This is a genomic window from Flavobacterium sp. JAS, from assembly GCF_020991455.1.
GTDB lineage: Bacteria > Bacteroidota > Bacteroidia > Flavobacteriales > Flavobacteriaceae > Flavobacterium.
In genome coordinates, this window is sequence record NZ_JAJMOX010000008.1 from 1 (window position 1) to 57,671 (window position 57,671).

Below are 57,671 nucleotides of genomic sequence, written 5' to 3' on the forward strand. Positions count from 1 at the left end.
GTAATTAGTTTAAAGCGTCGATTACTTCTTTGGTGATTTGAATGCTTTTTAGTTTTGCCTGATGATCAAAAATTGGACTGGTCACCATTAACTCATCTATTCTTGCGTAATCAATAAACTTTTTAAGATCGACTATTAACTGTTCTTTGTTTCCGGTAAAGGTGCAAGCTGTCATTTGATTGACATGAAAACGTTCTTCTTCGCTCATAATATCATCCAGAGACGGAACTGGCGGCTGTAAACCTTTTCGATCGTTACGGATCAGGTTAAGGAACATTTGATACAAACTCGTGGATAGAAATTCGGCTTCTTCATTGGTGTCTGCGGCAACGATATTCACACACGCCATGGTTTTGGGTTTATCTAAAACTGCTGAAGCCTGGAAATTTTCGCGATAAAACTCAAATGCCTGAATCATTTGGCGTGGTGCAAAATGTCCAGCGAATGCATAAGGTAAACCATAAGCAGCAGCGAGAGCAGCACTTTCCATACTTGAACCTAAAATCCAAATAGGGATATTTGTGCCTTCGGCTGGGAAAGCACGAACTTTTGCTGTAGCATTTTCTACTGAGAAATAATCCTGAAGCTTGGTTACATTTTGCGGAAATCGCTGCGCTTGCTCGAAAAAATCTTTTCGGATTGCTTCGGCTGTTGGCTGATCTGTTCCTGGTGCTCTACCTAATCCTAAATCAATTCGGTTTGGGTAAAGTGTTTCTAAGGTTCCGAATTGTTCGGCTACTATTAAAGGAGAATGGTTCGGCAACATGATTCCGCCTGAACCTACGCGAATGTTTTTTGTCTGACTGGCGATATAACCTATTAAGACTACCGTTGCCGAGCTGGCCACATGTGCCATATTATGATGTTCGGCGAGCCAAAAACGCTTGTATCCTAATTGATCTGCGAGTTGCGCTATGTCTTTTGTTTTTTGAAATGTTTCGGTAGCATTGCTATCTTGTGTGATAATTGCTAGTTCTAATATAGAGACTGAAATTGGGTTTTTCATGAAAATTTTTGATTTGCACAAAATTAATTCATTTATAGAGATGTCTTTTCTTTTCTAGTGTTAATAGAATTATAATGTTTCTCCTTAAAACCAAAACCACAATAAATCAGTCATTTTGATAATTAATTTAAAAAATATAGAGATTAATTAAATGTTTTTGCAGCCCAATTCCCCGAATTTTCTCAAATTATTTTTTTGCCACAGATTAGATGATTCTCTCAGATTTACCTAACCTGCGTGAAATAAAATCCATATAATCCTTTTAATCTATGGCAAAAACCTTTTTCTATTTTAGTTGAATCGTGATTAATTTATGTGTTGTTTTTCCGTCACTTGAAATTTTAAAATCTGGTGAATTTGATTCTATTTCGAATTTTGAAGGTGAATCAACAAACAATGAAGAAATAGCACGATACCTAAATGTTTCCGGAATTTCAGGAAGTTCAATTGTTACTAAACCTTCTTTATTATTTTGCTCGTAATTGATTTTGATTCTGTCACGCAACCAAATATATTCGTAAACCTCCTGCCAAGGCGCCATCCAAATACTATCGTCTCCTTTTACTCCATATTTATTGGCAATTGTGGTCATATAATATTTAAAATCCGAGAAACGCATACTCAACGACCACAGATTTTGATTTCCAACTCCATGTGTGAATTCATTATACCAAACTGGGTTTGGTGATTTTACAACTGACGCTAAGGTTTCCAGATAATGATCCATAGTTTTAAAACCAATTGTATCTTGTGAACTATGAACAAAAGTCCTGGCATAAATCATTTTATCCAAATTTACTTTTTCTTTCACATTAATTATTGGTCCTGAACCTACGTAAGAAGCCACTGAAAAAGAACCATTTGCCAATGCATCTCTTTCATATTCCAATTGATATCCGGGATCACTTTCGCCGCCAGGCACTACAAATTGCGACATCGTAAATCCTAAATTTTGTTTTATTGAAGCTGTATTCTCGGTTACTTCAGTCAAAAAATTAGTTCCGTGTTTGGTTGCATGATGAAAGCCATGATTCAAAACATCCCAACCGGCATCATACATTTCTTTTACTTCAAGCCAGGAAAGATGTCCGCGATTGGCTGGTAAATCTCCAATTGCTGCACCATTAACGGCTAATCCCAATTTAAACGGAATTTTGTTTCCCAAACCATTCGTATAAAAAAGACCTTTTGAAGTTGTTCCGTCTCCACCCTGATCGTTTTTCCATTCGCTAATCATTTTTCCGTTAATTTTTCCTCCATTCAATAATGGGAAAGCGGTTAAATAAGTAGATCGATATCCATCATCGACAGTAAAACTGTACGCCAAATGTTTATTGAATTTTAAAGCAGAAGTTTGAATTTTTACTTTTTCAGTTGATTTTAATTTTATTTTAAAGGAAATCGATTTTGTTTTTAAGGAATCAACTTTAGGATTTGAAGTATTTGCTGAGCAAAAAAACATTCCATTGATAAGGACAAAAGAAATCAATAAAAATGTTTTCATTTGGGGTTGTATTATATTCATTTGAAATATCTGATTTAGAGTCTCTAAAGATACATTTCTTTGAAAAATTATGTTCCAAAAAATGATATTTCAATAGTTTAAAATCGCATTTAACGATATATAATAATTCTTATCGTACAAAATGCGAGAAGTTCTTTTATAATCAATACTTTACAAATAAGGCATGTAGTTTGTTATTTTCTAAATATTCAAAAAAATCTCAAACTACTTATTATGTACCTATCTAATACAAAAACCATTGTGTTTATTACAGGAGCATTTGTGAGTCATTCTTGCTGGCAGGAGTGGATAGTTTTTTTTGAAAATAAAGGATACAAAACTGTTGCGCCACCATGGCCGTACAAAAACGAATTGGCAGAAACTTTAAGAAGTGAACATCCAAATTCTAAAATTGCGCAGCTGCGCTTAAAAATCTTAATTGATTACTATACTGAAATTATCGAAAAACTATCAGAGAAACCCATCCTAATTGGGCATTCTTACGGAGGTCTTTTGACCCAATTATTAATTCACAAAAAACTAGCCGCCACAGGAGTATGCATTCATTCTTTTCCTCCAAGGGGTGTTGTCACAACCAAATTCTCTTTTTATAAAGCAATATGGAAAACTTTGGGCTTTTTTTCTTCTACAAAAAAGACGCATTTAATGTCCTTTAAAGAATGGCAATATGCTTTTACAAACGGAATGTCTTTTGAGGAACAAAAAGCATCTTATGAACAATTGTTGATTCCGGAATCTAAGCAAATAATACGCGACGTATTGTCAAATTCAGCTAAAATTAATTTTAAAAAAGCCCACGTTCCAATACTTTTTTTATCGGGTTCTAATGACAATATTATACCATCATCACTCAATTATTCTAATTTTAAGAAGTACAAAAACGTGCATTCTATAACGTGTTATAAGGAATTTGAAAATAGAAACCATTTTGTTCTAGGACAATTGGACTGGAAAGAAACCGCAGATTTTATTGTCAATTGGCTGGAGAAAATCAGTTTAATTTAATTCTCTTTTGATTTCCAGTTTTTTGATTTTTGAATTTAATGTTGAAGGATGTATGTCCAGAATTTCTGCTGCACCACCGGTTCCTGATATTTTTCCGTTGCATTTTTTCAGGATGTACAAAATATAATCTCTTTCGTTTTCCAGAATAGTTTTGATCGAAAATGACTCGTTTGCCTGATCAGGGTGCATTTTTGAAGATGACGAAAATTCGATTTCTTTAATTGTGTTTCCGTCCGTCAATAAAATTGCGCGTTGTATCACATGTTCTAATTCTCTAATATTTCCCGGCCAGTTGTAATTCATGATTTGCTGTAAAGCATCTTCTGAAAATACAGGAGCTTTTCGCCCCATTTTCTCACTGTAAACCTGAGTAAAATAGTTTGCTAATTCCGGAATATCTTCTTTTCGTTTTTTTAATGGCGGAACTAAGATTGGAAAAACATGCAAACGATAATACAAATCCATTCTAAATCGTCCGGCAGCAACTTCCTCTTCTAAGTTTTTATTGGTGGCGGCAATAATTCTAACATCAACTTTTAGAGGCTCTTTTCCACCAATACGTTCGATTTCTCTTTCCTGCAAAACGCGCAATAGTTTAACCTGAAGTTCTAATGGCATCTCTCCTATTTCATCTAAAAAAATAGTTCCACCATCGGCCAATTCAAATTTACCAATTCGTCTGTCTAAAGCTCCTGTAAAAGCACCTCTTTCGTGTCCGAAAAGCAATGATTCTGCAAGATTTTCAGGAATGGCCCCACAATTTATAATGACCAAGGGTTTGTCTTTTCGAGGTGAAAGTGCATGAATGCTTTGAGCGATTTTTTCTTTTCCTGTTCCGCTTTCGCCCAAAACTAAAACGGAAGTATCTGAAGGAGCTACTTTTCTAATATGGTCAAAAACAGTTATCATTTGACTGCTGTTTCCTATTATTCCCTCAAAGCCAATTATTCTTTTTTCAGAAGCTGAACTTTTACTTACGGTTTCTTTTTTTACTTTTTCACCCACATTCAAAACTTCTCCTGAATTGGCTTTATTGATAAACTGAAGTAGATTATTTTCTAAGTTTGATAGCAGTTTTAAATTTCCATCAGAATACACGCTGAAATTTCGACTGTAAAAAGTAAAATAAAATTTTTGAGCTGATGCGATTGTAATTGGGAAAACCAAATACGATTTGATTCCGAAATTATGAGCAATTAAACTTTTTATTGGTGCTTCCTGAAAATTATTTATCAATGATTCTTCGCTATATATGATAGGTTTTGCATCAGGTCTTGATTTTTTATAAGTCTCATTTAATTCTTTTACCGAAACATCTGCTATTTTAGATAGTTTTTCGGGACTTATAATCTGATAATCATCTATGTTTTTACGCATAATACCCAAATTATCATAACTTGTCGTATTCAGAAAACCAACTTCTAAGTAATCAAACGAAATAAAGGATTGTATTTTTTTTGCAAGCAATAACAATGCATCTTCCCATTTCAAATCAGAATTTACAATTTCATTGATAGCATTCTGAAGCTGTAATTGTTGCATCAACTGCGATTCTAAACTATATTCCTGACGATAAAAAGCAATCTCAAGCGTGGTTAAAACATCTTGTTCTCTAAAAGGTTTTACGATAAATCCGTAGGGCTGTGTGGTTTTTGCCTGATCTAAAATACTTTTGCTGGAATTGGCCGAAATAAAGATGAATCCAATATGCTTTTCTTTTAAAATCTGAGCCAATTCGATTCCGTTTCGGGTTCCTTTTAGCATAATATCTAAAAACACCAAATCAGGCTTTTCACTTTCAATTTGTTCTAATGCCTTATCAACAGAACGTGCAATTCCAGTCACTTCATAATTTGCTTTTTCGAGTATTAATTGCAAATCATGTGCTTCAATAAATTGATCTTCAACAATTAAAATTCGCTTTTTAAATATTGTTTCAGATACATTATTTATTCCACTGGAATTCGTTTTCATAATTATAGCGTTTTGGCGTTATATTAATCTAATATATCAGTATAAAATTAGTTAATTTTACGAAGCAAAACCTCGATTTCTTTAAATTTAAATCATAAAATAACGCTTTTATGTGAATTTTCCTGATATTATTTCAAACCATTAAAAGCCTTTATTTTATATTTGTTTACCACAAGACCTTAACAAATTTAATCCTGAGCAAAATATGAAACAATTCTATTTTTTATATTTTTTATTCTTTCTCATATTTCAATCTTGGGCACAAACTTCGCCTTCAGTAACTAAATATGACTTAAAGAAAAAAAGGCTTTTGATTCAGGCTTCTTCCATCTATTTATACAACTCAAATCAGGGTGCAATTGATGTAGACAGTTCTGTTGTTCTGGCTTGCAAAGCTTATAAATTACCGGTTTCTTTAACTTACGACGAAGGATTTAATGATGGTTCTTATTTAATTGGAAAAGATTTAATAGAAAAAGGAGATACTAATTCGGTAAAACGCCTTCTGGCAAAATCAAAAGGTGAGGATCAAATTAAATTATTGATACAATTAGGAAACTTTTACCTTTTTAAACCCGGAACAAAACCCGAAGACTTACAAGATGCCTTCTTATATATCAAAGAAGCAGTTGATTCAAGTAATTCCCTTAAACTAAAAAAATGGCAACATCAGAGTTTATTGTTGTTAGGCAAGTATTATTTTCAAGCAAATAATCAACCGGAAGGAAAGAAATACTTTTCGCAGGTTATCAATGAATGCCGAAAACAGAATGATAAACTTGGCCTTGCAGATGCTCTCGATGCATATGGAACTCTACTGTCTAATTTCGATCCTGAAAAAGAGAAAACACTTCAGGAAGCCATTTCTCTTTATGCCGCATTGGGATTAGAAGAAAAAAGAATAGAAAACTACATGAAAATTACCACCATCTATTTTTGGACAGGAAGAATCGATGAGGCTAAAAAAAGATTGTATCAAAATTTAATCGATTTGAGAAAAATTGGTTTCACACACCAGCAATTTGCAGAAACAACCATTGTATTTATCGAATTGAATCAGCGTAACTTAAAAAGCGCTTTGTACTATGCTCTAAAAAGTATAAAAAGGATGGACGCTGAAAAAGATTATACTTTAGGCGATATTTTTTACATGCGTTTGGGAGATGTATACAATACAATGGGACATAGCGAGGAAGCACTGGAACTGTATAAAAAAAGTATCGAAATAGGGCAGCAAACTTTAAATAGCGGTACCTGGTATAAAAGCTTTTTTAGTGCTGTTACAGCTCTATCCTTAAAGGGAAAAAATAAAGAAGCTCTTGATTATATTAATTCAATGACTGCACAATATCCGCCAAAAATTGTTTTTGATAAAATGTCTGTTGCTTTCATTAAAGCTAATTGTTATAATGGTCTGAAGGATAACTTACAAACCGAAAAATATTTTAAGGAAATGGACTATTATGCACAACAGTTAACTGCTCCTGAAACCTTTAGAGAAGTTGTTTACGAATATACTTTGATGGCTTTGTTTTATGCTAATACAAATCGCCCACAAAAGGCAAAATTCTATACTGATAAAGTCTTTGCACTTTGTAAAGCCAATAATAAAACCTACAATTCAGAAGTGTTTCAGGTTTTATTATTCAAAATAGATTCTATTAACGGGAACTACAAAGGTGCTTTAACACATTTTCAAAATTACAAAAAGCTGAGTGACTCAATTATTGGCAACACTAAGAACAAACAAATCGAAGAGTTAAAAATTGAATATGAGACTAAAAATAAAGAAGAAAAAATAAAGCTTTTAAACGATCAGTCGAAATTGCAGGAAAGTGAATTACAAAAATCAAAACTCTTGAATACTTTATCGATTTGGAGTTTGATTTTACTGTTAATTACGATTGGTTTGCTGTATAATCGATATCGTCTAAAACAACGAAATCATGCTAAGCTTGAACTCAAAGAAAAAGAAATCAAACACAAAAACACTAATCTGAGGCATTTACTTCATGAAAAAGAATGGCTTTTGAAAGAAATTCATCATCGTGTAAAAAATAATCTTCAAACCGTAATAAGTCTGTTGAATTCACAATCGGCTTATTTGGATAATGATGTGGCATTATCGGCGATAAAAAACAGTCAGCATCGAATTCATTCCATGTCTTTGATTCATCAAAAATTGTATAATTCTGAGAATATTTCGACAATAAATATGCCAAATTATATCAGAGAATTGATTGAATATTTGAAAGAATCCTTCAATCTTGGGCAAAGAATTAGGTTCGAAATAAAAATAGATCCGCTAGAATTAGATGTTGCACAAGCAGTTCCGCTTGGACTTATTTTGAATGAAGCTATTACCAATTCAATTAAATATGCTTTTCCGGATGATCGAAGCGGAATGATTTTTATTTCGCTTGAAGCAACGACAAAAAATCGTTATTTATTGACAATATCTGATAACGGAATTGGTATTGATACAGATTTTAGCGGTAAGAAAATCAATTCGTTTGGGATGAGTTTAATAAAAGGTTTGAGTGATGATCTGGATGCAGAATTTTCAATGGAAAACAATAACGGAACGATTTTGAAAATTGAATTTTCGCAAGAATTTCCAATCAATCAAAAAAGTTGAATGATTTAAAACCTAAATTTGTATCTCGAAAACAAATTTCGATTCAAGACTTTTCCTCAAATGACACATAAAATTTTAATTATAGACGACGAAGAAAAACTCAGAAATCTGTTGGCACGCATCATTAAATCAGAAGGATTTGAAGTTTTTGAAGCCAAAGATTTGAAATCTGGTTTTAAGAAACTCGAACAAACAGATATTGATGTTGTTTTATGTGATGTAAAATTACCTGACGGAAATGGTGTTGATTTTCTGCAAAACATAAAAGGAAGTTTTCCTTTGATCGAAGTCATCTTACTAACAGCTTTCGGAAATATTCCGGATGGTGTTCAGGCCATGAAAAATGGTGCTTTTGATTATATTGTAAAAGGTGATGATAACGACAAAATTATTCCGCTTTTATACAAAGCCGTCGAAAAAGCGCATTTGCAGAAAAAAGTTCAGCAATTAGAAAAACGTATTAGCGATAAATATTCTTTCAATACCATTATAGGAAAATCTAAAGGAATCGAACAAGTTATTGATCTTGCCAAAAAAGTAGCTAAAACCGATTCGACTGTTTTGCTTACCGGCGAAACCGGAACCGGAAAAGAAGTTTTTGCCCAAGCCATTCATGAAAATAGCAATCGTGTTGGAAAATCGTTTGTGGCTCTAAACTGCAGTACTTTTAGTAAAGAAATTCTCGAAAGTGAACTATTCGGACACAAACAAGGTGCTTTTACCGGAGCTTTAAAAGATAAAAAAGGTTTTATTGAAGAAGCCAATGGTGGAACTTTATTTCTTGATGAAATTGGAGAAATGCCAATAGAGTTACAGGCAAAATTACTCCGTGTTTTAGAAACCAGCGAATATATCCCGATTGGTGATACAACTCCAAAAAAATCAAATTTTAGATTAATAGCTGCGACCAATAGAGATTTAAAAATAGAAAGTGAAGAACACCGTTTCCGTTCTGACTTATATTTCCGTTTGAATATTTTTGAAATTACACTTCCGCCTTTACGCGAAAGAATAAAAGATATTGGTCCACTTACTCATTCTTTTGTCAAACAATTTTCTGAAAAAACGAATAAAAAAACCTTAGATATCGCTGATGATTTTCTTCAGAAATTAGAAAATTATTCGTGGCCGGGAAACATTCGAGAACTTAAAAATGTTATCGAAAGATCTGTAATTTTAAGCAACGGAACTATTTTAACTTGTGATGTTTTGCCTTACGAAATGCAGCATCAACCTGAAAAACCAACAAAGTCAATGTCGGCTTTCTCTATGCAAAGTGTAGAAAAACTTCATATTCAGAAGGTTTTAAACTATACGAAAGGTAATAAAGCAGAAACGGCCAGATTGTTGGAAATTGGTATTGCTACTTTATATCGAAAGTTAGAAGAATATAACTTATAGCACGATTCCTGCAAGGTTTTGAGAACCTTGTAGGAATCGTTAATAGCCAAGACAACCTTATCATTTCAATAAAAGCTTATCATTTTGATAGGCTTTTTTTATGCCTCATTTTTGGCATAAAACTACATTCCTTTTATTTACAACACTTTAGCACCATTCTTATTTTTTCGGAACATATTTTGGCATAAGTGAGATGAACAAAAAAAATCATTCTCATGAAAAATCAAGTCACCACAATCTACAAACAAGCTGAACGCTTTGCCGAAATTACCAAAAAATCTATCATTTCCGGTAATATCGTAAGAGCAAAAAAATGTCTGGCACTTGCTGAACGTTTATTTATTACCGGAAGTATCGAAACTAAAAATGCCATTTCTAATGTGTATGTTTTTTCGGTTTCTTCTTTTATGGAAGTACGTCACTGCAATATTTCACATCTGTTTCCTCAAACGCTTAAAGCGGAATATATCAAGCAAATTAACACATCTGGTGTATAAAAGTTTAATCGGTTAAATGTTTAATTGTTTAATCGCCTAGCAATCTGAAATCGTAAGTCTAAAATCTAAAATAATCTCCATGTTAATCACTTTCCTTTTACTCGCATTGGCAGTTTTGCTTTTTGCCATTTGTTTTAAATCAGTTGAATTTTTTGAAAAAATCTAAATCATGACTGCACTATTTATTATTTCGATCGCCGTTTTTGGCTATTTGGTTTATGTATTAATCAAACCTGAAAAATTTTAAAAAATGAAAAAGTCACAATCTAAAAAAATGCAAATAGTATATGCGTGTGTGGCTTGGTCATTAGCCTTTATAACACTTATTATGTTTTTATAAAAGCCCAAATTTATTTAATTTCTAACATACAAAATATGAACACAGAGTTATTTGGCATCATCAGTATTTTTATCATTACGATAGTTTTAGCCATTCCAATAGGAAAATATATTGCTAAAGTTTATTTGGGTGATAAAACATTGTTTGACCCAATTTTCAATCCAATTGAAAAATTTATTTTTAAAATCAGCAGCATCAATTCCACTGAAGAAATGAACTGGAAACAACACTTAAAAGCACTTTTAGGTATAAATATGGTTTGGTTCTTTCTTTGCTTTTTTGTTTTACTGTTTCAAGGATCATTGTTTTTAAATCCCGATAACAACCCGTCTATGAGTCCAGATTTGGCTTTTAATACTGCCATTTCATTTGTCGTAAATTGTAATTTACAGCATTACTCAGGCGAAAGCGGCGTTTCTTACTTGTCACAAATGTTCTTAATGTTCCTGCAATTTGTTTCTGCTGGTGTTGGAATGGCAGCTGCGGCAATGATTTTTACTGCAATGAGAGAAAGAACTACCGATAAACTGGGTAACTTTTACAATTATTTCATCAAAAGCTGTACACGTATTTTATTACCACTTTCTACTATTGTAGCAGTTGCTCTATTATTTAGCGGAACTCCTATGACGTTTGAAGGAAAAGATGCTATCACAACTTTACAAGGTGATCATGTAGAAGTTTCTCGCGGACCCGCAGCGGCATTTATTGCTATTAAACATATTGGTACAAATGGTGGTGGTTTTTTTGGAGCCAACTCGGCACATCCATTAGAGAACCCAACTTATTTTACCAACGCAGTTGAATTATGGGCGCAATTAATTGTTCCGTTTGCTATGATTTTTGCTTTAGGTTTTTATCTAAAGAAAAGAAAATTATCTTATGTAATTTTTGGAGTCATGACGGTTGGATTCTTACTGCTGGTTATTCCAACAGTTATTAGCGAAATCAACGGAAATCCCGCTATCGAAAAAATGGGAATCTCTCAAGCAACCGGAGCCATGGAAGGAAAAGAGGTTCGGTTTGGTCCAGCGATTTCAGGTTTTTGGAGTATTGCTACAACCGTAATTTCTACAGGTTCTGTAAATAGTATGCACGATAGTTCAATGCCAGTTTCCGGTGCTATGGAATTACTTGCCATGATGGTCAATGCCTTTTATGGCGGTTGTGGAGTTGGGATTCTGAACTTCTATGTTTTCATTATTCTGGCTGTATTTATCTCTGGATTAATGGTAGGTCGAACACCTGAGTTTCTAGGAAAGAAAATCGAAGCTCGGGAAGTTAAAATTGCGGCCTTTATTGCTATTCTTCATCCTTTATTAATATTATCAGGAACAGCTTTAGCTTCTTATTTTGCAGCACATGATACTGCAATGGGTTACTGGTTTAGCGGAAACGCAACAGGCTGGTTAAACAATCCGGCACATCATGGATTCTCAGAAATGTTATATGAATATACTTCAAGCGCCGCTAATAACGGTTCTGGTTTTGAAGGTTTAGGAGATAACAATCCGTTCTGGAATATCACTACAGGAATTGTGTTGCTATTGAGCCGTTTCATTCCTATCGTTGGGCCATTGGCAATCGCAGGATTATTGGCTAATAAAAAATACATTCCGGAAAGTGCAGGAACTTTAAAAACTGACACTTCTATTTTTGGAGTAATGGTTTTCGCCGTAATCGCAATTATTGCTGCTTTATCATTCTTCCCAGCGTTGGCTTTAGGTCCATTGGCAGAATATTTTACCTTAAAATAATATAAAAGAAAATGACATCTAATAAATCCAATTCATTATTTGAAAGCAAACAGGTAAAAGAAGCTTTAGTGCAATCTTTTGTGAAGCTTAATCCAAAAATGATGATCAAAAATCCGGTAATGTTTACCGTAGAAATAGGAACTGCCATTATGTTTGCTGTTTGTATTTCCATTTTAATGGGAGCAACAGATCAAGGTAGTTTTATCTATAATTTAATTGTGTTCTTAATTTTACTTGCAACGCTTTTGTTTGCCAATTTTGCCGAGGCTATTGCCGAAGCCAGAGGGAAAGCTCAAGCTGACAGTTTAAGAAAAACACGTGAAGAAACTCCTGCAAGACAAATTTTGCCTAACGGAGAAATCAAAAACATCAGTTCATCTGAATTGAAAAAAGGAGATATTTTCGTTTGTGAATCAGGTGATTTAATTGCTACTGATGGTGAAATTATCGAAGGTTTAGCAACTATCGATGAAAGTGCTATTACGGGAGAAAGTGCTCCTGTAATTCGGGAAGCTGGTGGTGATAAATCATCTGTAACCGGAGGAACAAAAGTATTGTCTGATAAAATTAAAGTAATCGTAACTTCTGAGCCTGGCGAAAGTTTCTTGGATAAAATGATTGCTTTGGTTGAAGGTGCAAGCCGTCAAAAAACACCAAACGAAATTGCCTTGACTATTTTATTAGCCGCATTTACTTTAATCTTCGTGATTGTGTGCGTTACGCTAAAACCGTTTGCCGACTATGCAAATGCACCCATCACGATCGCGGCTTTCATTGCACTATTTGTTTGTTTGATTCCAACTACAATTGGAGGTTTACTTTCAGCAATTGGTATTGCGGGAATGGACAGAGCATTGCGCGCCAACGTAATTACAAAATCCGGAAAAGCGGTTGAAACTGCCGGAGATATTGACGTATTGCTTTTGGATAAAACCGGAACAATCACAATTGGAAACCGAAAAGCCACAAATTTCTATCCTGCAAAAGGAGTTTCAGAAGAAGATTTTATAAAATCTGCTGTGTTAAGTTCACTGGCAGATGACACTCCGGAAGGGAAAAGTATCGTGGAATTGGCTGGAGCCGAAACTGCCAATAAATTATCAATTGAAGGTGCTACTTTAATAAAATTTACCGCAGAAACCAGAACTTCCGGAGTTATTTTAAAAGACGGAACCAATATTAGAAAAGGTGCTCAGGATGCTGCAAAAAACATTGCACTTCAAGCCGGAAACTCTTTCCCTGAAGATATTGCCCAAAAAGTAATTGATATTTCGTCTAAAGGAGGAACGCCATTAGTGGTTATTAAAAACAATCAGGTTCAAGGTGTTATCGAATTACAGGATATCATTAAAACGGGAATGAAAGAACGTTTTGACCGTTTGAGAAAAATGGGTGTAAAAACGGTGATGGTTACAGGAGATAACCCTCTAACAGCTAAGTTTATTGCCGAAGCTGCCGGTGTTGATGATTTTATTGCCGAAGCAAAACCTGAGGACAAAATGAATTACATCAAAAACGAGCAAAACCTTGGTAAACTTGTTGCTATGATGGGTGACGGAACCAACGATGCTCCTGCCCTTGCGCAAGCCAATGTGGGTGTTGCCATGAACAGCGGAACTCAAGCTGCTAAAGAAGCCGGAAACATGGTCGATCTTGACAATGATCCAACGAAATTAATTGAGATTATTGAAATTGGAAAACAGCTTTTAATGACTCGCGGAACTTTAACTACTTTTTCTATTGCAAATGACGTTGCGAAATATTTTGCTATTGTTCCTGCTCTTTTTATTACTGCGATTCCTGCGCTTGAAGGATTGAATATCATGCGTTTACACAGCCCTGAAAGTGCAATTTTATCAGCGGTAATTTTCAACGCCATTATCATTCCGATATTGATTCCATTAGCATTGAGAGGTGTTGATTATAAACCAATTGGTGCAAGTGCAATCCTTAAAAGAAACCTGTTGATTTATGGTTTAGGCGGATTGATTGTCCCTTTTATCGGAATTAAATTAATTGATTTACTTGTTACCTTATTTATGTAAATATTAAGCTTCTGAGGTTCTAAGTCGCTAAGTTTCTAAGTTTTTTTCTTAGTCTTAGCAACTTAGTAACTCAGCGACTTAGAAACTCAAAAAAAAATGAAAACTATATTTTCACTATTAAAATTGACACTGCTTACCGTAATTCTGTTTGCAGTTATTTATCCCTTGGCGATTTACGGAATTGCACAATTTGCTCCAAATCATGGAAAAGGGGAAACTATTTCCGTTAACGGAAAAGTGGTTGGTTACCAAAAAATCGGTCAGAAATTCGATAAATCGAATTATTTCTGGGGAAGACCTTCGGCTGTAGATTATAATGCTGCAGGAAGCGCAGGAAGCAACAAAGGACCAAGTAATGCTGAATATTTGGCTTTGGTTCAAAAAAGAATTGATACGTTTTTAGTCGTTCATCCTTATTTAAAAAAATCTGAAATTCCGGCTGATATGGTTACGGCTTCAGGAAGTGGTTTAGATCCGAATATTTCTCCGGAAGGTGCCTTGATTCAGGTAAAACGTATTGCCAAAGAAAGAAAATTAGCCGAAGATAAAGTAAAAGCTTTAGTTGAAGCAAATATCAATACGCCAAAAGTTATGGGAACTCCAACAGTAAATGTGTTGGAATTGAATGTGGCTTTGGATGAGCTTTCTAAGAAAGGTTCTTAGGTTCTGAGTTGCTAAGTTACTAAGGTTTTATCCTGCAAGGTTTTCAAAACCTTGTAGGTATGCTAAAGTAATTCGCTCATTTTGTGTCATTTCGACGGAGGAGAAATCCTCGTTGCTAAATCGACATAGATTGACATTCTTTGCGGAGTTTCTTGTGAAGATTTCTCCTCCGTCGAAATGACAAATCAAGACGTTGACAAACTAAAACTTAAATTAATACCTACAAGGTTTTGAAAACCTTGCAGGAAACGAAAATGCCTTTTTTACCTCAAATGCCCTAGCCCCGATAGTAGTGAAAATCCTTTTGTGCCGGTCCCGATAGCTATCGGGAGACACAAAAGATTGAAACGGATAGCGGGAAATAGCTCCTAAAAAACTTATTCAGAAATGACGAACTGAATAAATCTACTAATAAAATACCACATTAATAAAATGAAAAAAATTATACTTACCGCTTTAATCGCTTTTGGTTTTAGCAATTTACATGCACAGGAAGAATCAAAAAGTCCGCTTACGTTTTCAGGATATGTAGACGTTTATTATAGTTATGATTTCGGGAAACCGGATAATCATACTCGTCCAAGCTTTTTTTATAACTATAACAAAAGCAATGAAGTAAACCTGAATTTAGGACTAGCAAAAGTGAATTACTCTAAAGATAATATTCGCGGAAATTTTGCCTTAATGGCGGGAACTTACGCTGAATATAATATGGCGGCGGAACAAGGTTTATTGAAAAATGTATACGAGGCGAATGTGGGTGTAAAGATTTCACAAAGCCATAATTTATGGATTGATGCGGGAATTATGCCGGCGCACATAGGTTTTGAAAGTGCAATTGGAAAAGATTGTCCGACTTTAACGAGAAGTATTCTCGCTGAAAACTCTCCGTATTATGAAACGGGAGTTAAAATTGGTTACACGTCTGAGTCCGGAAAATGGTATTTGGCAGGAATGTACTTGAATGGCTGGCAACGTATTGAGAAAGTTGAAGGCAATCATACGCCTGCTTTTGGAACACAAGTTACCTATAAACCATCGGACAGAGTGGTTTTGAATTGGAGTACTTATGTTGGAAATGAACAACCGGATATCGACAAAAAATGGCGTTATTTTAATAACTTTTACGGACAATTTAAAGTAACGGACAAAACAAATGTTACGGCTGGTTTTGATGTTGGATCCCAACAAGCAGCTAAAAATAGTAACAAATACGATACTTGGTTTTCACCAGTTTTGATCGTGCAATACAAACCAACTGATAAAATTCAATTAGCGGCTCGTGGCGAGTATTACAGTGACGAAAAAGGAGTTATTATCGCAACGGAAACTCCAAATGGTTTTAAAACTTACGGATTTTCAGCTAACTTTGATTACTTAGTTACTGATAATGTAATGTTTAGATTAGAAGCAAGAAATCTTTCGAGTAAAGATGAAATATTTACAAAAGACAATCTTCCAACGAATACAAATGCGTTTGTAACAACTTCGCTGGCGATTTCATTTTAGCTTTAAGCTATAGGCTTTACGCAGTAAGCTTTTAAAACGCAATCCTGCCTAAAGCCTAAAGCCTAAAGCTTATTGCTTAAAGCATATTTTTATGGAACAGAAAAATAACGCACAGCACTTTCTCGATTTAATTCAGAAATCACGAAAAGGAAAGTTTAAAGTCTACATTGGGATGAGTGCCGGTGTGGGCAAAACTTACCGTATGCTGCAAGAAGCGCATTCGCTGTTGAAAAACGGAATTGACGTGAAAATTGGCTACATCGAAACACACATGCGAAAGGAAACGCATGAACTTTTATCTGGTTTGCCCGTGATTCCGCGGCGAACCATTTTCTATAAAGGGAAAGAGCTGGAAGAACTTGATGTGCAAGCGATTATCAACCTTAGACCTGAAGTTGTAATTGTTGACGAATTGGCACACACGAATGTTGAAGGAAGTAAAAATGAGAAACGCTGGCAAGATGTTTTAGAAATTCTTGAAGCGGGAATCAATGTTATTTCGGCAGTAAATATTCAGCATATTGAGAGTCTGAATGAAGATGTAAAACGCATTACCAATATTGACGTTCAGGAACGAATTCCGGATAATGTTTTACGATTGGCCGATGAAGTCGTGAATATCGATTTGACTTCTGAAGATTTGATTGCACGTTTGAAGGAAGGAAAAATTTATACGGCTGATAAAATTCAGACGGCTTTGACAAACTTCTTTAAATCAGATCAAATTCTGCAATTACGCGAATTGGCTTTGAAAGAAGTGGCAAGTCAAGTGGTTCGAAAAGTTGAAAATGAAGTACCTCAATTACACGCTTTACGCCACGAAAAACTTTTGGCTTGCATTAGTAGTAATGATAAAACGGCTAAAATTGTGATTAGAAAAGCAGCACGTCTGGCGAGTTATTACAACGGAAGCTGGTATGTTTTGTATGTGGAAACGCCCAAAGAAAGCAGCACCAAAATTGCATTGGACAAACAACGCCATTTGATTAATAATTTTAAGTTGGCAGTACAATTAGGCGCAGAAGTGATTAAAATAGAACATAAAAATATTGCAGACGCAATTTTAATGGCGGTTGAAGAAAAACATATTACAACTGTCTGCATTGGGAAACCACATTTGAATTTATTTAAAGTAATTTTGTCTACAACGATTTTCAGACGCTTATTAAATAGCTTGTCTTTATCGAATGTAGACCTTGTTATTTTGTCGTAATTTTTTTTACCATTAAGAGATTAAGAAAGATTAAGCTTTGGCTTTATGAAACTTAATAACTTAATGGTTCATATATAAAAAAACTTGTTTTTAAAACAAACGTCATGAGAATTAAAACTAAATTGAATCTGGGAGTTGGATTATTATTTTTAATGATTATCATACTTTCACTAGTGAGTGGATATTCTGTTTTTTTGATAAAAGCAGACACTGAAAATATTCTGAAAGCAAATTATAATACGCTTGAATATTCCCGTAATATGATTTTGTCTTTGGATGAAATTAAAATGAGTACCGATAATAAGATCCTTACTTTTAAAGAATATCTTGAAAAACAAACTCAGAATGTTACTGAGCCCGGTGAAAAAGAAGCAACAACTAAACTTGAACAAGATTTTTTGCTTCTGCAAAAAAACAGCACAAATGAAACTGTAAAAACACAAATCAGGCAAGATATTTTCGCAATTATGAAACTCAATCTCGATGCCATAAAACAGAAAAGTGATATCGCCAAACATACTGCCGAAAATGCTAATTTATGGATTGCTATTGTGGGAACTTTATGTTTTTTAATTGCTTTTAATTTGCTGGTTAATTTACCCAATAATATTGCCAATCCAATTAAGGAACTAACTCAGAGTATTAAGGAAATTGCCAATAAAAATTATTCAGAACGTGTACATTTTACCAATCATAACGAATATGGAGATTTGGCAAAATCGTTTAATACAATGGCCCAGAAACTCCAGGAATACAACAACAGTAATTTGTACAAATTATTCTTCGAGAAAAAACGACTGGAAACACTTATCAATAATATGCACGATCCTATTATTGGATTGGATCAGGAAGGTGTCATTTTGTTTGTGAATGATGAAGCTTTGAAAATTATCGGAATGAAATCTGAGGATGTTATCGGAAAATCGGCTTCTACTCTAGCCTTGTCAAATGACTTAATCCGCTCGTTAATTTTGAAAGAATTGGCTTCCGATTCTCAGAAAAAACAACCGATGAAGATTTTTGCTCACGGAAAAGAAAGCTATTTTGATAAAGAAACCATCAATATCACGATAACTCCAACTGGCGAAGAAAAAGAAATCAATATTGGCGATGTGATTATTCTTAGAAATATTACTCTATTTAAAGAACTTGATTTTGCAAAAACTAATTTTATTGCCACCGTTTCGCACGAATTAAAAACGCCAATTGCTTCGATAAAACTAAGTCTTCAATTGCTTCAAAACAGCAAAACCGGCGACATGAACGATGATCAAAAACAATTGGTCGAAAGTATAAAAGATGACAGTCAAAGGCTATTGAAAATCACTGGTGAATTACTGAATTTATCACAACTGGAAACCGGAAATATTCAGCTGAATATTGACAAAAGCAATCCGTATGCTATTGTAAATTATGCTGTTGAAGCTGTAAAAGTTCAGGCAGAACAAAAACAAATAAAACTAGTAATTGATGCCGATGAAAATCTACAAGATGTAAAAGCCGACAGCGAAAAAACAGGTTGGGTTTTGATTAATTATTTATCAAACGCAATTACCTATTCATCTGAAAAAAGTACGATTATTATCAGATTAAAAGAAGAAAATAATCAAATTGTATTTCAAGTAATTGATACCGGAAAAGGCATCGACGCAAGATACAAAGACAAGGTTTTTGATAAATATTTCCAGATTCCCGGAAGTCAAAAATCAGGAACCGGATTAGGTTTAGCGATTAGCAAAGAATTTATTGAAGCACAAAATGGTATTATTGGTGTAGAAAGTAATTTAGGCTTAGGAAGTACATTTTGGTTTTCGTTGAAAGTATAAAAAAGAACCATAGGCTCAGCCAATTTTGTAGGGCTGGATTTTAATCCGATTCCATAAAAACATATAATGCCAAAACAATATGTTTAGATTTATATCCATTTTCAACGGATTAAAATCCGTTCCTACAATATAAATCATTCCTACGGAATTTATATAGCCCCCACAGTACATTCTTACTAATTTTTGTTTTTTTTACCAATATTTAAATCCTAAAAGAGTATATTTGAAGAGATTAAATATTTGGTAGAAATATTTTTACACACAATATATTTGAAATTACCATTTTCATTTCTATTGTCCGTCTGAGCGAAGTCGAAGGACTTTATAGTATTAAAGATCTTCGACTTCGCTCAGAGTGACACTTAAAAACAATATAATATTTAGCCAATCTTAATCCAACTATCTCATTTAAAGCTAAGAAATTAATATTCGCTTAAGGTTAGATTAAGCCCAAAATAGTTAATTTGAACATACGTTATTATTGCAACTTATAACAATAACAAAAGATGTTTTACAAAACGATTTCTCTGGTGTTTTTATTTGTTTTTTTGAGTGCCAATGCACAACAAAACGACTCCATAACAAAAATTGACAGTACTTCACATAACCTGAAATTCAATTACAAACAATTAATTATTCCGGGGGTATTAATTGGATATGGGGTTATTGGCATTGAAAGCGATCAACTTCTGAGTTTCAACCATCAAATCAAAGATGAAGTTACCGAAGATATTGACGACAAAATCACTATTGATGATTTCTCTCAATATGCACCTGCAGCATCCGTTTATGCTTTGAATGCTTTTGGTGTAAAAGGCAAAAATAATATGCGTGATCGTTCTGTAATTTTTGTGACCTCGTATGTTATTATGGCTTCGACTGTTTTGGGTTTAAAATCACTCGTACATGAAGAACGTCCCGACGGAAGTTCTAACAATTCATTTCCTTCCGGTCACACAGCCACTGCTTTTGCCGGAGCCGAATTTTTATGGCAGGAATACAAAGACAAATCTATTTGGTACGGAATTGCAGGTTATGCCGTAGCAACAGGAACCGGGCTTTTTAGAATTTACAACAATCGTCATTGGCTAACAGATGTTGCTGCCGGAGCCGGAATCGGGATTTTGAGTACTAAATTGGCGTATTGGATGAATCCATATATCACCAAAAAACTTTTTAAATCGTCTTCTGAAAACAAATCAACTTCTATGGTAATGCCTTTTTATAACGGGCAGCAATATGGATTGGGTTTTGTGAAGGTGTTTTAAAGTTTTTTTGCCACGAATTCACGAATTATTTTAAATCAAAATTAGTGAATTCGTGACAAAAATCCTTTTAATCTGTGGCAAAAATTATGTATTCGAAGTATTATTCTTAATCTCCATTACTTCTCTTTTTACCTCCAAAAGTAAATCTTTCATGCTTTGCGATTCGGTTGCTTCGTGGCGTTTATCACTGCGTCCGATGCTGCATTCGTATTCCCAGATTTCAAGAATATCAGATGCTTTCACTTCATAATTCGGATAAAATCGATTATCTGATTCCAGAACCAAAGCATTCTTTTTATTCTTATTCAAACGCTTATAAACCATTCCTTCATTTTTGGTAATCAGGATATATGTTTTACCATCCATCACCTCTCCCAGCCTTTCTACATAACGACCAATAATAATAGATCCGTCTTCATGTGGTGGCATCGAATCTCCTTCTACAGGGAAACCTCTATGTTTACCTGGTCCTAAAAACGGAAGAGAAACTTGTTGTAAACTCTCAATATATTCCGGATCGGCATATCCGTTTAGATATCCTGCTTTTGCTTTTTGAGATACAATTTCGATATAATTCTCCCCAAAACTATCTACCTGTATCGGCAGAATAAGTCGGTTACCCTCTAACTTTATCAAGTTTTCAATGTTTATCTTTCGTATATCGACAGACAATAATAAATCGATACTCATGTGAAAATATAAAGCAATCTGCTTTAAAATATCATATGGTGCTTCGGAAGTTCCATCTTCATATTTAACGTATCTTCCTCGGGTAATTCTAAGGTTTTCAGCTAATTTCTCCTGAGATATTTTATGCTTAACCCTCAATGCTCTGATGTTATCTGAAAATAAGGACATAATTAATTTGTTATAATTTGGAACAGCAAATATACTAAAAATTGTTATCATCTGTACTAATTTTGTTGTACAAAAATGAAGAAATGGCAAGGGCAATTGTACACATGGATTTAGACACCTTTTTCGTATCCTGCGAAAGGCTAACCAACTCACAATTAGAAGGAATACCTCTAATTATTGGTGGTGGTGATCGTGGTGTTGTGGCCTCTTGTTCGTATGAAGCCAGACGCTTTGGAGTACGTTCTGCGATGCCTATCTATATGGCGATGAAACTTTGTCCACAAGCCAAAATTATAAAAGGCGATATGGAATTATACTCTCAATTATCACATAATGTTACGCAGGTCATTCAGGAAAAAGCGCCGATTATGGAAAAAGCCAGTATCGACGAATTTTATCTTGATATTACCGGAATGGACCGTTTTCACGGAAGTTATAAATGGACTGATGAATTGGCAAAATCAGTCATTAGAGAAACCGGACTTCCTATTAGTTTTTCGTTATCCATCAATAAAACCGTTTCTAAAATCGCGACTGGCGAAGGCAAACCAAAAGGCAATTTAGAAATTCCAGAAAATGATGTACAAGCTTTTTTAAATCCGCTATCGATTCAAAAAATACCAATGGTTGGAAGTGTAACTTTTCAGCTTTTATCTAGAATTGGCATTCGAACCATACAAACTTTATCTGAAATGCCTGCCGAAGTATTGCAACGCATGATTGGTAAAAACGGCTTGGATATCTGGAAAAAAGCCAACGGAATCGATAACACACCTGTTGAACCTTATACCGAAAGAAAATCTATTTCTACCGAAACTACTTTTTCTCAGGATACAATTGACATTGAAAAACTCAAAAGAATACTTGTTGGAATGGTCGAAAAACTGGCTTTCCAACTTCGGTCTGAACAATGGTTAACTTCAACAATTACGGTTAAAATACGTTACGCCAATTTTGATACCGAAACTAAACAATGTAAAATCTCTTATACCTCGGCAGATCATATTTTGACCAAAAATGTAATGGAACTTTTTGATAAAGTTTATCAGCGTCGTATGCGATTGCGTTTGATTGGTATTCGCTTTAGCGGATTGGTTCGTGGTACGTATCAAATAGATCTTTTTGAGGATACTCAGGAAATGTTGTCGCTTTATGCCGCAATGGACCGAATGAAAAGCCGTTACGGTTTTGACGCTGTTATGCGTTGCGCCGGAGCCCATTTTAAACCAAATAACAAAGACGAAATTTTAAAACGTATTAAATAAAATCATGTATCTCAATTGTCATTCATACCATTCTCTGCGTTACGGCACGATTTCTCTTGATGATCTCATCAAGCAGGCAATTTCTTGTGGTATAAAAGCAATGGCACTTACAGATATTAATACCGTTACCGGAATTTATGATTTTATAAGAAAATGTGATGAAAAAGGAATTAAACCTTTGGTTGGAATAGAATTTCGTTGCAATCATCAATTTCGATATATTGGTTTGGCTAAAAATGCAGACGGACTTGGCGAAATGAATCGGTTTTTAACGGATCATAATTTCAGCGGAGAACCTTTGCCGTTAATTGCTCCGGAATTCAAGTCGGTTTTTATTATCTATACTTTAGAAAATGCTCCTGCAGTACTTCGTGAAAATGAATTTATCGGAATCCGGTCAGATGAAATCTCTAAGCTTTTTACTTCGGAACATAATAATAAGATAGATAAAATGGTTGTGTTTCAACCGGTGACTTTTAGCAATAAAAGAGAATTTAATCTGCATAAAATTCTTCGTGCCATTGATACTAATATTATTTTATCAAAATTAACAGAAGCTGATTATTGCAGAACTTCTGAAAAAATGTTGCCTTTAGAATCGCTTTTACCTTTTTATGAAAAGTATCCTGAAATTATAACCAATACTCAGCAAATAATCGATTCTTGCAATTTTGAATATGATTTTAAAACACCAAAAAACAAGAAACATTTTACTGAAAATCGCGAAAGTGATATCGCATTACTAACTGAATTAGCCCATAAAGGCTTGGTTTGGCGTTATGGCGAAAATCACGAACAGGCAAAAGCACGTATAGAAAAAGAACTAAAAGTAATTGATGAATTACAATTCAGTGGCTATTTTTTAATCACCTGGGACATTGTTCAATATAGCAACAGTCAGGGATTCATGCACATTGGCCGAGGCAGCGGTGCTAATAGTATTATTGCATATTGTTTGGGAATTACCGATATCTGCCCGATAGAACTTGATTTATATTTTGAGCGTTTTTTGAATTTAAATCGAAAAAGTCCTCCCGATTTTGATATCGATTGGAGTTGGAAAGAACGCAATACCATTTTAGAATATATCTTTAATAAATATGGTCGTGATCATGTTGCTTTTTGCGGAACCAACGTTGAATTTAAATACCGATCTATCTTTCGTGAAGTCGGAAAAGTATTTGGTCTTCCTAAAGAAGAATTAGATATGCTGGCCAAAAACCCAATGGCGTTGCACGAAACCAATTCTATTGTAAAATTCGTTCAGGAATATGGTATGATGCTCGAAAAATACCCAAATCAGCGTAGTATGCACGCTTGCGGAATTATCATTTCTGAAGAACCTATTACCAATTATACGCCGTTGGAAATGCCTCCAAAAGGATTTCCGATCGTGCTTTTTGATATGCATATTGCCGAAGAAATTGGTTTTGAAAAATTCGACATTTTGAGTCAGCGTGGTATTGGCCATATTGATGATAGCGTAAAATTGATTGAGAAAAATCGGGGTATTAAAGTCGATATTCGAGACACTTCTATTTCTAAAGATGAAGCGGTATGCAATATTTATTTGGCGCAAGGCCGAACTATTGGTTGTTTTTATATCGAAAGTCCGGCGATGCGCGGATTATTACGCCGACTCAATTGTGATAATTATAAAATTCTGGTTGCGGCTTCTTCAATTATTCGCCCAGGAGTTGCACAATCCGGAATGATGAAAGAATATATTTTTCGCCACAACAATCCAGATCAGTTTGAATATTTTCATGACGTTTTTAAAGAACATCTTGGCGAAACTTACGGCATTATGGTGTATCAGGAAGATGTTATTAAAATCGCCCAACATTACGGAGGTCTTCCTGCTGCTGACGGAGATATTTTGCGTCGCGCCATGTCCGGGAAAGGAAGGTCATTAGACGCTTTGCAAAAAGTAAAAGATAATTTCTTTGCTTCTTGTGCTCAAAAAGGACATCCCGAAGGGCTTAGTCAGGAAATTTACCGTCAGATTGAATCCTTTGCCGGGTTTTCATTTTGCAAGGCACACTCGGCTTCTTACGCCGTAGAAAGTTACCAAAGTTTGTATCTCAAGATTAATTATCCTGTGGAGTTTATGACGGCAGTAATCAACAATCAGGGCGGATTTTACAGGACCGAAGTTTATATACACGAAGCACGCATGTCTGGCGGAACAATCCTAAATCCTTGTGTAAATAAAAGCGGATATCATACTACCGTTTACGGAACCGATATTTATTTAGGTTTTATGCATTTGCAGAGTCTGGAATCCAAAACGGCTCATTTAATCGAATCAGAAAGAGAGAAAAATGGTGATTATCTTTCTTTAGAAGATTTTATTCAGCGCATTCCAATTGGAATTGAAAGCATGAAAATTTTGATTTTTATAGATGCTTTTCGCTTTACAGGAAAAACAAAAAATCAGCTTTTGGTTGTTGCAAGTTTGCTTCTAAACAATTTTAAACCCGAAAACAGAAGTTTAATGCTCATGCAGGAACCAGTTAAAGAATACAAGCTCCCTACGTTGGAACGTTCTTTATATGAAGATGCTTTTGATGAAATTGAATTGCTGAGCTTTCCTGTTTCCTGTACTGTTTTTGATCTCTTGCAAACCAAATATCGTGGAGATATTATGGCTAAGGATTTAGTGGTTCATCACAAAAAACAGGTTCGAATGCTGGCGTATTTAATCTCCAGAAAACACGTTCCTACTAAAAAAGGCGCAATGTATTTTGGAACCTGGATCGATCATGAAGGTTCTTATTTTGACACGGCCCATTTTCCGGATAGTCTTGCGCAGTATCCTTTTCAGGGAGGCGGATGTTATCTTTTGTTAGGAAATGTTGAAGTTGATTATCATTTCCCCACAATCACTATTACAAAAATGGCCAAAATGCCTTTTATTCCGGATCCGCGATATATGGATGCCAAAGATCAATTTAAAACACAACGTCAAATTAAGGAAGATGTCAGTCCTACACATCGTGCACCATATCCGCAAGGACACGAAATTAACTTGCCGAGACACCGAATGAAATTTCAAAATTAAAACCGTGATTTTAAAACCTATGCTTCTATGTGTTAAACTTTTAAATAACAAAAGAAGAATTTACGTTATATACAAATGAAAAAACAGGAATATGCTATAGTCGATATCGAAACCACAGGTGGAAACGCCAGTGGCAGCCGCATTACAGAAATTGCGATCATCATTCATGACGGAGAAAACGTGATTGAACGATATGAAACGCTTGTTAATCCGGAAAAAGAGATCCCAATTTCGATTTTTGCCCTGACTGGTATTAACAATGAAATGGTGGCTAATGCACCAATCTTTGATGATATTTCAGATAAAGTTTTGGAAATGCTTACTGATCGTGTTTTCGTTGCACATAATGTCAACTTTGATTATTCATTTGTTCGTCATCAACTCGAGCAAGCAGGTTTTAAATGGACGGCAAGAAAACTATGTACCGTTCGCGCGGCACGAAAAATCAGACCCGGTTTTGCATCATACAGTTTGGGTAAACTTTGCAATTCATTAGATATACCTTTAGAAAACCAGCATCGTGCTGGCGGAGATGCATCTGCTACGGCTATTTTATTTTCCCGATTACTCGAATGGGACGATGAAGGTCATATAGAACAAATGATCAAAAACACGTCACAAGATCAGCGTTTACCGCCAAATTTACCTCCTGAGGATTTTAATAATTTACCGGAAAAACCAGGCGTCTATTATTTTTATAACGAAGTTAAAAAGGTAATTTATGTTGGTAAAGCGATCAACCTAAAAAAACGCGTAGCTTCTCATTTTAGCGGACATAAAATCAATCCCCAAAGACAACATTTTCTGCGGGATATCTACAGTATTTCTTTTGAAGTCTGTGGTAACGAGTTAATGGCACTCCTATTAGAATGCACAGAAATCAAGCACCTTTGGCCAACCTACAATAGAGCATTAAAACGGTTTGAACCTAAATATGGCCTTTATCAATATGAAGCCCGCAACGGATACAAATATTTGGCAATTGGAAAACTCAATAAATTTCAGTCCTGTATTGAGCATTTCAGCAGTATACACGAAGGAACAAATATATTGCGGAGTTTGGCAGAACAATTTGAAATTGATTATAGATTTTGCAAATATTCAAGACCTGAAGAAGGAGAAATATTTCAAAATAATGATGTAAAAGAATTACCAGATGTTTCGCTGCACAATGAACAAGTCGACAATGCTATTGATTTTTTATTAAGCAACAGACCCACTTTTGCAATTATAGAAAAAGGAAGAACAGCACAAGAAAGAAGCTGTATCTGGATAGAAAATGGTCATTTTTATGGTATGGGATATATTCCACTAGATGTTGCAATTACTGATCCATCAGAAGTAAAAAATTATGCGACACCTTATAAAAGCAATCAATACATTGTGCAATTGATTTTTGCTTACGCAGAAAAAAATCCGCGTAAAGTTTTTTTCAACAAGAACTTATTAAAATAGAGCTATAAACTTAAAGTATTGACTTATGACACTATTTAGCGATACCGAATTATTTGCGACAGGTTTAAAAGGAAGAAAAATATTTGACCTCCCTGATGCAGAACTTATTTTGATTGATAACTTCTTTACCAAAGAAGAATCAGATCGTTTTTATGAAAAAATACTTCACCAAACTAAATGGAGAGAATATGAAATGGAAATGTATGATAAAGTTGTTACAGCTCCCAGAATGATTGCCTGGTACGAAGATAAAGATAATATTGGAGCAGATCAAAATGGCCCGGACTGGACTTATGAATTATTAACTATTAGAGGCCGTGTTGAAAGAGAAACTCAGCTTGAATTTAATAGTCTGTTGCTTAATTTATATCGAAACGGCAATGATGGTGTTGCGTGGCACAGCGATAAAGAGCATAATTCAGGACCAACCCCAATTATTGCTTCGGTGACTTTTGGAGAAACGAGAATGTTCAGATTACGTCATAAATTCCGTAAAGATATTCCGCAAGTTGAGATCCCTTTACATCACGGTTCTTTTTTATTAATGGCGGGTACAACCAATAGCTTCTGGCAACATCAGGTTCCTAAAACTGCCAAAAATGTATTACCCAGAATAAATTTAACCTTTAGAAGGACTAAACGAAGTGAATGATTATAAATGATTATAAATGACTATAAATGAGTTTATAACGACGAGGAAAATTCCTCCTCAAAAAGTTAAAATACTCAGTGTATGCACCTTTTATTAGGCAGACCCTATCTTTTTTACTATTTTTGCAACCTTTTTTTATATATACATTACCAAAATGGCTCACTCAAACAATGATTTATTGCGTTTCTTAGATGCGCAAAACAAACTTTATCTTACTGCTTTTTCTGAAATCAAAAAAGGTAAAAAGGAAACACACTGGATGTGGTTCATTTTTCCTCAGATTAAAGGATTAGGCATGAGCGATACTGCAAATTATTATGCCATTAACGATCTAAAAGAAGCAACCGAATATTTAGAACATCCTATTTTAGGAAAACACCTTATAGAGATTTCTGAGTTATTTTTGACTTTCAAAAGAAAATCAGCTGATGGAATTTTAGGCGATTTAGATGCACGTAAATTGCGTTCGTCTATGACGCTTTTCTCTTTGGTAGAAAATACAAATCCTGTATTTCAAGAAATACTAGAAGCTTTTTTCTCCGGAGAATTAGACCCTCTTACCTTGTCTATTATTAATTCAACTATAAAATCATCTGTTGAAACTGAATTGGTGTAATTTACACAAACAGCTTTTTTAGATTATTTAAATTAAAAGACACTACGTTTTTTGCTTTTGCAAATTAGTAGTGTCTTTTTTTTTATGCTTTGCAGTTTTTGCCACTAAGGCACAAAGGCTCTAAGTTTTTTTTTGCACGCAGATCTCGCAGATTTGGCAGATTTATTTTAATTTCTTTAATCTATGCTAAAATTATTTCATAAAAAATGCCTTGCTATAAACAAGGCATTTTTTATGAAATAAACTTAGAAACTTAATTAAAACTAAGACTCTTTCGGTTTTGTTAAGTAATATACCGGGATTCCTGTTAGCATAATTAATACTCCCCAGCCACAAGTTGAGAATTTTGTTATTAATAATGACACACAAATTGCCGCTGCAATCACGATATACAACATTGGTAAAAATGGATATCCAAAGGCTTTATAAGGTCTTTCGAGATCAGGCATTTTTTTACGTAAGATGAAGATTCCGTAGATTGTAAGTATGTAAAAAATCAATACAATGATGATTACAAAATCTAATAAATCTCCATATTTACCCGTCAAACACAAAGCCGAAGCCCAAATACATTGCGCCCAAAGTGCCCATGCCGGAACACCTGATTCGTTTAAAACAGCTGCTTTTTTAAAGAACAAACCATCTTGTGCCATTGTATAATAAACTCGTGCTCCAGCCATAATTAATCCGTTGTTGCAGGCAAAAGTCGAAATCATAATCATAATTGCAATGATTAACGTCCCGATGTCTCCAAAAATATAATCTGAAGCCACAACTGCTACCCTATCTGATTTTGCCGTCGCAATTTCGTTTAACGGAACTACCGCCAAATACATCAAATTTGTCAAGACATAAATAATCGTCACAATAAAAGTTCCTAAAAACAAACTGAAGCCTACATTTCGTTTTGGGTTTTTAATTTCTCCAGCTATAAAAGTCACACCATTCCAAGCATCACTTGAGAATAACGATCCAACCATTGCAGCAGAAATCCCGGTAATCAAAGCTTTTCCGCTAATTGGTAACCATGAACCATTCTCTGCATTATAGGAACGCGGCGTCCAGGCATCTGTCCAGTTGGCATCCCAAATCGAAGCTTTTGCTGCTAATGTTAATCCAAAGACAATTAGCCCCAACAATGATAATATTTTAATAATCGTAAGAACGGTCTGAAGAATTTTTCCGTTTTTCACGCCACGACTGTTAATAAAAGTCAGTAAAACGATCGTAACAATAGAGACTAACTGCGCGGCATTGAGTTTAAAAGAACCCAACTCATAAAGTATATTTTCATCACTTAATGGCTCATAAAGATAAGCAGCGAATTTCGAGAACGCTACACCAACGGCAGCAATAGTTCCGGTTTGAATTACGGCGAAAAAACTCCAACCGTATAAAAATGCGATCAGTTTATTGTAGGCTTCTTTAAGATATACATATTGCCCTCCGGCTTTTGGGAACATCGCACTCAGTTCGCCATAACTTACTGCGGCTATAATAGTAATCAATCCTGAGATTAGCCAAATTAACGTTAACCATCCGGCAGATCCTACTTGTCTGGCGATATCAGCACTTACAATAAATATCCCGGATCCAATCATAGAACCCACAACAAGCATGGTTCCGTCTAATAATCCGAGTTCTCTTTTAAAATTTTCCTGGTCGTTTTCTTGCATTTTTTTGGTTTTTGGGTTGGTTAAAGATATACTTTTTTCTGAAATTTTATAACTCTAATTCTTAGATTACAACTAGTTCATTGTATTCTAATTCAGCAACCAGATCTAAATAAGCGAAATCGATATAATTAAAATACTGTGCAATGTATTCTTATTTTTTAAACGTCAGAAAAATTTTCAGTCAACAAAAACAGCATCTCTTTAAAATGCCATTTTTAACAGGCTAGTCAAGTTAAACAAAAAACAGTCAATTCTCAATAATATTAATTTTATTAAAAATTTAGTTTAAAGACAAAAGTCATTGAATTTTGATTAAAAAAGAGCAATAACAAACAGACAAACATAAAATCAACTTATTAAAAATCAATATTTTAACTATTAAAAATAAAATATAAAATATTTTAACAAGAAAAAATAGACCATCCGTTAAACTCTACCTTTTTTTTACTAAATTTGATATTGGAGTTAATCGCCCTTAAAATATCAAACATTTCATTAACATTTGTTTACCATTTAATCATAAAAAAAATCTCTGTAAAAGATTATAAAAACAGAAAAAAAATGCTTACAAAGCAACCTTTGCAAGACAGAAAATTAATTATCAACCTACAAATTCAAAAATCATGTCTAAGGTCCATTTTTTCAAAAAAAAACGATTCCCAAATGTTTTTATACTTTTAGTAATTGTATTTATTTCTTGTGCACTACTAATTTGCATTAATTTTTTTACGATAAAAATTCTATCTGCTAACAGAGCTTATGTTAATGGCGAATCACATTACTCAAAAGGGCAAAAAGATGCTTCCCGACATCTTATAACATATCTTTTTACCAAAGACAAAAATCAATGGAAGTTATATCTGGAAGAAATAAAAGTTCCTCAAGGAGATGGTATTGCACGTGAAACGCTTTTAAAAGCCGGAGACAACCAAGTAGCCCGAAAGGCACTGCTTGTAGGCAGAAATCATCAGGAGGATCTGGATGATATAATTTGGTTATTTGTAAACTTCAGACAGATTTCCTTTTTATCAAAAGCAATAAATGAATGGGGACAGGGAGATAAACTAATCTCTCAATTATATGTTATTGGCGAACAAATAAATACTAAAATAAATCACAACATCTTAACTGTTGCCGATCAAAAAAAATTCCTTCAGGAAATTGGCACCTTAAGCGATAAACTCACAATCAACGAACGAAATTTCTCGAATACACTGGGTGAAGGAACCCGAAAAATAAAATATCTCCTTACTATTTTTAATGTTATTTTCATCCTGATCATTGTTTGCAGTGTTTGTCTTTATTATTCTATAATGGTAAAAAGAATACTAGTTTCCAAAAAAGAAATCGAAGCTAAAAATGAGAACCTAATTGTTGTTAATCACGAACTGGATCGTTTTGTTTATAGCGCTTCACATGATTTAAGATCTCCCATAACTTCCTTAAAAGGATTAATCGAAATCACACAATTAGAGGATGATATTAAGCAAATAAAAGGCTACCTGAATTTAATGCATCAAAGCCTTGCTAAACAGGATCAGTTTATTAGTGATATTATTGATTACTCAAAAAACAAACGAAAAGAAATCGTAATAGAACCTGTTAGCCTGCAAGAGTTGTTCAATGAAGCCATCTCTCAATTAATGAATATTGAAAACGCAAATAGAATAATTTTTAAACAAGAATTATTAGTAGATCAGGTTCAAAGCGATAGTTTACGTTTAAAAATCATTATCAGCAATTTACTTTCTAATGCTATAAAATATGCAGACAATGATAAAAAAGAAATGTGTGTCTCTATAAAAACCTACATGGATGAAGGCTTTAACAAAATTGAGGTTACCGACAACGGAATTGGCATCAATGATGAATTTAAAGACCATATTTTTCAAATGTATTATGGTACCAATAAAAACAAAGGATCAGGCTTAGGTCTTTATATCGTAAAAGAAGCCGTAGAGAACATCAAAGGAAGTATTTCTGTGTTTTCAGAAAGTAATATTGGCAGTAAATTTATTGTAGCAATACCAAACTCGTATGGAATTTAAATCTTTATTTTTGTTAATTGATGATAACCTAATCGACCAGCTTGTTACAAAACAATTGCTAAAAAAGATACTTGGTATTGAACAAGTGGTTATTGCAAATAACGGAAAAGAAGGACTTCAATGGCTTAACAATAATAAAAGGAACAATCAACCACTTATTATTCTACTAGATATTCAAATGCCAATTATGAATGGTTTTGAGTTTCTGGAAGAGTTTCACAAACTTAGTAAAGAAGCAAAACAAGGAATTCAAATTTATGTACTCTCGTCAACTTTAGATCCTGATGAGATCAAACTAATAGAGGAAAATCCGTATGTAACTGATTTTTTAAATAAACCTTTTCCAATTGAGGAATTGAAAAATAAACTTTCGTAGACAGAAGATTATTGTAAAACGCGATTTACTTGCGAGAAGGTTCTTCCGTAGTAAGGCTCTCTAGTAGAAGAAATCATTACTCCGCCATGTGTAGACGAGTGAACAAATTTAATTTCTCCATCCAGCACTTCAACCACCATTCCGACATGATTGATTTGACGCCTTCCATTAGTTTTAAAGAAAATCAAGTCACCTTTTTGAGCTTCTTCTGAATTGACTTTGAAACCAATTCGAGATTGCTCGATGGAACTTCTTGGAAGCTTAATGTCAAAATTATTAAAAGTACAGATCATTAATCCTGAACAATCAAAACCTGCTCTTGTAGTTCCACCCGATCGGTATCTTACTCCAATATTCTCTGTTGCATTTACAATCAATTGATTAACTAAATCCGAATGATTACTTACTCTTACAACTGTTGACGAATCTCTTTTAACTTCTAAATTTTCTGCAACCTGAACTGGAGAACCTAAAGTATCTTTTGCAACCAGTGCAACTTTTGAAGCTTGTAGAGTTTCCGCTTTTTCTTTTGAAGTACGGATTGTTAATACGTAACCAATTGGCAATTTCCCTTTTATAAACGGATTTTGCCGCTCTAATTCTGCAACTGTTATTCCGTATTTTTTTGCAATTGCATATTTTGTTTCTTTAGGTAAAACCTCAACAACAACTTCAACATCTGATGTTGAAGGAATAACTTCCGGTTTTCCTGCTTCTGTAATCTGACCAGTATTTTCTGAAGTGACAACAGCCTTTTCTGCAACCTGGGTTTGAGATGTAATAGATGCATCTTTTATTTGCTGATCGGCTTTTTCTTTTGAGGTTTTAATTTTTAAAAGATAGCCAACGGATAATTTTCTCTTAATAGATGGATTTTGTCGTTCCAGTTCTGCAACTGTAATTCCATATTTTTTGGCAATAATATATTTTGTTTCTTTTGGTTTTACCTCAACAACAACTTCTACATCTGTTGAAGAAAGTATTTTCTGATCTTCTGTTTTCTGGTTTTTACTTGCATTGTCTATTGAAACAATAGCTTTAGAAGGAATATTAAGCTTCTGCCCTATTTTCAGATCATCACTTTCTAATGTAGGATTTGCGTTTTTTAGATCTTCAACAGATATATTATATTTTTTTGAGATTACCCAAAGATTTTCTTTTTCTTGTACTTCGTGCAGATTTGAATTTGAAATTACCGCAGGAGTTGTATTGGCAATAGTTTCAGTTTTTTTTGTAGTACCCTTTTTATTGTTATTCGGGATTAATAGAACCGAATTTAACTTTAGGACTTTAGGAGCATCAGGATTTGCCTCTGCAATATCTTTTGGTTTTACTCCATATTTCTTAGCAATTACAGTAAGGTTTTCTCCTTTTGAAATGGTGTGTTTGATGTATTTTTCCTGAGAAAAAGCACCGACACTGAAAAAAAACAATACTATTATTAACCTGAAAACCATTATCTATTGAAATTTACTTTATTTACGACTCTCCTTGTGAGATCGAGATTTCTCTAATTTTAAACTCAAAAACAGCAATTATATTACTGATAAGGCGAATTTAACTTTTTAAAGTAAAAAAAACGCATTTTTTAACAACTAATTTGGTCGAAATTAACAGAATCAGCATAGAAATTGAGTTAACATTTTGAAACAGTACGTTTTATAGAAATGACTATTTTATTTATTTGAAAAACATCTTTTCTTATAAAAACCAATGCCCTAGCCCAGATAGAAGCGGTATCCTTTTTTATGGCTTTTTCTGCCATAAAAAAGATATAGCGGATAGCTGGAAATAGCTCCTAATAAAAAAACGCCCTGTTTTCACAGAGCGTTTTAGTATAATTAAATCTTAAAGATTAAGCTTTTCCGGCAGCAATTAAGTTTAATGCTGAACCTGCAACGAACCAGCCAATTTGACCAGCGTTGTAAGTATGGTTTGCCAAGACAATATCTTTTGAACCATCTGCGTGAACGAATTCTAATGTTAATGCTTTTCCCGGAGCGAACTCAGTTAAATCAGTAAAGTTAATAGTATCGTCTTCCTGGATTTTATCATAATCTGCTTCGTTAGCAAATGTTAATCCTAAAAGCCCTTGTTTTTTAAGGTTTGTTTCGTGAATACGAGCAAAAGATTTTACTAATACAGCTTTAACCCCTAAGAAACGTGGCTCCATAGCCGCATGCTCACGAGATGAACCTTCACCATAATTGTGATCTCCCACAACGATAGATGGAACTCCTGCTGCTTTATATGCACGAGCTACAGCTGGAACTGCATCGTAAGTTCCGGTTAATTGATTTTTAACGGAGTTTGTTTTTTGGTTAAATGCATTTACTGCACCAATTAACATATTGTTAGAGATATTATCTAAATGTCCGCGGAAACGCAACCATGGTCCAGCCATAGAAATATGATCGGTTGTACATTTTCCGAATGCTTTGATTAATAATTTTGCACCTGTAATATTTTTACCATCCCAGGCATCAAACGGAGCCAATAATTGCAAACGCTCTGATGTTGGACTTACAACAACCTGAACTCCTGAACCGTCTTCAGCCGGAACCTGGAAGCCCGGATCTTTAACATCAAATCCTTTTGGAGGCAATTCGTCTCCTGTTGGAGCTTCAAGCATTACTTCTTCTCCGTCTTCGTTGATTAAAGTATCTGTTAATGGGTTAAAACCTAAATCTCCTGCAATTGCCATAGCAGTTACCAATTCTGGCGACCCTACGAAAGCTAAAGTATTTGGGTTACCATCTGCACGTTTTGAGAAGTTACGGTTAAAAGAGTGAACAATAGTGTTTCTTTCTTCTTTCTCTGCTCCTTCTCTGTCCCACATACCAATACATGGTCCGCAGGCGTTAGCAAAAACGGTTGCTCCGATTTTCTCGAAAGTATCTATAAATCCATCTCTTTCGATGGTATAACGAACTACCTCTGAACCTGGAGTAATTGTAAACTGAGATTTAGTTTTTAAGTTTTTAGCACTCACTTGTCTTGCCAAAGAAGCTGCACGAGAAATATCTTCGTAAGAAGAGTTGGTACAAGAACCTATTAAACCTACCTGAATTTGTAATGGCCAGTTATTTTTGATCGCTGCTTCTTTCATTTTAGAAATTGGAGTCGCCAAATCCGGAGTAAATGGTCCGTTTAAGTGTGGCTCTAATTCTGTTAAGTTGATTTCGATAACCTGATCAAAATATTTCTCAGGATTAGCGTAAACTTCCGGATCTCCGGTTAAGTAAGAAGCTACTTTATCTGCAGCATCAGCAACATCTGCTCTGTTTGTAGAACGCAGGTAACGACTCATAGAATCATCATAACCAAAAGTTGAAGTTGTAGCTCCAATTTCGGCACCCATGTTACAAATAGTACCTTTACCAGTACATGACATAGAAGTTGCACCTTCTCCAAAATATTCAACGATTGCTCCTGTACCACCTTTTACAGTAAGAATACCGGCAACTTTAAGGATAACGTCTTTAGGAGCTGTCCATCCTGATAATTTACCAGTTAGTTTTACTCCAATTAATTTAGGAAATTTTAATTCCCAAGCCATACCGGACATTACATCTACGGCATCTGCTCCACCAACACCAATAGCTACCATTCCTAATCCACCTGCATTTACAGTGTGCGAATCGGTACCAATCATCATCCCTCCAGGGAAAGCATAATTTTCAAGTACTACCTGGTGAATAATTCCAGCTCCTGGCTTCCAGAAACCAATTCCGTATTTATTTGAAACTGACGATAAGAAATCGAAAACTTCGTTACTTTGTGTTTTTGCTCTGGCCAAATCGGTTGCGGCATCTACTTTTGCCTGAATCAAGTGATCACAGTGAACCGTTGTAGGTACTGCAACTTTAGGTTTACCGGCGTGCATAAATTGTAATAATGCCATTTGCGCCGTTGCATCCTGACACGCTACACGATCCGGAGCAAAATCAACATAATCTACTCCTCTTCCAAACGCCTTCGTCGGATTTCCATCCCAAAGGTGATTGTACAAAATTTTCTCTGTTAAAGTAAGTGGACGACCAACAATCTCGCGTGCTTTGTCAACACGCCCTGGCATGTTCTCATACACTTTTTTAATCATTTCAATATCAAAAGCCATAAGTATAATTGTTTTTGTTTTTTTATTTTGAACATGACAAGTTACGAAAAATAGAGTAGGTAGAAAAGAAAAAGCCCGAGTTTATACTCGGGCTTTTGAATTATAATTAACAATCATGTGATTACATAACTAACAACTTGTGAGATGGTGCAAACCTAGTCAGGCTAATACCATCTACCGCTGCTGTATACTCTTCTAATGTAGGAGTTCTACCAAGAATTGTAGACAAAACAACAACAGGTGTAGAAGAAAGTAATGATTCTCCTTTTTTACCTTCAGAATCTTCTACAACTCTTCCTTGGAAAAGACGTGTAGAAGTTGCCATTACAGTATCTCCTTTTGCAGCTTTTTCCTGGTTACCCATACAAAGGTTACAACCCGGACGCTCTAAGTATAACATGTTTTCGTATTCTGTACGTGCTGCACCTTTTGGAGCATTATCGTTGAATTCGAAACCAGAATATTTTTGTAAAACTTCCCAATCACCTTCGGCTTTAAGTTCATCTACAATGTTGTAAGTAGGAGGTGCTACTACAAGAGGCGCTTTAAACTCAACTTTACCATGTATATCTTCAATATTTTTAAGCATTTGAGCAAGGATTTTCATATCTCCTTTGTGAACCATACAAGAACCGATAAATCCAAGATCTACTTTTTTCTCTCCACCATAGAAAGATAAAGGTCTGATTGTATCGTGTGTGTATCGTTTAGAAACATCAACATTGTTTACGTCTGGATCAGCAATCATTGGTTCGATAATCTGATCAAGATCTACAACAACTTCAGCATAATATTTAGCATTAGAATCCGGAGTCAACGCTGGTTTCTCAGCTGATTTAATCTCTGTGATTCTCTTATCTGCTTTGTTGATTAATCCTTGAAGAACTTGTTTTTCATTGTCCATTCCTTTGTCGATCATAATCTGGATTCTGCTTTTTGCAATCTCCAATGATTCGATTAAGGTATCATCTTCAGAAATACAGATAGAAGCTTTTGCTTTCATCTCTGCAGTCCAGTCTGTAAATGTAAATGCCTGGTCAGCAGTAAGAGTTCCAAGATGAACCTCGATAATTCTACCTTGGAAAACATTTTCACCACCAAATTTCTTAAGCATTTGAGCTTGTGTTGAATGAACTACATCACGGAAGTCCATATAATCTTTCATTTCTCCAATAAATGTCACCTTTACAGATTCCGGAATTGGCATTGAAGCTTCTCCAGTAGCAAGTGCAAGTGCAACTGTTCCTGAGTCAGCACCAAAAGCAACACCTTTTGACATTCTTGTATGAGAGTCACCACCAATAATGATAGCCCACTCATCGATTGTAATATCGTTTAGAACTTTGTGAATTACGTCAGTCATTGCATGATAAACACCTTTTGGATCACGAGCTGTGATTAATCCAAAATCGTTCATAAATTTCATCAATTTAGGAATGTTTGCCTGAGCTTTTTTATCCCATACTGAAGCTGTGTGACAACCCGATTGGTATGCACCGTCAACGATTGGCGAAATTACAGTAGCCGCCATAGATTCTAATTCCTGAGCCGTCATAAGTCCAGTTGTATCTTGCGAACCTACGATATTAACTTCTACACGAACATCTGAACCTGCGTGTAATACTTTACCTGGAGCTATTCCGACAGCGTTTTTGTTGAAGATTTTTTCTACTGCTGTAAGTCCTTGTCCTTCAATAGAAATTTCTTTTGATGGAGCAAATACAAGAGGAGCTTCGATATCTAAAACTTTCGCTGCTAATGTTTGAAGCTTTTTACCAAATACAATTGCATATGATCCTCCAGCTTTGATAAATTCCATTTTCTGAGGTGTGAATGCCTTAGAAATATCAATTAATTCTTTATCGCCGTTATAAAGCTTTTTAGTTTTTGTGTTTATTGTAAGTACTGTTCCTGTAGCAACAGAATAAGCTTCTTCTAAAATAGGTTCATTATTCTCATTACGAATAATATTACCCTCTGCATCAAGCTTTTTAACCCAGTTTTTAAGATCTAAACCAATACCACCAGTAACATCAACTGTTGTTAGGAAAATTGGAGAAATTCCGTTTGTTCCTGCAACAATTGGAGCAATATTAATAAATGGAACATAAGGACTTGCTTGTTTACCTGTCCAAAGTGCCACGTTGTTTACACCTGACATTCTTGAAGAACCAACTCCCATTGTACCTTTTTCAGCAATCAACATAACGCTTGCGTCAGGATGTTTTGCCTGTAATGCTTTTATTTCTTCTTGTGCCTGAGGCGTAATCATACATTTACCATGAAGCTCACGATCAGAACGTGAGTGTGCCTGATTACCCGGAGATAACAAATCTGTTGAAATATCTCCTTCTCCAGCGATATAAGTCACTACTTTAATTTCTTCAACTACTTCTGGAAGTGTTGTAAAAAACTCTGCCTGTGCATAGCTTTCAAGAATTTCTTTAGCAATTGCATTATCATTTTTAAATGCTTCTTTTAAACGATCCGTGTCTGCCTCATAAAGGTAAACTTGTGACTTTAAAACATTTGCAGCTTCTTTTGCAATAGATGCATCATTACCAAGTGCTAAATCTAATAATACTTCGATTGAGGGTCCACCTTTCATGTGTGATAATAACTCAAAAGCAAAAGCTGGAGTTATCTCTTTTACTTCAGATTGACCGAGAATAATTTCCTTTAAAAACTTAGCTTTCGTACCAGCAGCACTTGTCGTTCCAGGTACAACATTATAAATAAAGAATTTAAGAGAATCTTCTCTGTACTCATTATTCAAATCTTTAATTTGTTCAATGATTTCGCTTAATAATTCAGCACCATCAATTGGTTTCGGGTGAAGTCCTTGACCTTTTCGTTCTTCAATTTCTTGAATGTAATCCTGATAAATATTCATAATAAAAGTCTTTTCTAGGTATTTTATTTTTTTTGTACGCAAATTTAGGTATTAAAGCCGACAATTAAAAAAAATATAATAGAACTCGCCTTTTCAAAAATTATTATTGTTAAAAAACGATTTTCACTGCTTGTTTTTGTCAAAACATCAATTTTGTATTAAAAAAATGAATTATTGGTATTTTAAAATCTTTTCTTTAACAAAGTCGAAATTCGTTGTTATAAATGATGTGAGATTTTACCTCGTTTTTAGCTAAGAATCTTTCTAAATTAATATTTACAACGTTATAGTAACACCTTTTTCTCTCCGTACACATTTCTTTTCAGACAAATTTTTTACCATTTCATCACGTTAAAAAAAATGAATAAAAAAAAACTGTAATTCAATTTTTCTTATAACTTTGCAACTCAAAGTACTTTTAAATAAATATAACTATGAAACACAAATTAGAGATTTTAGAAAATTATACTAAGAAACCAGGAGTTACTATTAGTTTAGCCGTGACCGTCCTGAGCACTATCCTTTTAATAACTGCTCTTGCATCCAAAGAATTCCATTTTCGTGATTTTGAACCAATTGCTGGATTAAGTTTGATATTTGAATTTATATACGGAGCTAGTCTTTCTTTTATAATTCTTAGAAAAAAAGAAAAGTACATTCATTTAACACCATTTCTTATCCTGAATTGGCTTATTGGATGTTTTTGTCTGAACATTTTTATTCCGGTTTTTAATGATTTACCAATCTGGGTTTATTTAGCAACACTTGCCTTTTGCTTATCCAATTTTTTTATTTATAAAAATTCAGAAGAAGATCAAAACAACACTATTTCCTTTTTTATAAATGGCTTGTCTTTTGGAGTCATTATATACTTTGCAATGTATCTTATTCCAATTATGCCAGTTTCCTTTATGGGAATCATAGCTTTAGGAATGGGATTCTACGGTTTGGTTCCGGCACTGGTTATTATTATTCATCTATTGACAGTCGTACGAAATCTAACCCAAAACAAAGTCAATTATATTTCTTTTGGTACCGGTTTTTTGATTGTACTAATTGGCATCGCAGCTTTTACCGTAGGATTAAGTATCGAAAGCAGAAAAATAGCGCAATCTATTACAATGAAATCATTTGATAAAGATGAAGACTTGCCAAATTATATTTCAGTTTCTCAGAACTTAAAGCCAAATTTTTTCAATGAGATTTTACTTAAAAAAGACATCGTTTACATCCCACTTCACGATATATTTTCTTTTGGAAGCTTTGATTCGTTTGGTACTAAACAATACAATGAAAGAAAAATCCACAACCCGATTATTTCTCTTGCTTACTTGTTCTGCCAAGATCTTGATTTAAGTAATGATGACAGAATTAATATTTTGAAATCAAACTTTGACAAACGATTAGAAACAGAGGAGCAATTATGGAGTGGTGAAGATTTATTTACTAAAAGCATTAAGGAAGATGTAAAAGTATACCCTGAGGCACGTTTGGCTTACACCGAAATTACAATGAAGATTGCCAGTGATGAAGGTTCATGGAGAAATCAGGAAGCAATTTACTCATTTCAGCTACCAGAAGGTTCTGTTGCGACTTCACTTTCTTTATGGGTAAATGGAATTGAACGAAAAGGTGTTTTGACTACAAAAGAGAAAGCTCAAAAGGCCTATAAACAAATTGTTGGTGTAGAAAACCGCGATCCGTCATTGATGCAATGGAAAGAGGGGAACAAAGTTGTAGTTAGAGTTTTCCCAATTAATAATGCAAATCCAAGGGAATTTAAATGTGGTTTTACAACTCCTCTAAAAGTTGAAGATAATCAAATGAAATATCAAAGTCTTTCTATAAAAGGTCCAAATATTTCGAATGCTCAAACTATTTCACGAATTCAGGTTGTGGGAAATCAAAAAATAGAAACGAGTAAAGATTTCGAACTAAAAAATCATTTTTATATCAATCAATCAAAAGGTTTAGACAATTGGGAAGCCAATATGCCGATAATCAAAAACTCGCAATCGAGCTCATTTGCATGGAAAAATAAAATTTATGAAGTAAAAGACATTCAGAAAACAGTCATTTCATTTAAACCTTCAGAAATTATATTGGATTTAAACAGCAGCTGGACTACCAAACAAATAGAATCTTTTGTAAATCTGGATAAAAAGAATTTGTTTGTCTATATAAATGGAGAAAAGAAAACTATTAATAAAGAAAACTTCAAAGCTATTGAATTAGACTTCGCAGATTTACATTATTCTTTATTGCCACTTTATAAAATTACACCAAACAGTTTAATCATTACAAAATCCGGAACTTTCTCTGCCAATTTTGAAGAACTTGAAGAATCCGATTATTTAAAGAAAATAAGAATCGGAACAAAAGAGAGAAATTTAAAAGTAATCAATATCTCTTCTGACATTAATCCATTTTGGCAGACTGTAAAAGAGCAGAAATACATTGATTATTTCCAAACTAGTTCTAAAAATTGTTTGAAATTAATTGAGCAAAATCAGTTTGTTTTATACAAAACCGAAAAAAATACCGTCAATATTGAACCTGCACACATTTCAATTACAGAAAATGCAAAAACCGATTCTATAAAGAGCAACGGACCAAATCATATTTACAGAATGTATGCTTTTGGAAAGGTTCTCGAAGAGCAAGTTAAAATTCAAAACGATTCTTTAGCCAACAATCAATATGTTGACTTAGCCAAAGACGCCAATATTGTTACTCCAATATCCTCTTTGATTGTTCTTGAAACCGAAGAAGACTATAAAAACAATGGAATCGAAAAAAATGTGAACACTCTGGGAAATGCTTCTATCAATAATGATGGCGCCGTTCCTGAGCCACACGAATGGTTATTGATCATTATTGGATCAGCAGCACTTTTCTTTTATTACAGAAAAACCAAAAAGCAAATTATCTAATGAATCCTTTTTTAGTTCAATACAAAAAAACAATTGTCCTTTTTATTTTAGTTTTCCTTTTTGGGATAAACTATACCATTGTATTAAATGGTCTTGACAGTAATCTTTTTGGGATTGTTTTTTCCATTGCATTATTTCTTATCGGGGGTAGAAAAACTTCATTTAATATGAACTATCCCCTTTTGGGATTAATCTTTCTATTAGAATTCATTAGCTATCGTCTGCATACCAAATCATTGCACTTTCTAGCTTTATCTTTATTTACGTGTTTTGTCTATTATAGTTTTACACGCAAATTTTCGTTCATTGCTTTTATTTGCATCATATTGTTTTCTTCTCTTTTTAATACTTTTTTTGATTATCTAACAGTCGAAATCAAACAAACTCTTTGTTATGGTGTTTATCTAACTTTAAAAAACTTCATTCTTATAGATAAGATTGAAGGCGTTAATTTTTACATCAACCATGCAAAAATAACCATTGACACAGCTTGTATGGGTTTGTCTATGTTTAAGACAGGTTTGCTTGCCGGAGCTTTTTTATTAACCATAGAAGAAAGAAAACAGCAAAAACACTTTAATATCAAACAAATTTTCTTGTTCTGTTTTCTTCTGATTTTACTCAATATTGTTTCGAATTATTTCAGAATCATAACGCTAATTCTATTTAATTGTACTCAAGAGAATACACTGCATTATGCTATTGGATTGCTTTGCTTTGTGTTTTATCAAATTGCTCCAATGTTATTTTTAATTCGATTTTTTAAACCTAAAAAAGAAGCAATTACAAACGACAAAAGCAATAATTTCAATTTAATCCCAATTACAGCTGGAGTATTAGTTCTTTTTGCTACTAGTTTAGAAATCAAAAAAGAACAAGATTACAAATTACTTGACAATATAAACTCGGACTATAATATTAGTAAAGGTGTTTGGGTAAATAAGGAAGTTTTTAAAATTGTAACTCCTGAAAAACTCATTTACATTAAAACACCAGCACACAATCCGTTGATTTGCTGGACAGGAAATGGTTATAAAGTAATAGAATCAAAAGCGGTAAAGAAAAATAATGACGAAATATATTTTGTTCGAATGGAGAAAAATAACATTCAATATTTTTCATACTGGTGGTACGAATGCGACAATAAAAAATATACTTCGCTTGTTGAAGTATTACTGATCAAACTCTTTTACAATAAACCAATTCGCCTTGTAAACGAAACCAGCAAAACTCCGCTATAAAAAAAAAGCCTAACAGAGTTTGTATTTCTGTTAGGCTTTTTTAAGTTTTTATATTCTCTTACATCAACTTCTGAATAATAACTTCTTCAGTTATTCCCTCTGCATCTGCTTTATAGTTTTTAATAATTCTGTGTCTTAAAATTCCGGTTGCAACTGCTTTTACATCTTCAATATCCGGCGAAAATTTACCATTGAAAGCTGCATGTGCTTTTGCGGCCAAAATTAAGTTTTGCGACGCCCTTGGTCCTGCTCCCCAATCTAAATAATTCTTAACAAAATCATTTGATAAAGCATTATCCGGACGTGTTTTACTCACCAAAGTTACAGCATATTCAATAACATTATCAGCAACTGGAATTCGGCGAATTAAATGTTGAAAATCAATAATTTCCTGAGCTGTAAATAATGGATTGATTGTTGTTTTAACATCAGATGTTGTACGTTTTACAACTTGTACTTCTTCTTCAAAACTTGGATATTCTAATTTAATAGCAAACATAAAACGGTCTAATTGCGCTTCAGGCAAAGGATAAGTTCCTTCTTGCTCAATTGGGTTTTGCGTTGCTAATACAAAATAAGGTAAATCTAATTTATAATTCTGTCCCGCAATTGTAACCGAGCGTTCTTGCATTGCTTCAAGCAAAGCTGCTTGCGTTTTAGGCGGAGTTCTGTTAATCTCGTCAGCAAGAATTATATTCGAAAAAATTGGTCCTTTAATAAATTTAAAGTGTCTGTTTTCGTCCAGGATTTCACTTCCTAAAATATCCGATGGCATTAAATCCGGCGTAAACTGAATTCTTTTAAAATCTAAACCTAGAGCCTGAGACAAAGTATTAATCATTAAAGTTTTTGCCAATCCAGGAACACCAATCAAAAGCGCATGCCCTCCAGAAAATATACAAAGTAAAATTTGATCTACAACGGCATCTTGCCCTACAATGATTTTTGCTATTTCGGCTTTTAATTCGTTTCGTTTTTCAACTAGATTGTGAATTGCTGTTACGTCAGACATTTATGAATATATTTTAAATTAAAAAGAGTTAGTACTATGGATTCATAAAACTAACTCTTTTTCTTTATTTAATAAAAATTATTTTTTCAACCAATTGTATACAAAATTACAATCTCTGTACTCTCCAATAACCTTGATATAAGTATCTTTTATTTTTGTATCAAACCATTTTGAAATTGTCGTGATTTGCTTTTCTTTTAATGCTAATTCTTTAATTTTAGTATAATCCTTAGCATAATCAGCAACGTGTTCGTCAATTCTATTGGTAACAGTAATTAATTTATATGTTTTTTTACCTTTATCATCTACATTTAAAAGTGGTTGTGAAACTTCATCATCTTTTAAATTAGAAACCTGACCGTATAATGTTGGATCCATTTTAGTCAACTCAAAACGTGTATCCTGAGTATTAGGATTTACTAATGTTCCTCCGTTTGCTCTTGTTTCTTTTTCGTCAGATTCTGTTCTGGCAGCATCAGCAAAAGAAATTTCTTTGCTTACAATTTTATTTCTAATAGTAGTAATTCTTTCTTTAGCTTCTTTTAAAGCGTCTTCAGAAACCGTTGGTGCAATTAAAATATGACGTAATTCAACCTCTTGTCCTTTTATTTTTTCTACCAGAATAATATGATATCCAAAAGTGGTTTTAAAAGGCTCTGAGATTTCGCCTTCACCCAAACTAAACGCCACATCTTTAAATTCTTTTACAAAAGGTGTTTTTCTTGTCATTTTATAAAAACCTCCGGTTGGCGATGATCCTGGATCTTGTGAATACAAAACTGCTTTTGTAGCAAAACTAGATCCTTCAAGAACGTCTTTACGAATCGCGTTTAATCTGTCAATTACCTTTTGTTCATCTTCTTTAGAAACTTTAGGTTCTACCACAATTTGTGCTACTTCCATCTCTGCTCCAAAAGTTGGTAATTCTTCTTTTGGTATTTTTTTAAAGAAATTACGAACTTCTTCAGGTGTTATTTCTACTGCATCAACGATTTTTTTAGTCATTTCCTGAGCTAGCTTTTGCTCTTTTAAAATGTCTGCAAAATATGTTTTAAATTCTTCTACAGAATTCTTCTTATAATAAGCAACTACTTTATTGATGTCTCCAACTTGCTGAACCATATAATTCAATCGATCATCCATCATGCTTCTAACCTCGGCATCACTAACAATGATACTATCCTGAATTGCCTGATGTGCATATAGTTTATCTTCTAAAAGTTTTCCAAGCATCTGACATCTTGTAATATCTTTTATAGAACCACCTTGTGCTGTAATCTCTAAATATCCTTTATCAATATCTGAATCTAAAACAATGTAGTCTCCAACATTAGCGATAATTCCATCAACTTTCAGCTTTTGACCAGAAGGCAATTCAACTGGTTTCTTAATCACAGTATCTTTAATAATTTCCTGAGCCGAAATAATTGAGTTGAAAAAAAGTAAAAAACATATTGTCAACATTAACTTGTAATCAATTGTTTTTAGCTGTAATTTTTTTAATAACATTATTTTAAATTTAATTTGAATGTAAGATCTTGTTTCAAAATTTCTTTTCGAACTAAAAATCAATCTAATCTGTATTTTGGAAATTCTTCTAAAAATACTAAATAATTAAGATCTAGTTTCTTCTAACTTATACCGAACAAAAATAGCAATTCAATTACATAATACAACTATCAGCTATACTATTAACAAAAAATTATATGGAGCACATTTAAATTTCATAAAAGAAAGGCGCATTATAAGAGATTAATCTTTTTAGAAAAGTAAAATCATCGCTTTAATTCCTATATGAATCCAGCGTTTATCAAAGCCACAACAAATTACAAATAGTTAATTTACAACTCACTAAAAAAAAGTTTTTAACACTACAACGTTTTCGTTGTATAACTATTTTCTCATCAAAACTGATCGAACTAAAAAATATATACTTTAGATGCGTAATTTATAATTTATAGGTGCAAAAATTACGAATAGTACGTTTTTAAAAGCTTATAAATATATAATTACAACTTTATTAATCTAACCTTAACCAAATCTCGATTATGAAAAAACCTAATGCAAAGATTTATTTTCTTGCAGCAATTACAGCACTGTTCTGTTCTTGCTCGCAAAATGAAACAAACGAAGTCGATTCAAAAGCTGAAAGTCAGAAATTTGAAATCATTAATGTTACGCATCATGACGGAAAACCCTTCAGTACAGGATCTTCCAGCTCATCTTCAACAGGAAAATATGTAGACAATCCTGGTGGCGGAGTCATGATGCAAGCTTTTTACTGGGATGTTCCCGCTGGTGGAACCTGGTGGAATACCGTAAGCGGTAAAGTAGCCGCTTGGGGCAATGCAGGAATTGGATCTATTTGGTTACCTCCTGCTTCAAAAGCTCAAAACGGAGCTTTCTCTATGGGATACGATCCTACAGATTATTTTGATTTTGGAGACTACAACCAAAATGGTTCTACAGAAACCAGATTCGGATCTAAAACTGAGTTGGTAAATTTGATCACCAATGCTCATACTGAAAACCTAAAAGTATATGCCGATATTGTAATTAATCACAATAGTGGAGGCCAATCTGAAGCTAATCCTTTTACTGGAACCAGTACTTGGACAAACTTTACCGGGGTAGCTTCAGGAAAATTCCCACGTACATACAATGACTTTTACAAAAACAGTTATGGTAATAATGATGAAGGAGCTTTTGGAGGATTTCCAGATTTATGCCACGCTGCTCCAAATGTTCAAAATTGGTTGTGGCTTAGAACTGACGGAGTCGGTAAATACTACAAAAATACCATGAAATTTGATGGCTGGAGATTTGATTACGTAAAAGGTTTTGCTCCATGGGTTATACACGATTGGAATGCTAATGTAGGTGGATTTTCTGTTGGTGAATTATGGGATTCTAATGTAGATATATTAAATAACTGGGCCAACAGTGCTAACAGCTCTGTGTTTGATTTTGCTTGTTATTACAAAATGAATGATGCATTTGACGGAAACAATCTTGCATTATTAAACGACGACATGATGTGGAAGAGAAACCCATACAAAGCCGTTACGTTTGTGACTAATCACGATACAGATGAAATTTCGAATAAATTATTAGCGTATTCTTATATATTGACCCATGAAGGATATCCAACAATTTTCTACAGAGATTATGAGGAATGGTTGGATAAAAACAAATTAAACAACTTGATTTGGATTCATAACAACAAAGCAACTGGTACAACTTCAATTTTATATTCTGATAATGATGAATACATTGCCAGAAGAAATGGTTACAACGGAAATCCAGGATTGGTTGTTTACATCAACAATTCAGACGTTTGGCAAGAAAGATGGATTCAGACTAATTGGGCAAATACACAAATTAAGGATTTTACAGGAAATTCAACTTGGTATCCAACAACTCAGGCAGACAAATGGGTAAAAATACAATGTCCTCCAAAAGGATATTCAGTTTGGTCTATTAATCAGTAATTTTAAATTTAGACTATAATAAGGCTGCTCCCAAAAAGCAGCCTTATTTTTTGCCTGTACATTATCTTTAATAAAACAAAAGAGTTCCTAATTTAGGAAGTGAATATTTTTATTAAGCCGTAATTAATAGTACTTTTGCAACCTATTTATACGAAATATGAGCTTTTTAAAAGAAATACAACGCAGAAGAACATTTGGAATTATATCGCATCCCGATGCCGGTAAAACAACTTTAACTGAAAAATTATTGTTGTTTGGAGGGGCTATTCAGGAAGCGGGTGCTGTAAAAAACAATAAAATTAAAAAAGGAGCAACGAGTGATTTCATGGAAATCGAACGCCAAAGAGGGATTTCGGTTTCAACATCTGTACTTGCTTTTAATTATAAAGATAAAAAAATCAACATCCTTGATACTCCGGGACACAAGGATTTTGCCGAAGATACTTTTAGAACTTTAACTGCTGTTGATAGCGTTATTGTTGTAATTGACGTTGCAAAAGGGGTTGAGGAACAAACTGAAAAATTAGTTGCAGTTTGTAGAATGCGTAACATTCCGATGATTGTTTTCATCAATAAATTAGACCGTGAAGGAAAAGATGCTTTTGACTTAATGGATGAAGTAGAACAAAAATTGGGTTTAAAAGTTACTCCTTTAAGTTTCCCAATTGGTATGGGATATGATTTCCAGGGAATTTATAATTTATGGGAAGAAAATATCAACCTTTTTAGCGGAGACAGCCGTAAAAACATTGAAGAAACGATCGCTTTCTCTGATGTTCAAAACAATCCTGAATTAGATAAAATTGTAGGTCAAAAAGCAGCTGAAAAACTACGTGAAGAATTAGAATTAATTGATGAAGTTTATCCAAAATTTGAGCGTCAGGATTATTTAGATGGAAAAATTCAACCGGTGTTTTTTGGTTCGGCTTTAAATAATTTCGGAGTTCGTGAATTATTAGATTGTTTTGTTACTATCGCTCCATCACCAAGACCAAAAGATTCTGAAACTCGTTTGGTTGATCCTAAAGAAGAAAAAATGACCGGTTTTGTATTTAAAATACACGCCAATATGGATCCAAAACACCGTGATCGTTTAGCATTTATAAAAATTGTTTCCGGAACTTTTGAAAGAAACAAACCTTACTACCACGTACGTCAAAAGAAAAACCTAAAATTTTCTAGTCCAAATGCTTTCTTTGCTGAGAAAAAAGAAATTGTAGACATTTCATACCCTGGTGATATTGTAGGTTTACACGATACCGGAAACTTTAAAATTGGAGATACTTTAACAGAAGGCGAAATAATGAGTTTCAAAGGAATTCCAAGTTTCTCTCCAGAGCACTTTAGATACATTAATAATGCTGACCCTATGAAAGCCAAGCAATTGGATAAAGGAGTAGATCAGTTAATGGATGAAGGTGTTGCACAGTTGTTTACATTAGAAATGAACAACCGTAAAGTAATTGGAACTGTTGGAGCGCTACAATATGAAGTTATTCAATATCGTTTAGAGCATGAATATGGTGCGAAATGTACTTACGAGAATTTCCCTGTTCACAAAGCTTGCTGGGTAAAACCTGATGATGCCAAAAATGATGAGTTTAAAGAATTTAAACGTATCAAACAGAAATTCCTGGCTCATGATAAATATGGTCAATTGGTATTTTTAGCCGATTCTGACTTTACAATTCAAATGACACAAAACAAATATCCAAGTGTAAAATTATTCTTCACTTCTGAATTTGATTAAATTTCATTCTATAAATACCATAAAAAAAGCGCTAATTTTCATTAGCGCTTTTTTTTAATTTGAATTAAACCAACCTTATACTAAGTCATTATATTTCAAAAAATTAATTTCTTTATTAAGAATATCTAAATTAAACCAATACAATAACATAAAGAAATTTAGTCGACGAAAGTAGAATTAAATCGGGTAAACTACATCTAATTTTAATTATCACGCAAAAAAAAGCCCCATTACTGGGGCTTTTATTAATTTATGCTTGTCCTGCCGGACCAAAATTAAGCGGTATTGGTGCTTGTTCTGTCTCTTTGATTTCGCCATGAGCGGCTTCAAAGCGATGAATATTTTCACCAATTGCTTTCAATAATCTTTTAGCATGTTGTGGTGTCAAGACAATTCTTGACTTTACCTTGGCTTTAGGAATACCGGGCATAATGCTCACAAAATCTAAAACAAATTCTGATGATGAGTGATTGATAATTGCAAGATTAGAATAAATTCCTTCTGCAATAGTTTCGTCCAACTCAATATTAATCTGCTCTTGTTGTTGTTTCGGATTACTCATAGTTTCCCTAATTAATAAATATATTCTTCTTTATTAGCCATCATTTCATTGTAATCGTCTTTAGATCCTACGATAGTATTATCGTATTCTCTCATACCAGTTCCTGCAGGAATTCTGTGTCCAACAATTACATTTTCTTTTAATCCTTCTAAATCATCTACTTTACCAGCTACAGCAGCTTCGTTAAGTACTTTTGTTGTTTCTTGGAAAGAAGCAGCAGAGATGAATGATTTAGTTTGTAGCGAAGCTCTTGTAATACCTTGTAAAACTGGTGTTGCAGTTGCAGTAATTACGTCTCTTGCTACAACAAGATTTTTATCATTTCGTTTCAACAATGAGTTTTCATCACGTAAATCACGAGGAGAAATAATTTGACCTGGTTTCAATACAGCAGAATCTCCAGCGTCTTCAACTACTTTCATACCGTATAATTTATCATTTTGAACGATAAAGTCTTTAGTGTGAATTAATTGATCTTCTAGGAATAATGTATCTCCTGGATCCTGAACTCTTACTTTACGCATCATTTGACGAATAACTACCTCAAAGTGCTTGTCATTAATTTTTACCCCTTGTAAACGGTATACCTCTTGAATTTCATTTACTAAGTACTGTTGAACAGCAGCTGGTCCTTGAATTCTTAAAATATCATCTGGTGTAATTGCACCGTCAGACAATGGTACTCCTGCTCTTACGAAGTCATTTTCTTGTACTAAGATTTGGCTAGAAAGTTTAACTAAATACTTTTTAATCTCACCAAATTTAGATTCGATAACAATTTCACGGTTACCTCTTTTGATTTTTCCAAAAGAAACAACACCGTCAATTTCAGAAACAACCGCTGGGTTTGAAGGGTTACGAGCCTCAAGCAACTCAGTAATTCTTGGTAAACCTCCTGTAATATCTCCTGCTTTAGAAGAACGACGTGGAATTTTAACCAATACTTTACCTGCTTTAATTTTTTCTCCATTCTCAACCATAAGGTGGGCTCCTACTGGTAAGTTATACGAACGAATCAATTCACCTTCTTTACCGTAAACCAATAAAGTTGGAATTAATTTTTTATTTCTAGCTTCAGAAATTACTTTTTCCTGGAATCCTGTTTGCTCATCGATTTCAACCATGAACGATTGTCCTTGCTCTAAATCCTCGTAAGCAATCTTACCAGTAAATTCAGAAACAATTACACCATTATATGGATCCCACTTACAGATCACAGATCCTTTAGTAACTACTTCACCATCCTTAACGAAAATACTAGATCCGTAAGGAATATTGTGTGTATTTAAAACGATTCCAGTTTTCTCGTCAACTAATTTTAATTCCGTTGAACGTGATACTACGATATCAACCGCATTACCTTCACTGTCTTCACCTTTTACAGTTTTTAAATCTTCAATCTCAAGTCTACCGTTGAATCTTGTAACAATACTAGATTCTTCAGAAATACCTCCAGCAACCCCTCCAACGTGGAACGTACGAAGTGTTAACTGTGTACCTGGCTCTCCAATAGACTGAGCTGCAATAACTCCTACTGCTTCACCTCTTTGTGTCATTTTTCCGGTAGCTAAGTTTCTACCGTAACATTTAGCACAAATACCTTTTAAAGCCTCACAAGTTAATGGAGATCTAACCTCTACTCTTTCAATCGGAGAAGCTTCGATAGTTCTCATGATTGCCTCAGTAATTTGTTGACCTGACTGAACTAATACTTCATTCGTAAGAGGATTTATAACATCTTGCAATGCAACACGTCCTAAAATTCTTTCTCCTAAAGATTCAACAATTTCCTCATTTTTCTTCAAAGCAGAAACTTCAACACCTCTTAAAGTTCCACAATCTTCGATGTTTACAATAACATCTTGTGAAACGTCATGAAGCCTTCTTGTCAAGTATCCAGCATCGGCCGTTTTAAGAGCCGTATCCGCAAGTCCTTTACGAGCACCGTGAGTAGAAATAAAGTACTCAAGAATCGAAAGACCTTCCTTAAAGTTAGAAAGAATCGGGTTTTCAATAATCTCACCACCACCGGCAGTAGATTTTTTAGGCTTAGCCATCAAACCACGCATACCAGTTAACTGACGAATCTGTTCCTTAGAACCCCTCGCCCCAGAGTCAAGCATCATATATACAGAGTTGAAACCTTGTTGGTCTTCTCTAATATTTTTCATTGCTAACTCCGTTAACTGTGCATTTGCAGAAGTCCATACGTCAATAACCTGATTGTAACGCTCGTTATTGGTAATAAGACCCATGTTATAATTCACAGAAATACCTTCAACTTGCTCTCTGGCATCTGCAATTAATTTTGTTTTTTGTTCTGGAATTCTAATATCACCTAAAGAGAATGATAAACCTCCTCTAAATGCGAATTTATACCCCATATCTTTCATATTGTCCAAGAAAGCTGCCGTTGTAGGTACATCAGTCACACTTAAAATGTGTCCAATAATATCTCTAAGGTTTTTCTTAGTCAATACATCATTGATATATCCAGCTGCTTCAGGTACTACTTCATTAAATAATACACGTCCTGCAGTTGTTTGAATAATTTTGAACACTAATTCTCCAGCGTCATTAAAATCTTTTGCTCTGATTCTTACACGAGCATTCAATTCTAATCTTCCTTCGTTTAATGCAATATTTACTTCTTCAGCAGAATAGAAAGTTAAGTCTTGACCTAAAATTACATGTTCTGGAGTCGAGATACGTTCTTTGGTCATATAATATAGACCCAAGACCATATCCTGAGAAGGTACAGTAATTGGCGCACCGTTTGCAGGGTTCAAGATATTATGAGAAGCCAACATTAATAATTGTGCCTCTAAAATAGCCTCTGGTCCTAATGGCAAGTGAACCGCCATCTGATCCCCATCAAAATCGGCGTTGAAAGCCGTACATACTAATGGGTGCAATTGGATCGCTTTTCCTTCAATTAATTTTGGTTGGAAAGCTTGAATACCAAGTCTGTGTAACGTAGGAGCACGGTTAAGTAATACTGGGTGACCTTTAATTACATTTTCAAGGATATCCCAAACTACAGGCTCTTTTTTGTCTATAATTTTCTTAGCAGATTTTACTGTTTTAACAATACCTCTTTCTATCAATTTACGGATAACGAAAGGTTTGTATAACTCAGATGCCATATCTTTTGGCAATCCACATTCGAATAATTTTAATTCAGGACCAACAACAATTACCGAACGAGCAGAATAATCCACACGTTTTCCAAGTAAGTTTTGACGGAAACGTCCTTGCTTACCTTTTAAGGAATCAGATAATGATTTTAATGGTCTGTTAGATTCTGTTTTAACAGCAGAAGCTTTACGAGTGTTATCAAATAATGAATCTACAGATTCTTGTAACATACGTTTTTCGTTTCTTAAGATAACTTCAGGAGCTTTAATCTCCATTAATCTTTTCAAACGGTTGTTACGGATGATTACACGACGGTATAAATCATTCAAATCTGAAGTTGCAAAACGACCTCCATCAAGTGGCACAAGCGGACGTAATTCTGGTGGAATAACTGGAACCACTTTCATAATCATCCACTCAGGACGATTTTCGCGGTTTAAGTTAGACTCACGGAAAGACTCAACAACTTGTAATCTTTTTAAAGCTTCAGTTTTACGTTGTTTAGATGTTTCGTTGTTAGCGCTGTGTCTTAATTCATAAGATAAAGCATCTAAATCAATACGAGCCAATAAATCCATAATACACTCTGCTCCCATTTTGGCAACAAATTTATTAGGATCCATATCATCTAAATATTGGTTTTCTTGCGGAAGAGTATCTAAAATATTCAAATATTCTTCTTCTGTTAAGAAATCTAATCTTTGCAATGATTCTCCATCAGCATTTTTAGCAATACCAGCTTGAATTACTACGTATCTTTCGTAGTAAATAATCATATCTAATTTCTTAGACGGAAGACCAAGGATATAACCAATTTTGTTAGGAAGAGAACGGAAATACCAGATATGAGCAATTGGCACAACAAGGTTGATGTGTCCAACTCTGTCACGACGTACTTTTTTCTCTGTAACTTCAACACCACAACGGTCACAGATGATACCTTTGTAACGAATTCTTTTATATTTACCACAAGCACATTCAAAATCCTTAACAGGTCCGAAGATTCTTTCGCAGAAAAGTCCGTCACGCTCTGGTTTGTGAGTTCTGTAGTTAATTGTTTCAGGTTTCAACACCTCTCCTCTTGATTCTTTCAAGATAGATTCTGGTGAAGCTAATCCTATCGAGATTTTATTAAATCTTTTTATAGGATTTTTATCTTTATTGTTATTTCTATTGTTCATCATAGTTTTTACTATTGATTTATCTGCAATTAAAAAATTGATTTTAGATTTCTGATTTTTTTCCGCTTTAAGCGAAATTAAATCAGCAAACTACTACCTCGGGTTACTTCTCTAAACTTCAAACCTCTATTATTTTGAAGCGCTAATTATAAAACTCTTAGGGTTTATATAAAAAATCGGAACGGGTTACGGGTATAAATCCTAAAAACTTCTATAAATGAGTAATCAGCCCCGATAAAAATCGGGACTGACAACTACCTAATACTTATTATTCTTCTAAACGAATGTCAAGTCCAAGACCTTTCAATTCATGCATTAATACATTGAATGATTCAGGTAATCCTGGTTCCGGCATAGACTCACCCTTAACGATAGCTTCGTAAGTTTTAGCTCTACCAATAACGTCATCCGATTTAACTGTTAAGATTTCACGAAGTGTACTTGATGCTCCATAAGCCTCAAGTGCCCAAACCTCCATCTCTCCAAAACGCTGACCTCCAAATTGAGCTTTACCTCCAAGTGGTTGTTGAGTGATCAACGAGTATGGTCCGATAGAACGTGCGTGCATCTTATCATCAACCATGTGTCCTAATTTAAGCATGTAAATTACACCCACAGTTGCAGCTTGATGGAAACGCTCTCCAGTACCACCATCATAAAGATGTGTATGTCCGAAACGTGGTACTCCAGCTTCATCAGTTAATTCATTAATTTGATCTAAAGAAGCACCATCAAAAATTGGAGTAGCAAATTTTCTACCTAAATTTTGTCCAGCCCATCCAAGAACAGTCTCATAAATCTGACCAATGTTCATACGTGAAGGTACCCCAAGTGGATTCAATACGATATCTACCGGTGTTCCGTCTTCAAGGAAAGGCATATCTTCATGACGAACGATTCTTGCAACAATACCTTTGTTACCGTGACGTCCTGCCATTTTATCCCCTACTTTCAGTTTACGTTTTTTAGCGATATAAATTTTCGCTAATTTCAAGATTCCAGATGGTAATTCATCTCCAACTGTAATAGTGAATTTTTCTCTTCTTAAAGATCCTTGTAAGTCGTTCAGCTTAATTTTATAGTTATGAATTAAATCATTAACCATTTTATTAGTAGCATCATCAGCAACCCATTGACCTTTGCTTAAGTGAGCAAAATCTTCTACTGCGTAAAGCATTTTTTGAGTATATTTTTTACCTTTTGGTAAAACTTCTTCACCCAAATCATTCATTACACCTTGAGATGTTTTTCCGTTAACGATCAAGAATAATTTTTCAACCAATCTGTCTTTTAATTCAACAAATTTAGTTTCAAACTCCATTTCTAAAGCGCCTAAAGCATCTTTATCCTGAGTACGTTTACGTTTATCTTTTACGGCTCTTGCAAATAATTTTTTATCAAGAACTACACCGTGTAAAGATGGAGAAGCTTTTAATGAAGCATCTTTTACATCACCTGCTTTATCCCCGAAGATTGCACGAAGCAATTTCTCTTCCGGAGTAGGATCTGATTCTCCTTTTGGTGTAATTTTTCCGATCAAAATGTCGCCAGGTTTAACCTCTGCTCCAATTCTGATCATACCGTTTTCATCTAAATCTTTAGTAGCCTCTTCAGAAACGTTAGGAATATCGTTTGTTAACTCTTCATTTCCTAACTTAGTATCTCTAACCTCTAATGAATAATCATCAACGTGGATAGAAGTAAAAATATCATCACGAACTACTTTTTCAGAAATTACAATCGCATCCTCAAAGTTATACCCTTTCCATGGCATGAACGCAACTTTTAAGTTTCTACCTAAAGCTAATTCACCATTTTGAGTAGCATATCCTTCTGATAATACTTGTCCAAGAATTACTCTGTCACCTTTTCTTACGATTGGTTTCAAGTTAATACTTGTTCCTTGATTGGTTTTTCTAAATTTAATTAAGTTGTATGTTTTTTCATCAGAGTCAAAACTAACCATTCTTTCTTCTTCAGTACGGTCGTATTTGATAGTAATGATATTAGCATCAACATATTCTACAGTTCCATCTCCTTCAGCATTAATCAATACTCTAGAATCTGAAGCCACTTGACGCTCTAAACCTGTACCAACAATTGGTGCTTCCGGACGGATCAAAGGAACCGCCTGACGCATCATGTTAGATCCCATCAAGGCTCTATTCGCATCATCATGTTCCAAGAAAGGAATCAATGAAGCCGAAATCGAAGCAATCTGGTTAGGTGCAACGTCTGTATAATGTACTGCAGAAGGTTCAACAACCGGGAAGTCACCTTCCTCACGGGCAATAACATTACTAGCAGTAATTTTACCTGTTGCATCCATTTCAATGTTTGCCTGAGCAATCATTTTTCCTTCTTCTTCTTCAGCGCTTAAATAGATAGGTGTACTTACTAAATCAACTACACCATCTGTAACTTTACGGTATGGCGTTTCGATGAAACCCATTCCGTTAACTTTTGCATAAACACCAAGAGATGAAATCAAACCAATGTTTGGTCCCTCTGGAGTTTCAATCGGACATAAACGACCATAGTGTGTATAGTGAACGTCACGAACCTCAAATCCAGCTCTCTCTCTCGAAAGTCCACCAGGTCCAAGTGCAGAAAGTCTTCTTTTGTGTGTAATCTCAGCTAATGGATTCGTTTGATCCATAAATTGAGACAACT

Annotated in this window: 36 protein-coding genes (1 of these 36 running past the window's edge); 23 read left to right on the forward strand and 13 right to left on the reverse strand. The window is 34.2% G+C overall.

Annotation, left to right across the window (positions count from 1 at the left end; all coding sequences use genetic code 11):
* Positions 1–4: 4 nt before the first annotated feature.
* Both LPB88_RS12705 and LPB88_RS12710 read right to left on the reverse strand, forming a co-directional pair.
* The gene (locus LPB88_RS12705) at positions 5–1,006 is read right to left on the reverse strand and encodes an LLM class flavin-dependent oxidoreductase (RefSeq protein WP_230716065.1); all 1,002 of its coding nucleotides are present in this window, start codon (positions 1,004–1,006) and stop codon (positions 5–7) included.
* Between the two features lie 286 nt (positions 1,007–1,292).
* Complete coding sequence (locus LPB88_RS12710; protein ID WP_230716066.1) at positions 1,293–2,510, reverse strand: polysaccharide deacetylase family protein; 1,218 nt, start codon at positions 2,508–2,510, stop codon at positions 1,293–1,295.
* 234 nt (positions 2,511–2,744) lie between these two features.
* Between LPB88_RS12710 and LPB88_RS12715 the strand changes: the two genes are divergently transcribed.
* Entirely contained in the window at positions 2,745–3,536 is a 792-nt protein-coding gene (locus tag LPB88_RS12715; protein WP_230716067.1) for an alpha/beta hydrolase, read from the forward strand.
* Here LPB88_RS12715 and LPB88_RS12720 read toward each other — a convergent pair.
* A complete protein-coding gene (locus LPB88_RS12720; protein WP_230716068.1) occupies positions 3,528–5,510 on the reverse strand; it encodes a sigma 54-interacting response regulator in 1,983 nt (660 codons plus the stop codon). The genes LPB88_RS12715 and LPB88_RS12720 overlap by 9 nt on opposite strands.
* A 205-nt stretch (positions 5,511–5,715) precedes the next feature.
* On the opposite strand from LPB88_RS12720, the gene LPB88_RS12725 reads away from it, so the two are divergent.
* The 11 genes from LPB88_RS12725 to LPB88_RS12775 all read left to right on the forward strand — a co-directional run bounded on the left by LPB88_RS12725 (position 5,716) and on the right by LPB88_RS12775 (position 20,667).
* Positions 5,716–8,148 (forward strand): sensor histidine kinase, encoded by a 2,433-nt coding sequence (locus tag LPB88_RS12725; protein WP_230716069.1) that lies wholly within the window; start codon positions 5,716–5,718, stop codon positions 8,146–8,148.
* Between the two features lie 60 nt (positions 8,149–8,208).
* Positions 8,209–9,549: a sigma-54 dependent transcriptional regulator gene (locus LPB88_RS12730; RefSeq protein ID WP_230716070.1), complete on the forward strand. Its 1,341-nt coding sequence runs from the start codon at positions 8,209–8,211 to the stop codon at positions 9,547–9,549.
* Between the two features lie 215 nt (positions 9,550–9,764).
* Positions 9,765–10,046 carry a hypothetical protein gene (locus tag LPB88_RS12735; RefSeq protein WP_230716071.1) on the forward strand — a complete coding sequence of 94 codons (282 nt, stop codon included), beginning with the start codon at positions 9,765–9,767 and terminating at the stop codon, positions 10,044–10,046.
* A gap of 169 nt (positions 10,047–10,215) precedes the next feature.
* A complete protein-coding gene (gene kdpF / locus LPB88_RS12740; RefSeq protein ID WP_072975519.1) occupies positions 10,216–10,293 on the forward strand; it encodes a K(+)-transporting ATPase subunit F in 78 nt (25 codons plus the stop codon).
* A 128-nt stretch (positions 10,294–10,421) separates the two neighbouring features.
* Positions 10,422–12,143, forward strand: a complete 1,722-nt coding sequence (kdpA, locus tag LPB88_RS12745) for a potassium-transporting ATPase subunit KdpA (RefSeq protein WP_230716072.1) — start codon at positions 10,422–10,424, stop codon at positions 12,141–12,143.
* An 11-nt stretch (positions 12,144–12,154) separates the two neighbouring features.
* Positions 12,155–14,188, forward strand: a complete 2,034-nt coding sequence (gene kdpB, locus LPB88_RS12750; protein ID WP_230716073.1) for a potassium-transporting ATPase subunit KdpB — start codon at positions 12,155–12,157, stop codon at positions 14,186–14,188.
* Between the two features lie 96 nt (positions 14,189–14,284).
* Positions 14,285–14,851, forward strand: a complete 567-nt coding sequence (locus tag LPB88_RS12755; protein ID WP_230716074.1) for a K(+)-transporting ATPase subunit C — start codon at positions 14,285–14,287, stop codon at positions 14,849–14,851.
* A gap of 432 nt (positions 14,852–15,283) precedes the next feature.
* Positions 15,284–16,360: a porin gene (locus LPB88_RS12760; RefSeq protein WP_230716075.1), complete on the forward strand. Its 1,077-nt coding sequence runs from the start codon at positions 15,284–15,286 to the stop codon at positions 16,358–16,360.
* Between the two features lie 91 nt (positions 16,361–16,451).
* Positions 16,452–17,573, forward strand: a complete 1,122-nt coding sequence (locus tag LPB88_RS12765) for a sensor protein KdpD (protein ID WP_230716076.1) — start codon at positions 16,452–16,454, stop codon at positions 17,571–17,573.
* Positions 17,574–17,677: 104 nt separating this feature from the next.
* Positions 17,678–19,399 carry an ATP-binding protein gene (locus LPB88_RS12770; protein WP_230716077.1) on the forward strand — a complete coding sequence of 574 codons (1,722 nt, stop codon included), beginning with the start codon at positions 17,678–17,680 and terminating at the stop codon, positions 19,397–19,399.
* A gap of 506 nt (positions 19,400–19,905) precedes the next feature.
* Complete coding sequence (locus LPB88_RS12775) at positions 19,906–20,667, forward strand: phosphatase PAP2 family protein (protein WP_230716078.1); 762 nt, start codon at positions 19,906–19,908, stop codon at positions 20,665–20,667.
* Between the two features lie 84 nt (positions 20,668–20,751).
* Here LPB88_RS12775 and LPB88_RS12780 read toward each other — a convergent pair whose 3' ends face one another.
* Positions 20,752–21,525, reverse strand: a complete 774-nt coding sequence (locus tag LPB88_RS12780) for a LexA family transcriptional regulator (RefSeq protein ID WP_089352123.1) — start codon at positions 21,523–21,525, stop codon at positions 20,752–20,754.
* Between the two features lie 83 nt (positions 21,526–21,608).
* Here LPB88_RS12780 and dinB point away from each other — a divergent pair, with 83 nt between their 5' ends.
* The 5 genes from dinB to LPB88_RS12805 all read left to right on the forward strand — a co-directional run bounded on the left by dinB (position 21,609) and on the right by LPB88_RS12805 (position 28,577).
* Positions 21,609–22,790 (forward strand): DNA polymerase IV, encoded by a 1,182-nt coding sequence (gene dinB, locus LPB88_RS12785; protein ID WP_230716080.1) that lies wholly within the window; start codon positions 21,609–21,611, stop codon positions 22,788–22,790.
* Positions 22,791–22,794: 4 nt separating this feature from the next.
* On the forward strand, positions 22,795–25,854 hold the full coding sequence (locus LPB88_RS12790) for a DNA polymerase III subunit alpha (protein ID WP_230716081.1): 3,060 nt from the start codon (positions 22,795–22,797) through the stop codon (positions 25,852–25,854).
* A gap of 75 nt (positions 25,855–25,929) precedes the next feature.
* The gene (locus tag LPB88_RS12795; RefSeq protein ID WP_230716082.1) at positions 25,930–27,309 is read left to right on the forward strand and encodes an exonuclease domain-containing protein; all 1,380 of its coding nucleotides are present in this window, start codon (positions 25,930–25,932) and stop codon (positions 27,307–27,309) included.
* A 25-nt stretch (positions 27,310–27,334) separates the two neighbouring features.
* On the forward strand, positions 27,335–27,961 hold the full coding sequence (locus LPB88_RS12800; RefSeq protein ID WP_230716083.1) for an alpha-ketoglutarate-dependent dioxygenase AlkB: 627 nt from the start codon (positions 27,335–27,337) through the stop codon (positions 27,959–27,961).
* A 154-nt stretch (positions 27,962–28,115) separates the two neighbouring features.
* Positions 28,116–28,577 carry a DUF1810 domain-containing protein gene (locus tag LPB88_RS12805; RefSeq protein WP_230716084.1) on the forward strand — a complete coding sequence of 154 codons (462 nt, stop codon included), beginning with the start codon at positions 28,116–28,118 and terminating at the stop codon, positions 28,575–28,577.
* 263 nt (positions 28,578–28,840) lie between these two features.
* On the opposite strand, the gene LPB88_RS12810 is transcribed toward LPB88_RS12805, so the two are convergent.
* On the reverse strand, positions 28,841–30,253 hold the full coding sequence (locus tag LPB88_RS12810) for an APC family permease (RefSeq protein ID WP_230716085.1): 1,413 nt from the start codon (positions 30,251–30,253) through the stop codon (positions 28,841–28,843).
* A 623-nt stretch (positions 30,254–30,876) separates the two neighbouring features.
* Between LPB88_RS12810 and LPB88_RS12815 the strand changes: the two genes are divergently transcribed.
* A complete protein-coding gene (locus tag LPB88_RS12815; RefSeq protein WP_230716086.1) occupies positions 30,877–32,301 on the forward strand; it encodes a HAMP domain-containing sensor histidine kinase in 1,425 nt (474 codons plus the stop codon).
* Positions 32,291–32,677 (forward strand): response regulator, encoded by a 387-nt coding sequence (locus LPB88_RS12820; RefSeq protein ID WP_230716087.1) that lies wholly within the window; start codon positions 32,291–32,293, stop codon positions 32,675–32,677. Before LPB88_RS12815 ends, LPB88_RS12820 begins: the two co-directional genes overlap by 11 nt.
* Positions 32,678–32,685: 8 nt before the next feature.
* Here the strand turns inward: LPB88_RS12820 and LPB88_RS12825 are convergent, their stop codons facing one another.
* From LPB88_RS12825 to LPB88_RS12835, 3 genes are all read right to left on the reverse strand, one after another.
* Positions 32,686–34,134: a LysM peptidoglycan-binding domain-containing protein gene (locus tag LPB88_RS12825; protein ID WP_230716088.1), complete on the reverse strand. Its 1,449-nt coding sequence runs from the start codon at positions 34,132–34,134 to the stop codon at positions 32,686–32,688.
* A 398-nt stretch (positions 34,135–34,532) separates the two neighbouring features.
* Complete coding sequence (locus LPB88_RS12830) at positions 34,533–36,797, reverse strand: aconitate hydratase (RefSeq protein WP_230716089.1); 2,265 nt, start codon at positions 36,795–36,797, stop codon at positions 34,533–34,535.
* A 121-nt stretch (positions 36,798–36,918) separates the two neighbouring features.
* Entirely contained in the window at positions 36,919–39,690 is a 2,772-nt protein-coding gene (locus tag LPB88_RS12835; RefSeq protein ID WP_230716090.1) for a bifunctional aconitate hydratase 2/2-methylisocitrate dehydratase, read from the reverse strand.
* 434 nt (positions 39,691–40,124) lie between these two features.
* Here LPB88_RS12835 and LPB88_RS12840 point away from each other — a divergent pair, with 434 nt between their 5' ends.
* Positions 40,125–42,623 carry an XrtN system VIT domain-containing protein gene (locus tag LPB88_RS12840; protein WP_230716091.1) on the forward strand — a complete coding sequence of 833 codons (2,499 nt, stop codon included), beginning with the start codon at positions 40,125–40,127 and terminating at the stop codon, positions 42,621–42,623.
* Positions 42,623–43,864 carry an exosortase N gene (xrtN, locus tag LPB88_RS12845; protein ID WP_230716092.1) on the forward strand — a complete coding sequence of 414 codons (1,242 nt, stop codon included), beginning with the start codon at positions 42,623–42,625 and terminating at the stop codon, positions 43,862–43,864. The genes LPB88_RS12840 and xrtN overlap by 1 nt, the downstream gene beginning before the upstream one ends.
* Positions 43,865–43,922: 58 nt before the next feature.
* Here xrtN and LPB88_RS12850 read toward each other — a convergent pair whose 3' ends face one another.
* Both LPB88_RS12850 and LPB88_RS12855 read right to left on the reverse strand, forming a co-directional pair.
* Positions 43,923–44,876 carry a MoxR family ATPase gene (locus LPB88_RS12850; RefSeq protein ID WP_230716093.1) on the reverse strand — a complete coding sequence of 318 codons (954 nt, stop codon included), beginning with the start codon at positions 44,874–44,876 and terminating at the stop codon, positions 43,923–43,925.
* Between the two features lie 78 nt (positions 44,877–44,954).
* Positions 44,955–46,385, reverse strand: a complete 1,431-nt coding sequence (locus LPB88_RS12855) for a peptidylprolyl isomerase (RefSeq protein ID WP_230716094.1) — start codon at positions 46,383–46,385, stop codon at positions 44,955–44,957.
* A 539-nt stretch (positions 46,386–46,924) separates the two neighbouring features.
* On the opposite strand from LPB88_RS12855, the gene LPB88_RS12860 reads away from it, so the two are divergent.
* On the forward strand, positions 46,925–48,367 hold the full coding sequence (locus tag LPB88_RS12860) for an alpha-amylase (protein ID WP_230716095.1): 1,443 nt from the start codon (positions 46,925–46,927) through the stop codon (positions 48,365–48,367).
* Between the two features lie 157 nt (positions 48,368–48,524).
* Entirely contained in the window at positions 48,525–50,117 is a 1,593-nt protein-coding gene (locus LPB88_RS12865; RefSeq protein WP_230716096.1) for a peptide chain release factor 3, read from the forward strand.
* 250 nt (positions 50,118–50,367) lie between these two features.
* Here LPB88_RS12865 and LPB88_RS12870 read toward each other — a convergent pair whose 3' ends face one another.
* The 3 genes from LPB88_RS12870 to rpoB all read right to left on the reverse strand — a co-directional run.
* Positions 50,368–50,679, reverse strand: coding sequence for a DUF3467 domain-containing protein (locus LPB88_RS12870; protein ID WP_072959407.1), 312 nt, complete (start codon positions 50,677–50,679; stop codon positions 50,368–50,370).
* An 11-nt stretch (positions 50,680–50,690) separates the two neighbouring features.
* Positions 50,691–55,001, reverse strand: a complete 4,311-nt coding sequence (gene rpoC / locus LPB88_RS12875; RefSeq protein WP_230716097.1) for a DNA-directed RNA polymerase subunit beta' — start codon at positions 54,999–55,001, stop codon at positions 50,691–50,693.
* A gap of 265 nt (positions 55,002–55,266) precedes the next feature.
* A protein-coding gene (gene rpoB, locus LPB88_RS12880; RefSeq protein ID WP_230716098.1) for a DNA-directed RNA polymerase subunit beta crosses the window boundary here: on the reverse strand, positions 55,267–57,671 show its 3' portion. 1,408 nt of this gene lie beyond the right edge of the window; the window shows 2,405 of its 3,813 coding nt (coding positions 1,409–3,813); its start codon lies off the right edge, out of view; it ends in the stop codon at positions 55,267–55,269.

Coding starts and splice junctions, on each gene's coding strand:
- LPB88_RS12860 (WP_230716095.1), top strand. CDS start 46,925: ATGAAAAAACCTAATGCAAAGATTTATTTTCTTGCAGCAATTACAGCA.
- LPB88_RS12825 (WP_230716088.1), bottom strand. CDS start 34,134: ATGGTTTTCAGGTTAATAATAGTATTGTTTTTTTTCAGTGTCGGTGCT.
- LPB88_RS12725 (WP_230716069.1), top strand. CDS start 5,716: ATGAAACAATTCTATTTTTTATATTTTTTATTCTTTCTCATATTTCAA.
- LPB88_RS12765 (WP_230716076.1), top strand. CDS start 16,452: ATGGAACAGAAAAATAACGCACAGCACTTTCTCGATTTAATTCAGAAA.
- xrtN (WP_230716092.1), top strand. CDS start 42,623: ATGAATCCTTTTTTAGTTCAATACAAAAAAACAATTGTCCTTTTTATT.
- LPB88_RS12795 (WP_230716082.1), top strand. CDS start 25,930: ATGAAAAAACAGGAATATGCTATAGTCGATATCGAAACCACAGGTGGA.
- LPB88_RS12815 (WP_230716086.1), top strand. CDS start 30,877: ATGTCTAAGGTCCATTTTTTCAAAAAAAAACGATTCCCAAATGTTTTT.
- LPB88_RS12870 (WP_072959407.1), bottom strand. CDS start 50,679: ATGAGTAATCCGAAACAACAACAAGAGCAGATTAATATTGAGTTGGAC.
- LPB88_RS12855 (WP_230716094.1), bottom strand. CDS start 46,385: ATGTTATTAAAAAAATTACAGCTAAAAACAATTGATTACAAGTTAATG.
- LPB88_RS12840 (WP_230716091.1), top strand. CDS start 40,125: ATGAAACACAAATTAGAGATTTTAGAAAATTATACTAAGAAACCAGGA.
- rpoC (WP_230716097.1), bottom strand. CDS start 55,001: ATGATGAACAATAGAAATAACAATAAAGATAAAAATCCTATAAAAAGA.
- LPB88_RS12805 (WP_230716084.1), top strand. CDS start 28,116: ATGGCTCACTCAAACAATGATTTATTGCGTTTCTTAGATGCGCAAAAC.
- kdpB (WP_230716073.1), top strand. CDS start 12,155: ATGACATCTAATAAATCCAATTCATTATTTGAAAGCAAACAGGTAAAA.
- dinB (WP_230716080.1), top strand. CDS start 21,609: ATGGCAAGGGCAATTGTACACATGGATTTAGACACCTTTTTCGTATCC.
- LPB88_RS12780 (WP_089352123.1), bottom strand. CDS start 21,525: ATGTCCTTATTTTCAGATAACATCAGAGCATTGAGGGTTAAGCATAAA.
- LPB88_RS12830 (WP_230716089.1), bottom strand. CDS start 36,797: ATGGCTTTTGATATTGAAATGATTAAAAAAGTGTATGAGAACATGCCA.
- kdpF (WP_072975519.1), top strand. CDS start 10,216: ATGACTGCACTATTTATTATTTCGATCGCCGTTTTTGGCTATTTGGTT.
- LPB88_RS12865 (WP_230716096.1), top strand. CDS start 48,525: ATGAGCTTTTTAAAAGAAATACAACGCAGAAGAACATTTGGAATTATA.
- LPB88_RS12835 (WP_230716090.1), bottom strand. CDS start 39,690: ATGAATATTTATCAGGATTACATTCAAGAAATTGAAGAACGAAAAGGT.
- LPB88_RS12705 (WP_230716065.1), bottom strand. CDS start 1,006: ATGAAAAACCCAATTTCAGTCTCTATATTAGAACTAGCAATTATCACA.
- LPB88_RS12715 (WP_230716067.1), top strand. CDS start 2,745: ATGTACCTATCTAATACAAAAACCATTGTGTTTATTACAGGAGCATTT.
- LPB88_RS12730 (WP_230716070.1), top strand. CDS start 8,209: ATGACACATAAAATTTTAATTATAGACGACGAAGAAAAACTCAGAAAT.
- LPB88_RS12720 (WP_230716068.1), bottom strand. CDS start 5,510: ATGAAAACGAATTCCAGTGGAATAAATAATGTATCTGAAACAATATTT.
- LPB88_RS12760 (WP_230716075.1), top strand. CDS start 15,284: ATGAAAAAAATTATACTTACCGCTTTAATCGCTTTTGGTTTTAGCAAT.
- LPB88_RS12775 (WP_230716078.1), top strand. CDS start 19,906: ATGTTTTACAAAACGATTTCTCTGGTGTTTTTATTTGTTTTTTTGAGT.
- LPB88_RS12850 (WP_230716093.1), bottom strand. CDS start 44,876: ATGTCTGACGTAACAGCAATTCACAATCTAGTTGAAAAACGAAACGAA.
- LPB88_RS12770 (WP_230716077.1), top strand. CDS start 17,678: ATGAGAATTAAAACTAAATTGAATCTGGGAGTTGGATTATTATTTTTA.
- LPB88_RS12810 (WP_230716085.1), bottom strand. CDS start 30,253: ATGCAAGAAAACGACCAGGAAAATTTTAAAAGAGAACTCGGATTATTA.
- kdpA (WP_230716072.1), top strand. CDS start 10,422: ATGAACACAGAGTTATTTGGCATCATCAGTATTTTTATCATTACGATA.
- LPB88_RS12710 (WP_230716066.1), bottom strand. CDS start 2,510: ATGAAAACATTTTTATTGATTTCTTTTGTCCTTATCAATGGAATGTTT.
- LPB88_RS12735 (WP_230716071.1), top strand. CDS start 9,765: ATGAAAAATCAAGTCACCACAATCTACAAACAAGCTGAACGCTTTGCC.
- LPB88_RS12755 (WP_230716074.1), top strand. CDS start 14,285: ATGAAAACTATATTTTCACTATTAAAATTGACACTGCTTACCGTAATT.
- LPB88_RS12790 (WP_230716081.1), top strand. CDS start 22,795: ATGTATCTCAATTGTCATTCATACCATTCTCTGCGTTACGGCACGATT.
- LPB88_RS12800 (WP_230716083.1), top strand. CDS start 27,335: ATGACACTATTTAGCGATACCGAATTATTTGCGACAGGTTTAAAAGGA.
- LPB88_RS12820 (WP_230716087.1), top strand. CDS start 32,291: ATGGAATTTAAATCTTTATTTTTGTTAATTGATGATAACCTAATCGAC.